Below are 53,137 nucleotides of genomic sequence, written 5' to 3'. Positions count from 1 at the left end.
CGGGGGGCGGGAGAATCCGGCCCCCCCCACCGGGCCCTGTACCCCCGGGCCACGGGGGCCCCCCCCCAAATCCCCAAAAAACCCCCCCTTTTTTACCCCCCCCCCCCCCCCAGCTTTACCCCGCAGTTTTATCCCGAGGATTTATCAATGTGTCAGAGCCATCCCGGTCCTGAAATCACCCAGGAGTACTTGAACTCCCTCGCCGCACTGGCGAACTACACCCTGCCCACCCCCACGGCACTCCAAACGACCGTCCTCCCTAAAGGCTGGGAGCCGGTGCCCGGTGAAGTACCCGCACCCTATAAGGCGGAACTCTACACCGGCATCAGCGATGCCGAAGGCGGAGAGGGAACCCGCCGCCGCTCTACCACCGGCGAGAACGGCCGTAGCCGCAACCTAGTCTTCCCGCCTGCCCCTGAGCCGCTGCCGTACCCCATCGTGGATAACCACACCCACATGGACCTGCTCGACGGCGAAGTAGAAATCAGCGCCCGCGACGCACTCGACGCCGGTGAGAAGCTCGGCATCGCCGCCATCGTGCAGGTCGGATGCGATATCCCCTCCTCCCTGTACGCGGTCGCCGCCGCGCAGGCTGATGAGCGTGTCCTTGCCGCTATTGCGATTCACCCCAACACCGCCCCCGAGCTGGCTGCAGCCGGACAGTTGGAGGCGGCGCTCGCCACCCTCGACGAGCTCGCCACCGCTGACCGTGTGCGCGCTATTGGTGAGACCGGCCTGGACTATTTCCGCACAGGTGAGGAAGGCATGGATGCGCAGCACTACAGCTTCCGCGAGCATATTCGCATTGCGAAGAAGCACAACCTGACGCTGCAGATTCATGACCGTGACGCGCACGAGGACGTTGTACGCATCCTGGATGAAGAGGGTGCGCCGGAACGTACCGTGTTCCACTGCTATTCGGGTGGCCCGGAGCTTGCGGCAATCTGCAATGAGCGCGGCTGGTATATGAGTTTTGCCGGCACGGTGACTTTCAAGAATTCGAAGGGTATTCAGGAGTCGTTGGCGATGGCTCGTCCGGAGCTGATGCTGGCTGAGACGGATGCCCCGTTCTTGACTCCGCATCCGTTCCGTGGTCGCCCGAATGCGTCCTACATGACGAACTATACGGTGCGTTTTATGGCGGCTCATCGCGGTGATGGGTTGGAGGCGCTCTGCCGCCGTATTCGTGAGAATTCGGAGCGGGTTTACGGTCAGTGGTAGGCGCGTACAGCCTGTAGCGGATAGCTATTCTGGGTAGCCTCGCGGTGCGTGCCTGCGTGCCTGCGTGCTAGACTGTAACGACTATAAACAACTCACTCAGACAGCTATACCATGATTTGGTTTGCAGTATTTAGGTGCGTATAGTGCCTCAATAATTGGTGCTACGAACATCCCGACAAGAGTTTATGCATAGCACCCCATGGCTGGTGTTTTAGGAGGATACTATGGCAAAGATTCTGAAGTATGTTCTGGGCCTGGATGGCGCTAACCGGTTTGATTCGTTCTTCTCGGTGGGGGCGCCCGCTCAAGATTTTAAGCGTTATTCTGGGGTAGATAATCGCGATGATCATGTCACTGATGCAGAATTCGATAGTAAGCCGTTCTTGACTCGTTACGGTAAAGAACCAAGTCCTGCCGAGAAGGGTTGTACGTTGAGCCACTACTACATGTGGAAGGACTTCCTCGCTTCAGATGCCGACTGGGCTTTGATTGCTGAGGACGATACCCTCATTTCCCCTGACCTGCAGCCTGTAGTGGAGAGGATTATCGAAAAGTATCCTCACGTGCAGATGGTTAACCTGTGCGATAGTTACGCTTCTGAAGCTGGCAAGCTCAACCCGCAGGTTGATTACCCCCGTCTTTCACTGTTCGCTCCCTTTGTGTACGGCAAGTACCGCATAGGTAGCACGTATGGTTCGAAGCGTCTGCACGGCACCGGCTTGTACCTTCTTTCGCGTTCTGGAGCTGAACGACTCGTAGAGTGTTTTGGTGAACCGGCTCTGGGCGTTGTCGCTGACGATTTTGCTCTCTATCGAGAGTGGGGAGTGGGCGTATATTTGGTGCAGCCCGGCCTGTGCGGCTGGGAGGGTAGCAGCGTCATCCTGGAAACCGGTAAGAGCCACCTTAAAATGCTGACTGAGAAGAAGGGCGAGAACCCTTTGGATCGCCTGCGTATTGCGTTGGCTCTGAAGACGCGTCTGAAGAATGTAAGGAATGCTCTATACGCAACCTTCGATGAGGTAAAGCAGCACCTGGGCAAGGTGAAGTAAGTAAAGCTTCTTTGCGAAACTCCCTCTTCGCCACATGTGTGGTGGGGAGGAACTTTTTTGCGGGCGCCTTCAGTATTTGCATGTGAGGCGGTATGCAAAGTGCGGGATATAACAGGAAGAAGTGTGCTAATTATTGGGGTTATCTTCGCTTGAATGATAGGCTGTTCTATATATTATTCGCTCAGTGACTAGGCAATATTTCATAGTACGCGCGTGTACTTAGCGCATCTCGTATATGTTGTTGTTCGGTCAACACTTCGGCAACTCATACAGAGCTCACGTCGTTTTATATAAAGGCTGTATGGGCGTGCCATAGAAGCCATAGAAAAGGGGAGAAAGCATGGCAAAATTCCTGAAATATGTCCTGGGTCTGGACGGCGCGAATCGTTTTGACTCTTTTTTCTCTGTTGGGGCTCCTGCTCGGGATTTTCAGCGATACCCTGCGGTAGATAACCGGGATAACCATCTGACCGATGCAGATTTTGATAGTGAGGCCTTTCGTAAGCGCTGGGGTTATGCCCCTTCGGCAACTGAAAAGGGATGCATGCTCAGCCACTTAAATATGTGGCGCGATTTTCTGGCAAGCGATGCTGACTGGGGCGTTTTTGCTGAGGACGACGCTATCATCTCCGCTGATGCAGATCGCGTAGTTCAGCGGATTATTGAGCGTTATCCCGAGGTGCAGCTTGTTAATCTCTCTGATGGTTATTCTTTCCATGCTGGTGTCATGAATCCGCACATGCGGTATATCCGTCTTTCTCTTCTCTCTCCGTTCGTGTACGGCAAGTACCGTATGGGGAAAATGTACGGCCCTCGCCGTTTGGACTGTGCTGGCCTCTACCTGCTGTCCCGTTCGGGTGCTGAGCAGCTAGTGAAGCATTTTGAGCATAAGGCTCCGGGTACTGTGGCTGATGATTATCCCCTGTATGAGGCGTGGGGCTTGGATGTGCGTTTTGTGCAGCCGGGCCTGTGCGGTTGGGAGGGTAGTAGCGTCATCCTGGGCGGTAAGAGCCACCTTACAATAGTGACTGAGACGCAGAAGGGCAAGAGCCCTTTGGATCGTCTGCGTATTGCGTTGGCTCCGAAGATGCGTTTGGCGAATGCAAAGAACGCCCTGGACGCCACTATTGATGAGGTAAAGCAGCGTTTCTCGCGGTAATCTAAACTGTAACCTCCCCACCATCCACCTATGTGAAGGAACGCTGTGAACGATCTGCCCCTGCTCGGCCCTGCTGAGATTCGCGAGCTTGCCGAGATGCTTGGTATTCGTCCGACGAAGACTCTTGGGCAGAACTTTGTGATTGATCCGAATACGATTCGTCGTATTGTCAATGCGGCAGGGATTTCACCGGAGGAGACGGTGTTGGAGGTCGGTCCGGGCCTGGGCTCGTTGACCCTCGGCATCCTGGATGCTGCGAAGGATATGGTTGCGGTTGAGATTGACCCGCCGCTGGCGCAGCAGCTTCCGCACACGATTGAGAAGTTCCGCCCCGAGAAGGCGGACGATATTGATGTGGTGCTCATGGACGCTCTGAAGGTCACCGAGCTGCCTCGCACTCCGGATGCTCTGGTGGCGAACCTGCCGTATAACGTGGCGGTTCCGGTGCTTCTGCACCTATTTGCGCAGTTCCCGAGCATCCGTCACGCCTTGGTGATGGTTCAGGACGAGGTCGCCGACCGTCTTTCGGCGACCCCGGGTTCGAAGATTTACGGTGTGCCCTCGGTGAAGGCTAATTGGTATGCCGAGGTGTATAAGGCGGGCGTGATTGGTAAGAACGTGTTCTGGCCTGCACCAAAGATTAACTCGGGCCTGGTGGGTTTCCGTATGCGCGAGGAGCCTCTCTCCACCGTTGACCGCGACCTGGTGTTCACGATTGTGGACGCCGCTTTCGCTCAGCGCCGTAAGACTCTGCGCGCTGCGTTGAGCTCCTGGGCGGGCTCGGGTGCGCGTGCGGAGCAGATTTTGGTGGCTGCCGGTATCGCTCCGACGGAGCGCGGCGAGAAGCTGGATATTCACGGTTTTATCCGCATTGCTGAGGCTTCGCTGACTGTCCCGGCTGAGCCTGTAACGGAGTAGCTTCTTCCCGCTCTGAATTTTTCACTAACGTTCTCACGCGGGTTCCCGCGCGAAAGGTGTATACGCTGATGAGTACCGCCTCCCAGGTCGCTATTTCGGTTGATGCTCCAGGTAAGGTCAACCTGTATCTTGCCGTGGGGGATGTTCGTCCGGACGGCTACCACCCGTTGACTACGCTTTTTGCGGCGGTCTCTTTGATGGAGACCATCACGGTCTCTGAGGGGCAGATACCGGGGCTGAGCTTGAGCATGGATATTGTGCCCGGCTCCCTGGTGGATCAGCAGATGCAGGCGGGGCAGTTCGACCCTGTCGCTGTGCCGATGGATGAGCGGAATCTTGTGTATCGTGCCGCTGCGCTGATTCTTGCGGAGCACGGTATCGAATCTGCCCCGGCGCTGCACCTGCATATTGCGAAGGCTGTACCCGTGGCAGGCGGTATGGCAGGCGGCTCCGCGGATGCAGCTGCCGCCCTCATTGCTACGGACCGCTACCTGCATACAACCGGCCGCACCGGGGCGCTCCTGACCCAGACGGATTATGAACGTCTTGCCGCGCAGCTGGGCGCCGATATTCCCTTTAGTGTGCATGCTGCGCTCGGGCAGACCCTCGCACTGGGGCAGGGGACCGGTACCGAGCTGCAGAATGTTGCGGCGCCTTGGGAACCTCTGCACCTGGTGATTGTTGCCGCGCAGTTTGGTCTCTCCACCCCCAGCGTGTTCAAGCAGCTGGATGTGGGCCGTGCAGCTGGTGAGTATCCCGCCTCCGCTGAGCTGGTGCAACCCGTAAAGCTTCTGAAAACCCTGAACTCTTATGACGGTTCGGAGGCGGCGCTCGCCTCCTTGGCGCCGTTACTGCGTAACGACCTGCAGGCACCCGCACTTTCGTGCGCCCCGCAGCTGGAACAGACCCTGAACCTGCGCGAGAGCGAGGGCGTGTACGCGTCCCTGGTGTCCGGTTCCGGTCCGACGGTGCTTCTGCTGACCTCTTCGCAGGCTCGGGCGGAGGCTCTTGCTGCCTCTCTCCGCGCTGAGGGCCACCACGCCGTGAGCGCGCTGAGTGCCTGAATACCACGCCTATATCTGGCCCTATAGATAACAGTTCTATCACTCACTGACTTCTACCGTTCTCTGGCTGAAAGGGAGAATACGATGAAGGTTAAAAATATTGTTATTGCCCAGGACCGTTTTAGTATTCTGGGCGGTATTAGTACCGTGAATAAGCTGCTGGGACGCGCTTTTAAAGAGGCTGGCTACAACGTCAGTTATCTGGCGCTCTTCGACAATACCTCCGGTCATCCGGACGCTATTGAGCCGGATTTTGTGGTTAATTCGGGTCCTTTGGTGAATAAGACAACCCATAACCGACTGGTGTACACCAATCCCGGCCCTCTGGGAGCTGCTTTGGCGGTTAAAAAGTGTTTTACGGTCCTGTGGGATTGCTATAACACTTTCCGGACCCGCCGCTACCTGCGGTCCTTCGGCAAGGACACTGTTGTTTTGACGTCTATGGCGAAGACTGCAGATTACATGGCGAAGTACGCTCAATCCGATTCTAAAAAGGGCATCGGGTACGTCCACGAATTTCACAGTGGCTACAACAGTACCTATCGTTTGGATGAGGAAAAGACTCTCCGGAAGGTGGCTACATCCTATGACTCGTTTATAACGCTATCTGAGGGAGACGCTAAGCTGTTCGCTCAGTGGTTGAACCGCCCTGTAGAGGCTGTTCATAACCCTATTGAGCGTTTTTCAGAAGAAATTCGTGAGAAGGTACGCCAGACTGGGAAGAAACCGGTTATTCAGTACATTGGACGATACGGTCCTGAGAAGGGGTTGGGTCGTATCCTTGAAAGCTTCATCGCATGTGCTGAGGACTTTCCTGAGTGGACGTTGCGCTATAACGGAAGCGGTTCAGAAGAAGAGGTTCTAGCTTTGAAAGAGAAGCTAGCTCAGATTGATCCGGAAATTGCTCACCGCGTTGAGATTGGAGGTACGCTCAACACGAAGGAAGTACTCGAGACGTTCGCTCAGAGTTCTTTGGCTGTGATGGCGTCAGAATTTGAAGGTCTTCCGATGTCGTTCTTAGAGGCTATGCAGGTAGGAACTCCTCTGATCTCCTATCCTTCTTCCAGCGCACTTCAAGAGATGGTGCCTGAAGTGGGGTATCTTGCAGCAGAGCCCAGCGTTGAAGCTCTGCAAGAGCAAATGCGTCTGGCGATGAGTGATGCTCAGTTGCGGGCTGAAAAGTCTGCGTTGTGTCGTGAAAAGTCTCGCACTTTCTCGCCCGAATATGTTGTTCGGCATTGGGAAAAGCTTTTCGAATCTATTCACCGTTAGTAGCCGCTGTAACGGAGAACATATATGCGCAAACGTCGGTTCTAGATCAAATCTAGAACCGACGTTCTTCATATCAGTAGACTTTAGCCCAGCAGTTCGGAGAGTTCGAGCCAGCGCATTTCTAGCTCGTCAATCTCATCCTGAAGTGCCTGCTGCTGCTCGCCGAGCGCCGCCAAACCGGCGTAGTCCGAGGCATCGTGCGCGCTCATCTGTTCGGATAGCTTCTCCTGCTCTGTAGAGAGTTTGGCGAGGCGACGCTCAATCGCACCGGACTCCTTCTGTGCCGCACGCAGCTCGGCACCGGAGACCTTCGGGGTATCCGGCTCAGCAGAAGCCTGCGCCGAGGAGACGGCACGTGCCTGCGCGCTACCGGCAGCAGAACCGCCAGCACCGGCTGCAGAGAGCGCCAAATACTCGTCCACACCTCCGGGCAGGTGACGGAACGAACCGTCAATCACGGCGTACTGCTGATCGGTCACGCGCTCCATAAGGTAACGGTCGTGGCTGACCACCAGCAGGGTGCCCGGCCAGGTGTCCAGCAGGTCCTCCATTGCGGCGAGCATATCGGTATCCAGGTCGTTGGACGGCTCGTCGAGAATCAGCACGTTCGGTTCATCCAGCAGAATCAGCATGAGCTGCAGGCGACGCTTCTGACCACCCGAAAGGTCCTTGACCGGAGTGGACAGCTGCGCACTCGTAAAGCCCAGACGCTCCAGCATCTGCGAGGGGGATAGCTCCTTACCATCGGCAATGTAGCTACGCTTCTTGCGGCCAATCACATCAGAGACGCGGTCGTTAGCAACCTCGTTGAGCTCATCGAGCTGCTGAGTCAGGGTCGCAATCTTCACGGTCTTACCGTGCTTGACGCGTCCCTCGGTCGGCTTCAGGTCGCCGGTCACCAGAGAGAGCAAAGTGGACTTACCCGCACCGTTTACGCCCAGGATTCCGGTGCGCTCACCGGGGGCAATACGCCAGGTGACCTTCTTCAGCACGGGACGCTTGCCGCCGGGCATCGAGGGGTCGTCGTAGGTGACGGAAACGTTCTCGAGGTCCACCACGTCCTTGCCGAGGCGGGAGACCGCCATCTTCTTCAGCTCCACGGTGTCGCGCACGGGCGGAACGTCCGCAATCAGGGCGTTGGCCGCATCGATGCGGAACTTCGGCTTAGAGGTGCGCGCGGGCGCACCGCGACGTAGCCAAGCGAGCTCCTTGCGCATCAGGTTCTGACGCTTCGCCTCCGCTGCGGCTGCCTGACGGTCACGTTCCACGCGCTGCAAGATGTATGCCGCGTAGCCGCCCTCGAAGGGCTCGACGATGCGGTCGTGCACTTCCCAGGTGTCGGTGCAGATTTCGTCGAGGAACCAGCGGTCGTGGGTGACGACCATGAGTCCGCCAGCGTTCTTGGACCAGCGGGACTTCAGGTGGTTAGCGAGCCAGGTGATGGCTTCAACGTCCAGGTGGTTGGTGGGCTCGTCGAGCATCAGCACGTCCCACTCCTGCGCGAGCAGGGAGGCGAGCGCTACGCGTCGACGCTGACCGCCGGAGAGCGAAGAGACGGGTGCATCCCAGGGCAGATCGGAGACCAGGCCCGAGATAACATCGCGGATACGGGACTGCGAGGCCCACTCGTATTCGGGGGTGTTGCCCACAATCGCGTAGCCAACCGTGTGGTCGTTGTCGAGAACATCGGACTGCTCAAGGTAACCGATGCGGGTGCCGCCGCGCACGGTGACGCGGCCGAAGTCCGGTTCGAGCCGGCCGGCAAGGATTTTCATGAGGGTGGACTTGCCGTCGCCGTTGCGACCGACAATGCCGATGCGGTCGCCTTCGTTCAGACCGACCGTGATGCCCTCAAAGATGGTTCGGGTAGGGAATTCGAGGTGCAGCGATTCGCCGCCAAGTAGATGTGCCACGCCTTCTAGGGTACAGGGTGATCCTTCAGTTCAAGTAGCGCTCCAAGCTTTGATGAGGGGGTACTTGGCGGTGCTGAGAAAAGCTGTGGGGATTGCGGGGTGCGCGGCTAAGTTGAGCACAGATATTTGATAAACTGAGGAAAGTACTTCCTGCATTGCGCTGTTCTGTCCCCAAAATGGCGGTCAATGACGATGAGGACCCGCTAGCGGGGGCTTGTCGTAAATGTAAGGATAATCCGCCATGGTGTAATGGCAGCACAGCGGCCTTTGGAGCCGTTTGTCTAGGTTCGAGTCCTAGTGGCGGAGCGTAAGCACTCAACGGCACCGTTGATAGAGAGTTAGCGGTCCGCGCCCACTCCTCACTCTTACAACCTCGTCTAAGGAGTCTTCCCAGTGAATACTGAACTGGCACCCTCTGCAGTGATTGTTCTCGCTGCAGGCGCTGGTACGCGCATGAAGTCCTCTACTCCCAAGGTCATGCACGGCATTGGTGGTCGTTCCATGGTTGAGCATGCTGTCGCTGTTGCACGTGATTTGAACCCTGAGCGCCTCGCTGTTGTGGTACGCCACCAGCGCGATAAGGTCGCTGAGCATGTGCTTGCGTTTGACCCTGAGGTAACCATCGTTGATCAGGATGAGATTCCGGGTACCGGCCGCGCTGTTGAGGTCGGTCTGAACGCTCTGGATGCGCAGGCATCCGTCTCCGGCACCGTCTTGGTGACCTACGGCGATGTTCCTCTGCTACGCCCCGAGACTCTGCGCGAACTGATTGCTTTCCACGAGGAAGACAAGAACTCTGTAACCGTCCTGACCACTCACATCGATGAGCCCGGCGCCTACGGTCGTATTGTCCGTAACCAGGCTGGCGAAGTGACCGCCATTGTTGAGGCGAAGGACGCTTCCCCCGAAGAGCTCGAAATTACCGAAATTAACTCCGGTATTTACGCTTTTGACGCCGCTGTTCTGCGCGAGGCACTGCTCGAAGTGACCACCAACAACGCCCAGGGCGAGAAGTACATTACCGACGTTCTGTCCATCGCTCGTTCTAAGGGCTACCGTACCTCCGCTCTGGCTATTGAGGACCGCTGGGAGGTTGAGGGCGCTAACGACCGCGTGCAGCTGGCTCAGCTGGGTCGTATGCTGAACAACCGCATCCTTGAGGCTCACATGCGTAACGGCGTGACCATCGTTGATCCTGAGAACACTTGGATTGACGTCACCGTCACCATTGAGAACGACGTAACCCTGTTGCCCGGTGTGCAGTTGCACGGTTCTACCACCGTCGCTACCGGCGCTACCATTGGTCCGGACACCACCCTGACCGACATGACCGTTGAGGCTGACGCTACCGTCATCCGCGCGCACGGTCACGGCGCTGTCATTGGTGAAGGCGCAAATGTTGGTCCCTTCGCATACCTGCGCCCCGGTACCACCCTGGGCAAGGACGCTAAGCTTGGCACCTTCTGCGAGGCTAAGAATTCGCAGATCGGCGATGGCGCAAAGATTCCGCACCTGTCCTACGTTGGCGACGCCACCATCGGTGAGGGCGCCAACATTGGTGCTGGCTCGATTTTCGCGAACTACAACGGCCTGGTGAAGAGCCGCTCCGTTATTGGCGCGCACGCCCGTATGGGTGCTGCAGGCATTTACGTTGCACCTGTTACTGTCGGTAATGGTGCATACTCCGGCGCGGGCGCGCTGATTCGTAAGGATGTTCCTGCGGGCGCCCTCGCCTACTCTGAGACCTCCCAGCGCACTATCGATGGCTGGGTTCTGAAGAACCGTGCTGGTACCGAACCCGCCGAGGCTGCTAAGGCTGCTGGCGCTCAGGATCCGGCAGAATCCTAATTCGAGGAAAGAACAACACCATGAGTAGCGAGATTACCAATCCCGGTGAGCGTAAGCTTGTAGTGGTCTCTGGTCGAGCACACCCTAAGCTTGCCGAGGAGATTGCACAGGCGCTTGATCACGACCTGCTGCCCACCTCCGCATACACCTTCGCCAACGGCGAGACCTACGTTCGCTTTGAGGAGTCGGTGCGCGGTGCGGACGCTTTCGTGATTCAGTCGCACCCGGCACCCATCAACGAATGGCTCATGGAGCAGATCATTATGATCGATGCGCTCAAGCGTGCATCCGCTCGTTCCATTACCGTGGTGTCTCCTTTCTACCCCTACGCTCGTCAGGACAAGAAGCACAAGGGTCGCGAGCCCATCTCGGCACGTCTGATTTCGGACCTGTACAAGACCGCGGGTGCTGACCGCCTGATGTGCGTGGATCTGCACACTTCGCAGATTCAGGGCTTCTTCGATGGCCCGGTCGACCACCTCTTCGCGATTCCGGTGCTGGCTAAGCACATCCGTGAGCGCGTTGCAGATCTGTCGAACGTGACCGTCGTATCCCCGGACACCGGTCGTGTGCGTGTAGCGGAGCACTGGGCTGATCTGCTGGACGGCGCACCGCTGGCGTTCGTGCATAAGACCCGCGATATCAACGTCCCCAACCAGGCTGTTTCTAAGACTGTTGTGGGTGACATTGAGGGCCGTACCTGCGTGCTGATTGACGACATGATTGACACCGGCGGCACCATTGCTGGCGCTGTGAAGGTCCTCATGGACAAGGGCGCAAAGGAAGTTATCATCGCAGCAACCCACCCGGTTCTGTCCGATCCGGCTGCTGAGCGTCTGTCTCAGTGCGGTGCTGTGGAGGTCATTGTGACCAATACCCTGCCCGTGTCGGAAGAGAAGCAGTTTGATAACCTGACTATTCTCTCCATTGCTCCGCTGATTGCTCGCGCTATTCGTGAGGTCTTCGATGAGGGCTCTGTGACCGAGATTTTCGATCACTAAGCTTTCTTAAAGCATGCGGAAAGTCCCCCGCTGACCGTTAGGTCGGTGGGGGACTTTCTGTTGTATGAGGCTAAAGCTAACCCGGCAGGAATAGATATCTGTTTCTGCCGGGTTAGTGCTGTATTTAGCGCCGCGTGCTTAGCGGTGTGCCTGTGCGAGCCAAGGCAGAATTACGCGGAGGGACTGCTCCACCTCATCCACTGCAACCTTTGCTGCTGCGGGGCCGCGGCGGTAGGGGTCTTCCAGCTTGTCGCTATCAAGCGGGCGGGCGCCGTGCGAGTAGAGATAAGAGAGAGGCTCGGCGCGGCGTGCATCCTTGCGGATTCGTGCAACCTGCTTGAGTAGCTTGATCTTGGCGTGGTGCTGGGGCCACTCGCGCACGATCCAGTCGGCGTGTACCTTCTCAGCGACCAGGATGATGGTGGCGTTCTCGATAATCTGACCGTTGAGCTGGCGGGAGGTGAAACCTTCGGGGTTGTAGCCACGCTCAATAAGCTCGTTGGCTACATGCTCGTAGACGCCGTGACCGACGAGTGCGCCGGTGCCCGCGCTGGTAAAAATCCATTTGTCTTCCAGATTGTATTCTGCGGCAAGGTGCTTGGAGATCACCTCACCGGATGCGCTGCGGGCAATGTTGCCGGTGCACACGAAGAGTGCTTCGAAGGGGTCGTCTTTGCCGGTGCTGTCGGTACGGTTGAGAGTCTTGGAGGAGAATTTGAAGAGCGGGGTGCGTTCGCCGCTGGAGTTAGTAGCGGGGGAGGACTGTGCGTTTCCTGTGCTCTGGCTGTCGGCTTCTTCAGGGTTGGCGAGTTCTTCGGCATCAACGGTGGGCACGTTATGCTGGCCCACGCGGATGATGCCGGGGCCTGCGGGCTTGCCGCCTATGTCGAGAATGTCACCGGGGGTAGCCTTGATATCGGTGTGTGTGAGGGGCTGTACGGAGACGGTTGCGGTGCCGTCAGAACTGAGCTCTTCTTCGGGAGTGACTTCCTGAGCGGCTACCTCGGAGGGGGAACGGACTTCGTAGTCTCCGATGGCTTCGCGGAGTGAACCGTCGGGGGTGATGGTACGGCCGGCAACCCCGCGGCGGTTCTTACCCGCTAGTTCGGGGTTGCTCTTAATGAGGGAGCGGACTCCGTCGGCAATATTTGCGGAGGAAGAAGCAACGGTCGCCGGATGTTCCTCGGTGGTTTCTGCGGAGTTGGTTTTGTCCTCGGAGGAGCCCCACGCGTACTTGTCCTTGAGGGACTTGATATTGAAGATGCCCATCAAAAAGCCTTTTCTAACTGACGTACCCAACAGTGAACAGGGAAGCCGGAAGGGTCGGATTGGTTGAATGAATAGTATCTATCATACCGAGTTACTTGCACCTTCAACGGTTCCTTTTCCTGTGCGTGGGAAATACCGCATAGATATGCTTAAAGTCAGTCTAACTCTTGAGTATTTTCCGATGGAAGATGACCTAAAGTACAGAAAATTCTCCAAAATTTAGGAAACCCTACATGTTAGAATTATGCCTAGGCATTCGTCTATCACTCCTCATATCTTCGAGCCTGTACGTGTTCTTGTCGTGCGGGTCGAGAAAGGAATCATGAACCTTCTCTCAAAAATTCGCTCAGAATTGGGACAGCTTAGTTTCTCTTTTAAGAGGCGGAACACCCCTAAACTGTGGCGGGATCAGCTTGAAGCTATCCGAATGATGAAAGTCCATAATCTTCCTGCTCCGCACTTTGTAGGACGGCATCGGGAGATATGGGCTGTTTCTGTCGTTAAGAATGAACTCGACATTATTCCCTATGTGCTTGATCATTTCTTTGCCCAGGGCATTGATCGGATTATTATTGCAGATAATCTGTCAACTGACGGCACCCGTGAATACCTGCGTCAGCGGGCTCAGGAAGATTCACGCCTTATCTTTGCTGAAGATAATTGCGATCGTCATATCCAATCTGAGAAGATCACCTATCTTTCGCACTTGGCTTGGCGTAGTGGTGCTCGCTGGATTATTCCTTTTGACGGTGACGAATTCTGGTATGCGGAGGATAAGAAGCTTGGTGATTTCCTGCGCAATGCACCCGATAACATGGGTATCTACTACGCAGGATTCCACCATACTGTGCCCACTGTGGAATTACCCGAGAATATCGTGGACACTGAGTTAGTGATGGATACCTCCTACCCCTTCCCAGGCAAGTGTGCTTTCCGCTCTCACCCCTTTGCCGTGGTAGTCCCTGGTAACCATGATGTGTGCCGTCTCGGAAAAGCTGAGCAACGACTTGAGATTGTCCACCTGCAGTACCGAGGTATTGCTCAGATTGCCCGTAAGGTACGTGTGGGAACTGAGACCTCTCGTCGTACTGGTGAGGACCTAAGCTACTTTGCACCTCACTGGGAGGCGGGTAGCAAGCTCAGCGATGCTGAAATTGCTGAGGTATGGGAGAACATTTCGCATGGCTACCCCGATGAGCGAATCAAGTTCGTAGCGGAAGGCCCGATCGTTCATGGTAAGTTCCTGCAATGGAACTACTGGAATGAAGACGGGTCAATCCCCAAGGGAGATGCCTAATGGCGATGCCCGCACGACCCTCCTCCAAGATTATGCTAGATTCGCTGACCGCGGTGCGCGGTCCCGCAGCACTTCTCGTGTTCGGTTACCACGTTATCCACGGTACGCAGTGGGCTAACTGGATTCCGGGCGCGCGTCTCGGTTACGTGGGCGTTTCGCTCTTCTTTATTCTTTCTGGATTCGTGCTGGCATGGTCGTACAACAAGAATGCCGGTGCAAAGAGTTTCTACCTTCGTCGCTTTGCGAGGGTATACCCCCTGCACTTCTTCTTCTACTGCGTGGCGTTGATGGGTCTTCTGCTGTTTGGGGTGTCTAACGCTGCTGGAGACCTCAACCCGCTAAGCGCTTTGCTGAACCTAGTTCTGCTGCAAGCGTGGGTGCCCTCTTGGGAGGTTATTTTCTCGAATAACGCGGTGAGCTGGTCTCTCTCCTGCGAGGCGTTCTTCTACCTCATGACCCCGTTCGTGCTGAACCGTTTGGATGGTATGCGCTACCGTGTGAAAGCTGCTCTACTGGGTGGTTGGTTCCTCCTGATGGCAACGGTCTCCTACATTCTGGCCGCCCAGTCGAACTTCATGGACGTGGTGGTGTATGCCAACCCGCTTCTGCGTTCAGGCGAGTTCGCACTCGGCCTGGCTCTGGGCCTCTTTGCTCTCATGGTGCGTGATGGTTACCGAACTCCCGTGATTCGTGGCTACCACTGTTTGGCGATGATTACTCTGGCTCTTGGGGCCATGTATGTCAGCTCAAAGTTCTACTTGCTTCAGACGGCTCATGGCCTGTTGCTGGCACCGGTTTGGGGGGGGGTGATTCTTGTACTGGCTCTCTGGGATATTCGGCGTTCTGCCATGCCTCGTGAAAAGAACCTGTTCTGGAAGGCTGCCGTTATTGCTGGTGAGGCGAGCTTCGCTTTTTACCTGGTGCATGAGATGGTGCTGGCATACGTGCGATCGGTACCTTTGGCTGCCTCCGCTCACGGTGGTATGACGGGTCTGCTGTATGTCGTAATTTCTCTTATCATCGCGAGCATTCTTGCGCTTCTGGCTCATTATTTTATTGAGCGTCCGGCTCATCGATTTATTGTGAAAAAATATTCACAGAAGGTATAGGTCTTATTGTGAAGAGTATCTACTCTAAAATTCGGATTTTTTTCCCGGGCAAAAAGTTTAGGCTCCTGGTACTAAACATTTTGGGTCTCTTTGCGGTATCGCTTTTTGAGATGCTTGGTGTGGCTCTCGTGCTTCCTCTGGTGAACCTCGCCATGGGAACCCCACGTGAAGGCTTCATCCTGAAAGTTTCTAACTTCTTCGGTGATCCGGATACTCCCACCCTAATCGTTATCTTCGGTGTGGCTCTCGTCGCAGCATTTGTTTTCAAGGGTGTCTTTTCCCTAATTATTCGTCGCTGGAGCCTCGGCTTCATCGCCACCCAGCAGAGCGCAGTTTCAGTGACTCTGCTAAACCGCTACATGCGCGAGCCCTACCTGGACCACCGTAAGCGCGGTACCGCCCCGGTTTTGAATTCCGTTAATGATGTGGTGGGTCAGGCCTACGGCACCTTCGTCAACGGTGTGCTTGGCTTTATCGGTGACCTACTGTCAATTATTGTGTTGATGGTAATGCTACTAGTCATTATGCCGGTGCCCGCTCTTCTCGCCTTTATTTACTTCGGCCTGGCTTCGTTCGTGCTACAGGCTTTGCTCAAGCGCAAGAATCGCGAACAGGGCGCCATCGTACTGAACGCGACTAAGGGTGCACTGGACGCAGCTATCGAAGCTGTAGTAGGCTTCCGTGAAATCCGCATGTACGGTGTGACTGAACGCTACACATATCGTTACCAGGAAAAGCGAATTGACTCTGTGAATGCGTCGATGCGTAGTGCTTTCCTCTCCGATTTCCCGAAGTACACCTTGGAAATCATCTTCATTGTTGGTATTGCTGCTCTCTTGGCCTTTATGAGCGCTACGCAAGGTGCTGATAGCACTGGCTACTTGCTTCTCTTTGCTGGTGCCTGCATTCGTATTTTGCCTAACTACACCCGTATGGTTGCCTCTCTTGGTAGCATCCGTGCAGGTGAATATGCCAGCGAGAAACTGCTGGAAGAGTTTGAACACCTTACTCCTGAGGAGCGTATGTTCAAGTTACCCTCCGCACCGGTCGTCCCGAAGGATTACGACTACATCAACAAGAGCATTGAGCCGGTTAGTATTCAGATTGATAATCTGACCTTCCAGTACCCTGACGGTGATAAGCCTGTGCTGAAGGACATCGTCCTTGACATCCCGATGGGCTCCTCAATTGCATTTGTAGGTGGGTCTGGTTCAGGTAAAACTACTCTGATTGACCTTATTCTGGGTCTCTTTGCGCCGACCCGTGGTCAGGTGCTGCAGAACGGCGAGTCGATTCTGAAGGATTTGCGTTCCTGGCATCAGCATATCGGCTATGTACCTCAGGATGTCTTTATCGCAGATTCCACTGTGTTGGAGGCTGTAGCGTTCGGCTTAAAGCCTGAGGAAATTGATGTGGAACGCGTCAAGTACTGCCTCGAAGTGGCTGCTCTGACCGAGGTCATCAACTCCCTGGAGAATGGCCTGGAAACTATGATTGGTTACAACGCGACCCGTTTGTCAGGTGGTCAGAAGCAACGCCTGGGTATCGCCCGCGCTCTGTACCGTAACCCGAGTGTGTTGATTTTGGATGAAGCAACCAGCGCATTGGATAACGAGACCGAACACAAGATTACGAAGACTATCGAACGTATTTCTAAGGACATTACGGTAATTATCGTGGCTCACCGTCTATCAACGGTTCGCAACGTTGATCAGTTGGTTTACCTCTCCAACGGCCGAATTGCTAATCAAGGCACCTTCGCTGAGGTGCAGCGAGCAAATGCAGAGTTCGCTAACCTGGTGAAGCTGGGCCAGTTGCCGGATTAGTCTCATAGCTTGCATATATAAAAAGAGGGGGCTCTCGTCATGACGAGAGCCCCCTCTTTTTATATTGTATTTTTACCATCTAGAAAGATTTGTGTTAAATACCTGTAGCCGTCTTCTCTTTGAGTAAATGAACGATTTCTTTAAACTCTTGAGGCAAAGAGTCAATAGGCGTAAGAGGGCCGGTTGGATGCCAAGTGATGGTTTCATGGTCAACTTCGCCGCGCAAAAGTGCTTCCCACAGGGGGGTAGCACTTTCAATGGTTATATCACCATTACGCCTCCAATGGTAGCCCCTATCTTCAGGCAGATCGGTTACCTCCAACGCCTTTGCCCCTTGACGTAGCTTGCGGGTAAATTGTTCCATTGAACGCCAAGGATAGTGGATGATAGCAACTTCATTAAGCTTCTGCTTACCCGGTGCAATAACCTCATGGTTTCCCATTTTGATAATTGCATTCTCCCAGCGAGAGAAACAGACTTTCAGATCCCAATAGGGAGTTGGGTCAATCCTGAGAGAAGATCCTTCAATACTGGGAAAAACGTTGTACAGCTTCGTCAGTTCGATAGTGTGACTCTTTTGCGAGCGTAGGACTTCCGATAGTGGAGCAGAAACACCGTACCAAAATTCATCAGCGTCGAAAGGGATAATCCATTCAGCGCCCGCTTCCATCACCCGGTCGGCAAGCCAGGTCATTTTTTCTGACTGGTAGTAGGCTAGCTCATGGTCCTGAATAACGTGCACGGGGAGGGTTTTACTAAGCTCGAGCAATAGTTCATAGGTTCCATCAGAAGAGCCATTATCAGCTGCTAAGATATGATCCACACCTTGATCGAGCAGGTGTCGAATCGTCTGTTCAACGATATCCGCCTCGTTCTTCACCATGGTTATACCCCAGATAAAGGGACCGCAGGGGAGATCCGTGTGGGTAAATGTTTTGTTGAGTGATGCGTAACGCTCTTTGAACCCAGCACTTTTACGTAGCGCGAGAGCTTCATGTTTCTTATCATGGTTAACCTTGCGCAGATACAGTTGGTGCTTAATGGACTTTAGAGTACTAATCATAGGGGCTCCCCCGAAATCCAGTTCTTACCTTCAGGGTGATGCACCGCAACCCAATGAGTACGGTGCATCTTTGGGCGGCCCTCAGGAATAACTTGATGAATACCAGGGGAAAGGACGAGCTTTTGGGCCAGTAACTCACCGATATAGGCGCCCCAATAACCGAAAGTTGTGTTGGTCAGAATCAGGTAAGGGGCGCTGGCCACAAGGGCCAGATCGTCGAACATGCCGGAACCCTGCTTTTCAAAGATACAGGGTGCTACTGAGTTCAGGTGTGAGAGGTTTTCATCGCACCACTGAAGATCATCTGATACAAAAATAATCTTTGAAGGAGTCACGGTATCCTGAAGTTTCTTCAGTGCTTGCTCCACATAGGTCACCGTATCAATTCCGAACACCTCATTAATTTGAGGCACAGAATAGTAATCGCCACGGCGAATGTTAATGACGAGAGAATTTTCATCCACTACGTTCTGCATTTTTGCAAGGCGTTTGCTGAAGGACTCTGAAGAAAGAAGGTACTCGCGAATAAAAAAGTGCAAATCTTCTTCGCTGATATCCTTCTCAATATCCCTCGGGAAGTAGCCGCTACGGCGGGTAAAGAACGTATACTCTGACGAAGAAGCCGTAATGGAGGCAAGCTTCGGGAACTCCGCGGTCCATGCCTCCATTCCGGGACTATAAAGCAAAGATGCTTTGTCAGTACCGCGATGGCGCAGAGAAGCCGCGTGGGCCCATAGATACAGCCAATTACCTCCCCGATAGATAGGGTAGGAAAGGAGAATAAATTTTTCGCCGCGACGTAGCAGGTTAATATATTTCGCCAGATACTTATGGTGAATAGAGTTGTAAGCCGTATTGATAGCACGTTTGAAAGCGGGTTGCTGAACAGTGTATACGGCGAGCCTTTCTGACTCATTGATGGCTTGGGCATCAGAAGCCACGAGAAAGTCCCCTTTCGGATGTGTAAGACAGCGAGTTGATAGTGGGTGAGCATTTATCGACTGCATAGGTAATTGAAAAGCGCAGCTGAAAAAGTAGTGAAGTTGTATAATCCTAGAGACGATAGCGCCCACATTTACGGTGGTTTCTATCATCCCTCTCACTTAAGAAAGATTGTAATACATGACCTTCCATCCCTGCATATCTGCGGTTATTCCTTTCTACGGTGAGCCGGAGCCGGTTCTTGCCGTTATCGACACTCTGCGTGCTCAGCAGGGTATTGACCCCGCCGATATTGAAATCGTCGTCTCGGATGACGTTTCGCCCACCCCCTTCCCCGAAGTTGAGGGCGTGACCGTGGTTCGCCGCCCTGTTAACGGTGGTTTCGGCAAGGCTGTGAACTCCGGTGTTGCCGCCGCAACCGGTGAATGGGTTTTCATCCTCAACAGTGACCTGGAGCTAGATAACAACTTCGTCTCGCGCATGCTCGCAGCCGTGGAACGCCACGGCGAAATCCTGGCTAGCCCGCAGATCATTGGCCACGACGGTAAGCAGCAGTGGGTCGCACGAAAGTTCCCCACCGTAGCACATATCGCGTGGGAATGGTTCACTCCGCTGGCTCGTTTCAAGCCGACTAACTGGTGGCACCGCGGGGTTGGCCACGATGTTGAGGCATGCACCGGCACCTCGGATGCGAAGGTCGACTGGGTTATGGGTGCGTGCATGGTCGTTCCTCGCGCGACCTTCAACCGCATTGGTGGTATGGATGAGCGTTTCTACATGAACAGCGAAGAGGTGGATTTCCAGTACCGCCTCTCGAACGCTGGTGTGGACCGTTACCTGATTCCTTCTGTGACTGTCACCCACGGGGGAGGCGGATCTTCGCCCTCCGAGCGCCGTGTACAGTGGGTGACCACCGCTCGCTTCATTTATGCGGATAAGTGGGGCTGGGAGAAGAAGCTTGCTGTTGCTCTGCGCGCTACCAGCTACGCGAACCTCCTGGTGAACTCGGTGCGCGGCCTGCGCAATAAGGACGTGGACGCTCGTGGATTCCTCGCCACCGAGCTGGAGCGTATCGCCAAGGCAGAGCGCCACGAGAACTAGGCGAGAAACCACCGAAATTTACCGTGATGGTTCCACATAATTTGTTGCCTTCTTCATAAGAAGGCTCACATAGAACGTAGGAGGCGACACAGCGCACTCGAGTGTGTCGTCTCCTGCTTTCAATGTAAAATTTCAATAGATATGTTTTGCCTCAAGTTGCAGGTGAAACTTTACGTTCCTCTTCACTCCAACACATAGCACCGCACGGTTCTACCCCTGCGGGTTCTTATAGCAAACGCCGACAGGATTCAATCCTCATATGACTCAGCCTAAACTTCTACTGCTCTCACCTGCATTCCACGGGTACTGGAAGGCAATTCAGGCATCCCTGGAAGTGCATGGATACGAAGTGCGCACCCACATTTATGATGCGCCGGGTACTCTGCCCGAGCGTATCCTCAACAAGCTTGCCCATGAGCTGCCCGAGAGGTACCGCCCTGAAAGCTTCGCTGCTCAGGCTACTCGTAAGGCGATTGATGCTTTCAACGAATTCCGCCCCGATATTGTGCTGGTCATTAAGGGCGATATGCTCTCCCGTGAATGGTGGGATCTGCTGGAGACTTCCGGCGTTCGCTACGGTACCTGGCTCTACGACGAAATGCGCCGCATGAGCTACACCGAAGAGGACCTGCACCACCTGGGCTCGCTGGCAAGCTACAGCCCGCTGGACGCGCAGCACCTGCGTGAGCAGGGCTTCGAAGTGCTCGACATGCCCAACGCCTACGACACTCACTGCCCTGTTGTCCCCATGCGCGAGGACTCCATCAACTTTGTGGGCGCTAAGTACCCCAACCGTGAGGAGACCCTGCAGGCGCTGGTCGCAGCTGGCCTGCCGGTGCGTGCCTACGGTCGTGCTTGGTCGCGTCACCCCTACGACATTCTGCGCACTAAGCAGTTCAATGATTCCGGTGTGCCCGCAGGCCGCGATATTGACCGCTCTGAGGCGTACGGCATTATGGCGTCTTCCCCGGCAACGCTGAACATCCACAATAACCAGGATGGTTTCACCATGCGCACCTTTGAGGCTCCCGGCGTGGGCGCTCTGCAGGTGATTGACCGTGCCGATGTGGATCGCTACTACATTCCTGGTGAAGAGGTTCTGGTCTACGAGAGCATTGATGAGCTCATCGAGATTTGTACCCGTATTTTCCGTGAGCCGAAATGGGCTCGTCAGATTCGTGAAGCCGGTCAGAAGCGTACTCTGGCCGAGCACACCTTCGATCAGCGTGTCAAGATTTTGGAGCAGCTATGGGCCTAACCTATCCCGTTGATATTGACGCATGGGCTGCCTGGCAGAAGCGCCAAAACACCCTGCGCTGGGCTAAGAGCGAGGCTCGCGCTCTTGTGGGACGTCTGCGCGGAGGCGCGGCTGAACAGGAAGGTCCCGTCGGCGGCGTGCTGTACACCCGCGGTGCCGTACCCCGCGTGCTCATCGTGCTCGATTCGTTCTCGCCGACGAGCCGTAACTCCCTATTGGAGCCTCTCAAGTACCTCGAAAACGTGGGTGTGGCCCTGTGGGTCCCTGAGGACGCTTCGGAGTACCTTAACGGCCAGTACACCACTGAACGTTACGACCGCGATGCCTGGAGCGAGCAGGAAGCGACAGGAGACCAGTTGCAGGAGCTCCTGCCCGGTGTGCGCGTAGTTCTCTCCCTGGGCCACTACCTGGCACGCGGTGCGGTAGCCTACGAGTTCTCTCGTGCAATTGGCGCTGAGTACTGGGTGGTTCAGCACGGCCTGTTGGTGCCTCAGGCGCCGCCCCTGCCGGTCGGATGCACCCTGCTGGCTTTCAGCGAAGCTGATGCGGAATTCTGGGTATCGGGTCGCCGTGACGTCGCCACTCACGCGGTGGGTTCGCAGCTGCTCTACCTCGCGGCGCAGAAGGCTGCCGGTGCTGAGGCACAGAAGCAGAACGACCTGGAACCGATCTTCCTAGGACAGATGCACGGTGCGGAACTGCCGCGCGCATCCTTCGCGTACGCTTCCCACTCTTTCTTGAAGAAGTTCGGCGGAAGCTACCGCCCGCACCCGAGCGAGAAGGACAAGCTGTCGGTGCTGACCCACCAACTGTGGGAGAAGGAAGGCATCCGCATTGACCGCTCCGGTACCCCGCTGAACGAGGTGCCGAACCCGGTGGTGTCCATCTTCTCTACCGGTGTTCTGGAGGCTGCAATCCGCGGAATCCCGGCGTGGGTTTATCACCCGGCACCGCCGGCATGGCTCGTGGAATTCTGGAACCGCTACGGCATGAACCAGTGGGGTCAGGAACCGACCCCGGCACCGGTTCAGCCGAAGAAGGAACCGGCACAGCGTATCGCTGAACTAATAATTGAAACCTTGGAGGCATAATGCGTATTCTCTGCGTCATCCCCGTGCGCGGTGGCTCAAAGGGCATTCCGCGTAAGAACCTGCGCCCCATCGCGGGTAAGCCGCTGGTCGCATGGACCATCGAGCAGGCACTGGCTGCTAAGGAAGAAGTAGCCGGCGAGCACGAGCTGCGTGTTGTCGTCTCCACCGATGATGCTGAGCTGGCTGATATCGCCCGCGAGTACGGTGCTGAGGTGCCGTTCATGCGCCCTGCACACCTGGCTGAAGACACCACCGCAACTGAACCGGTCATCGAGCACGCCATCGAGTTCTACACCGAAAACGGTTGGGAACCCGAGGCTGTCATGCTGTTGCAGGCAACCAGCCCGGTGCGTCTGCCCGGTACCCTGGCTCGTGCGGTCCGCCAGTTCGCGGAGAACGGTAAGGACTCCATGGTCGGTGTGATTCCGATTGGTCCGTTCATCTGGACTTGGCACGCTGACGGTGAGCCCACTGCGGCGTTCGAGATTATGGCTCGCCCGCGCCGCCAGGAGCTGACCAAGGAAACCTTCCGCTACCGTGAGAACGGCTCGATGTACATCACCAAGACCCACGTGTACATGGACCACCACAACCGCCTGGCGGGCTACCCCGGCGGTACCATTGATTTGTTCATGCTGGACGAGGTTGAGGGCGTCGACATTGACGCACCGATTGACTTCTCCGTGGCAGAGCACCAGCTCACTCAGATCCTGGCCGAAGGCAAGTAACCTTTACCCGCGGCAGTACCTCGTCTGCCGTTCCCGGCTTGACCTGCACTCAGGCATTCAACTAAACATTCAAATAAAAAGGTCAAAATCGTGATTATTGAACGCAATATTGCCCCATACGTGGTCTTCGCTGAAGACCCGATTCTCAACGCACTGCAGAAGATTTCTGCTAACGGCCAGCGCATCATCTTCCTGGTGAATGAATCCGGTATTCTGCGCGGTTCGCTCTCTGACGGTGACTTCCGTCGTTGGCTGATTGCTAACCCGACCGCATCCCTGGAGACCAGCGCCCTGGACGCCGCAAACGCCACCCCGCAGACCGCACCGGCTGATGCTGACCCCGAGACCTTGCGCGCATACTTCGCGAAGGGTATCAACCATGTGCCGCTGACCGACGAGCGCGGTCACCTCGTGGCACTGGCAATGGATGAGCAGGACGTCCTGCGCATCGGTAAGCACACCATCAGCGAGGATTCCCCCTCTTTCATCATCGCTGAGATTGGTAACAACCACCAGGGTAGCGTTGACTTCGCTAAGGAACTGGTGGACCTGGCTGTTGAGTCCGGCGCGGACGCTGTGAAGTTCCAGCTGCGCGACATGGATGCTCTGTACCGCCAGCGCGGCGCAGCAACCGCAGGTGAGGACCTGGGCGTTCAGTACACCCTGGATCTGCTGTCCCGATTCTCCCTGACCGTTGACCAGATGTACGAGGTCTTCGACCACGTCAAGCAGCATGACATGGACATCATGTGCACCCCCTGGGACGCACCCTCCGTTCAGGCACTGGTTGACTACGGTATCCAGGGCATGAAGATTGCTTCTGCTGACCTGACCAACCACGAGCTGCTGCGCGACGTGGCTTCCCGCGGCCTGCCCATGCTGGTGTCCACCGGTATGAGCCGTGAAGAGGAAATCCGCGAGTCCGTGGCTCTGCTGCGTAACGCTGGCGCATCCTACGCTCTGCTACAGTGCCAGTCTGCGTACCCGGCACCCTTCAAGGATGTCAACCTGGCGTATATGGACCGCTTGGCTGAGATCGGTCAGTGCCTGGTTGGTTACTCCGGCCACGAGCGTGGATACCACGTGCCGATTGCTGCTGTTGCTCGCGGCGCGAAGATTATTGAGAAGCACTTCACCACCGACAAGACCCTCGAGGGTAACGACCACACCGTCTCCCTGCTGCCTGAGGAATTCAAGGCAATGGTTCAGCAGATCCGTGAGGTTGAGACTGCTATTGGTTCTGCTGCTCCTCGCGAGGTGTCCACCGGTGAGCTGATGAACCGCGTGAACCTGGCAAAGTCCCTGGTGGCGACCCGCCACATTGCTAAGGGCGAGGTTGTAACCGAGGCTGATGTTGCTGTGAAGTCCCCCGGCCGCGGTCTGCAGCCGAACTACCTGCCGCAGCTGCTGGGCCGCACCATGCAGCGCGACGTTGAAGAAGGCTCGTTCTTCTTCGAGGGCGACCTGAAGGACGATCTGGTGACCCGCCGCGACTTCAAGTTCGACCGCCCCTGGGGTCTGCCGGTTCGCTACCACGACTACAAGCCGCTGATCGAAGAGGCAAAGCCGGACTTCCTGGAGTTCCATTTCTCCTACAAGGACCTCGAGATCAACATCGACGATGTCTTTGACTCCAAGCTGGACATGGGCTTCACCACTCACCTGCCCGACCTGTTTGCAGGGGACTTCCTGGTGGACCTCGCGTCCAAGGACCCCGAGGTGTGGGAGCGCTCCATCGCTGAGGTTCAGCGTACCATTGACATCACCCGTGATTTGACCCGCTACTTCACCGTAGATGAGGATCCGGTCATGGTCGTGACCATGGGTGGCTTCACCAAGGACAAGCACATCCCCGCATCAGCACGTGCTGAGAAATACGAGCGCATCGGTGAGGCGCTGAAGCGTCTGGATGCATCCGGCGTTCGCCTGGCGGCTCAGACTCTGCCCCCGTACCCCTGGCTGATGGGTGGTCAGCAGTACCACAACCTGTTCCTGGATCCGAAGGACACAGCAGAGTTCTCGCGTGCGTTCGACACCGCGCTCTGCCTGGACATCTCCCACACCATGCTTGCTTGCAACTTCCTGAACATTCCGCTGTCGGAGGCTGTTGAGCAGCTGGCACCGCTGTCCATCCACCTGCACCTGGTGGACGGCACCGGCGTTGACGGTGAGGGCGTTCAGGTCGGCGAAGGCGATGTTGACTGGGCATCCCTGGGCAAGCAGCTGCGTGAGCTGGCACCGAAGGCATCCTTCATTCCCGAAATTTGGCAGGGCCACATCAACAACGGTGAAGGCTTCTTCACTGCACTGGACCGCCTCGAGAAGTGGCTGTAGGACCGGCATCTATGGCCAAGTCTCAGACCGTAAAAGCTCGGGAGGGTGAAGTTCTAGATCAGGACTTCATCACTCCCGGGCGTTTCCGGGAGCTGGACGGGTTTCGTGGCCTGGCTGCCATTACCGTGGTGATTTATCACCTGGGTGTTCCCGCTACGGAGAACTATCCGCGGACTGCTCCTTCGCCCTATGACATCGCCCTTGGCGAGTTGGGTGTCCAGCTCTTTTTCATCATTTCTGGTTTCGTGATCCTGCTCAGCGCCATCAAGAGCGGGTCGGCGCTGAAGTTCGCGATTTCGCGTTTTTCTCGTATCTACCCGACCTATTGGTTTGCACTGGCTGTGTCGGCTCTGGTGTATTTCATCTACGGAAACCCCGGACGCCATATTACGATTCCGCAGACCCTGATTAACACGACGATGCTGCAACGCTTCCTGCGTGTGGATAACGTAGATCAGGTGTACTGGACGCTGGCAGTGGAACTGCAGTTCTATGTGATGGTTGCCCTGTACCTGATTATCCGGAAGGGAAAGATTTACCGTGGGGAGCTGACTACGATTCTGCTCACCTGGTCGGTTATCGGTACGGCTCTGTGTCTGCTTTTCCACCCGGAGGCTTCTCTCGGCGGAGCTCCGAAGATGATTGTGTGGGCTGCGGTTGCGGAACATTCTTCGCTCTTTAGCTTGGGCATGGTGTTCTTCATGTACAGCCATGATCGAAAGTTCACCCGGCATATTCCCTACTTTGCGATTCTGGCTTCCCTCAACGCGGCGCTGATGCATGATTTTGCTCATGGAATCGGTGTGGCACTGATTAGTCTGGTGTTCTTCATCGTTGTATATCTGAAGAACGTTCCGGTACTTTCGAGGGGTCCGCTGAACTTCCTGGGTCGTATCTCCTACCCCCTGTACCTGGGGCACGCAATGGTTGGCTATATGTTGCTGGACCTGTTCTACCCGGTAGCCGGTCCATGGGGTTCACGCATCATCGCATTGGTTTTGGTGATTTGCTTCGCCTACCTGGTGCATATTTCCATTGAAACTAAGGTTTCTGCATCCTTCCGTTCTTTCCTCACTCGAAAGTTGACTAAGGTATGACCTCTACACCAACGGCTCTATGGGTTGTTCCGGTTCCCGATTTTGGGGGAGTAGCTCGGCACGTTGTCGATATGGTGCGTGCCGGGCTCCCCGGCTTTAACATGGTGGTTCTCGCGCCCGAGGGTAAGCTCACGAGCCGCCTCGAGGAACTGGGCGTCACCGTCATCAAAGCTGAGTTCGGTCCCGACTACGGTTTTAAGACTTCCTTTGCTTCTTTGCAGAAGGCTGTTGAGCAGATCCGCCCGGATATTGTACACAGCCACCTGGCGTATGCGGATGTTGTCGCCACCGCTGTAGTCAACGCTCTACGCATCCGTAGCGTTATCAAGCGTGGCACCTGCGTGCCGAAGCTTCTGACCACTGAGCACGGTATTGCCGGTAATGACTCGGTGTACCACGGTAGCTCCTGGCGTTCTAAGCTTATGGAGACCGTGCATCGTGTGCGTCTGTGGGGTACCGATCAGGCGATTGCTGTTTCTCGTTCTACCGCTGATCAGATGCGTGTCAAGTGGGGCGCTCGTGGCGTGGAGCTGGTGTACAACGGCGTGGATATCCCCGAGGTACACGCGGCTGTTGAGCAGCAGCGTGTTCCCGTAGAGAGAGGTCCGCGTATTCTCTCGCTGTCCCGTCTGTCCCCTGAGAAGGGTATTGACGTGCTACTGGATGCTTTTGCGCACCTTCGTGCTGATTACCCGCAGGCTCATCTTGAGATTGCGGGCTCTGGTGATTTGGCGTCCGAGTTGAGGGCTCAGGCTCAGCGTCTGAACCTGGGTGATTCGGTGACCTTCAGCGACTTTGTTAACCCGATTGAGGCGATGGGCCGTAGCGACATGATTGTTCAGCTGTCGGTGTGGGAGAACTGTTCCTACACTCTGCTGGATGCTAAGGCTGCTGGTCTGAAGACGGTCGCTACCGCTGTGGGTGGTAACCCGGAGATTTTGGGTGCCGACGAGCTGGTGGACCGCCAGAGCGCAACCCTGACTCAGGATGTTCTGCAGGCTATGCGTGCGCAGCTGCAGAAGGGTGAGGCTGAGCCTTTCACCTGGAGTTCGAATGAGCAGATGGCTGCTCAAACTACTGAGATATACGCTCGTACTTTGGAGAAGAAATGACTGTAGCTCACTCTCAACCTGCATCTGGAACTAAGTATCCAGCTTCCGCAGGTACCTCTTCGAGCAATGCTACTCGTTTTGGACAGGTAGCGAAGGCTGAAGCGAAATACCTTGCTAGTAGTGTTTCGAAACTGTCAATGCTTGACTTCTGGGCAGGGTTTGGACTGATTTTTATCGGTATTACCACGGCGTTCTTCGCTCTCCCTGTGGGTACCGTCGTGGTGATGGTCCTAGTACTCGTCAACCTGACTCGTCCCGCGAAGATTGAGAATCCGCACAACAGCCTGTTCTTCGCAATCCTGTTATTGGCAATCGGCTGGGCACTCTTTGAGACACTAGCTTTTAACAACTTCCCTATTGAGTATGCTATTCGCCGTGCGGTTCGTATGGCAATTGTGGTGCTACTTGCGCTACAGATTGCGCAGAAGAAGATTGACGTGCGATCTCTGCTGTTCGGCGTGGCCTTTGGCCTGCTGTTTAACTTCATTGGGTTCTACACGCGTATTGCTCCGGATACATATGGTGGTGTGCTAACCGGTTGGTTGAACGATAAGAACCAGTCGGGTTTGTACTATGCGCTTTTCGGTTTTCTATTTGTGGCTATGGTCCAGAAAACGAAACACCGAGTCATTGCTATTTGTATTACTTCCGGAATGCTGTGGTTGACTGGTTCCCGAACCTCCCTTGCGGCCTACGCATTTGCCATCTTGTGGCTGTATTTTTCTCATCGGCTGAACCTTTTAGGTAAAGCTATTTTGGCGTACCTATTCTACCTAGGAGTGAACTTCCTAGAGGACAACTTCGCGCGTGCCGGTGCCTTCGCCGACCGACTCGGTAGCGATCTTCTGCGTCAGCGAATTGACGAGGCAATGTATCGTATGATCGATGTGGTCCCTTGGTACGGTGGCGGGCTGGGTACTGCACAGGTCCCTATCCAGAACCGATACTTCTACTTCCACAACTCCTACATGACGCTAGTGCAGGAGGGGGGTTGGGTATACATGATTGTCATTGTGAGTCTCATGGTTAGTGTGACTTTCTTTTGGAAACAACCGCGTGTACCCAGAATCGTGATTGCGGAAGCAACGATGGTGATTATTCTTATTACCTCGGAACGTCTAGGTGAGGTTATCTTGACTGTACCTTGGGCTATTACGGTGGGCCTGGCACTGCTGTACCTAAACCCTGATGATAAGCTGGATGCCTCAGACCGCGGCCGTATTGAAGCCACGCTGGCTACCCTGGCGAAGAACCAGCCAGACTCCTTGCAGGGACAGGAGAAAACCGTTGCAGTTGTGCCGGAAGTAATCACCGAGGACACAAACATTACTGTAGCGCCTGTAGCTAATCGATCCTCTTCGAATCCCAACTATTCCTATAACGTCGCTTCTATCCGTCAGCAGGCGAGGAAAGTACAACGATGAAAGAACTTTACATCGCCACCAATAACGGTGACATGGGTGGCGGTGAGATTATGCTTCTGAATATCGCCCGCGCAGCCCGTAGTCTTGGCTACAAGGTCACTATTGTGGGGCCTTCCGAGCCGAAGCAGCTTGTAGATGCTGCTGCGGATGAAGGTTTTGCGCGTGTGGTACTGCCAGCTAAGAACCGCGCTCAGTACATGGTAGCTCTGCGTAGCTGGCACGCTCGCCACAAGGATGTTCTGCTGTGGTGTAACGGTATGGTTCCCGCAGCGGCAACGGGCGGTCGTAAGAACCGCATCGTGCACCTGCACCAGCTTCCTACCGGCGTGAACGCGAAGCTCGTACCCTTTGCCCGTCGTAAGGCATCTGTCACCTTGGTTCCGAGCCGCTATGTGGCGCGTGCCTGCCCTGGCAGTGAGGTTTTCGCAAACTGGGTTAGCGGCGTATCCACCGAGCTGGATCACCGTGTGGGGGAGCGCCGCCTCCGCATCGGTTACCTGGGGCGTTTGACTCCGTCTAAGGGCATTGCGACCCTGTGCCAGGCGATGAGTTCCTTGAACTCTAACGGCATTGAATACGACCTGGTGATTGGCGGCGAGCCTGTCTTCGCATCTGACGAAGAACGAGCTGAGGTTGAGGAGGCGCTAGCTCGTGTCGCCACCTTCAGCACTCGTTTGGGCTGGACTACCCCGGACCGTCTTTTCGGTGACATCGACATGCTCGTTGTACCTTCGATTGCCCCCGAGTCCTTTGGCCTGGTGGTCGCTGAAGCGATGAGCACACGCGTCCCTGTAATCGTCAGTGACGCTGGTGCTCTGTCGGAGGTGCTGGGCGGCGCATCGTACCCGTACGTTGTGCCTGCTGACCAGCCGGTAGCTCTTGCGCAGGCTATTAAGAGCCTGGGTACTGAGCTTCGAGAAGATACGGATGCACTGGCGGAGCGGACCTCCGAGCTGTTCTGGAGTTGGCAGGAGAACTACTCGCCCGAAGCAGGTAAGGTTCGTGTTGGTGAGATTCTGGAGCGTTTTATCCGCTAAGGTGCTTCTAACCCTATAGATCATCCCCAACGTATATCCTCTCGCTCAAACCCGAAGGAAAATTATGACGACTACCCACCGTTACAAGGCTGCGGTTATCATTCCCTCTCGCGGTGGTGCAGATATTCTGCACTACCCGCTGGATGCGCTTGCCGCCCAGACCGAGAAGGACTTCCAGGTTATTGTGGTCCTCGACGGCGATATTGACAACAGTGAAGCTGTGCTTGACCGCTACATTGCGGAAGGCAAGCTGAACTTGACCAAGATTGTTTTCGAGGAGAATCGTGGGCGCGTCAGTGCGTTGAACGCTGGTCACCGTGCGGCTGATGCGGATATCCTCATCCGTTGCGATGACGATCTTGAGCCTGCTGCTGACTATGTCGAGGCGCAGATTCGCCTGCACCGGGATTATGACGGTGTGATTGGTACCTTGAAGAACGTGTACCCGGACACTCCCTATTCTCGTGTGTACGGTAACTTCCGCGATGCCCGCTTCAAAGAGGGAGCCCTCAGCGTAGCTGAAGAAGGCCGTTGGCTGTACTGGAACGGCAACTCTTCTATCTCTGCGGAGTACTTTGACCGTACTGGCGGATACGACCCTGGGTACCGTCTCTACGGGTGGGAAGACGTAGACATGGGCAAAATGGTCCATGACGCTGGTGGCCGTATCATCATCTCTGATGAGGTTGAGGTCAAGCACTATGCTGAGGCTACCACCACTGCAGTGCGTGCCCTGCGTGCCCTGCACTCGGGTTCTGCCCGCACCATCTTCGTGCGTAAGCACGGCGATGCGGCGCACCCTGCCCCGAACCCGACCGGTCCCTGGGGTTTCTTGGTCAAGACCCTCGCTCGTTTTACCACCGAGAAGACCATTAAGGCTCTTGGCGATGCGAGCGATAAGATTCTGCTCAAGCTGCCTGCTAAGGCGGCTGAGAAGCTTGTGGCTTTGCAGGTTGAGGCTGCATCTTACGCCGGTATTCACTATCCTGAGCGAGCTCAGAAAGTTTTCTAGGAGGAAAAGAAAATGTCACTCACTCAGCTCTTGACCTCCGTTCCGTTTACCGGGCTGAAGAACCCCGACGCGGTGCTCGCGGATATCCCGAAGACCCTCAAGAAGCTTGGCCGCCTGGCGCGCCGTTACGTGCCGCTGGTTAAGCCTGAGGCTACTGAAGAGATTGCGATTGCCCACGACTACCTGACTCAGCGCGGCGGTGCGGAGCGTGTTGTCCTGGCAATGCACCGTGCGTTCCCGGAAGCACCGATTTACACGACTCTGTACGACCCGGAGGGCACTTTTCCCGAGTTCAAGGACGCGAAGATTATCACGAGTCCTTTGAACAAGATTGGTTATCTGCGTCGTAACCACCGCATGGCGCTACCGATTCTGCCGTTTGCTTCTTCTTTCTTGAAGGTGCCGGCTGAGCGTGCTGTGGTGTCGACGACCGGTTGGGCGCACGGCTTCAACTTCGCCGGCCGTAAGTTCATCTACTGCCATTCGCCGGCGCGTTGGCTGTACCTGAGCGATCAGTACTTGGGTGAGAAGAGCACCGGCCCCGTACCTCTGCTGCTGAAGACCCTGCGTCCCGGTCTGATGCTGTGGGATCACTGGGCGGCTCACCGCTCGGCGGTGTACGTGGCGAACGCGAGCGTGATTAAGAAGCGCATTGAGCGGGTGTACGGCAAGAAGGATGTTCCGATTTTCTTCCCGCCGCACTCGGTAGACACCACCGCACCGGTTGAGCCTATTCCGGGTCTGGAAGAGTTCACCGAATCGGACGATTATTTCCTGATTGTTTCTCGCCTGCTGCCCTACAAGAATGTTGATAAGGCTGTTGAAGCCTGCAATGAGTTGGGTAAGAAGCTACTGGTGATTGGCCGCGGTCCGGAGAAGGAACGCCTGGAAGCGCTTGCGGGCCCGACCGTTCGTATTGCTTCGGGTGTTTCGGACGCGCAGCTTCGTTACGCGTACCGTCACTGCCTGGCACTGCTGGCTATCTCTTATGAGGACTTCGGTATTACTCCGCTGGAAGCGGGTGCTAGCGGCAAGGCCGTGATTGCCTACCGTGCGGGCGGCTTCCTGGATACCATTCAGGAAGGTAAGACCGGTATGTTCATCAACCAGCCGACCGTGGAGCAGCTGGTGGAAGCTCTTAAGGCTTTCAACCCGGACGACTGGAATGCCGACTACATCCGTGAGCACGTTGACAGTTTTTCGGAGGCTCGTTTCATCAGCCGTCTGAAGATGTACGTGCAGGCTTTGCCCGAAGACTAAAAGAGCTAGACTGCTCATAGAAGAAGGCGGGGGGGTAGAACTATAAGTTCTACCCCCCCCCTTCTTTGTGTCTTCTGGGAAGCCTAGCGGGCCTCTAGGAGCCCCTTGGAGAGCAGTTCAGGAATAAAACCCTCAATCTGCGGTCCCATAGTCTCTATTGGCTGTTCATACATTTCGCAGAGCACGTCGATAGCGTCCTGCAACGGCATCGGGTCCTCAAAAATACTCCAAATAATGGAGGCTGAATCCTGAAGAACAGACAGCTCACCGTTGGCAAGATTCGCGAGATAAGTTGCCGTGGGGGAGTACTTAGCGAACTCTTCAGAATGAACGTACGCGATATTCTCGGGGATGCCGTATACGGTCTGACGGGAATCTACTGGATTGCTCATTTGTTCACCTTGATTCCGAAGCGTTCAAAGAACTTGGCACGTATTTCAGCCTTCGTGGGGGCGCGTCCAAGTTGCATCGCCAAATGGTCCTTATTGACAAAGAAAATATTTTTGAGGGTGCGTAGCTTATCGTGCAGGGTGGTCGCCGACTGCAGGCGTCCCATCCACTGGATGTAGTGGGGCACATCCTGGGAGACTGACAGCCACAGTAGGTAGTCGCGGTCGTTACGGTACTGCTCCAGACCGCCCATGGCCGCACTATATGCCAGGGACGAGTCAAGCTCCTCGGCGCGGGCTCGTAGGCGCTGCCAATCGCTATAGGAGAGCAGAGAGACCAGATAGTTGATATCTGCGCTGTATCGTGATGCCGCGCGGGCGCGGTGAAGCACCACGAGAAGACGCGCATCCAAATCGCTGGGGATAGTGCAGGGACGGTGAGCAATCATACGGGTCTTGCGCGCCGCCCAGACGCGCTTAAACGCCTTCTCATAATCGCCGTGGCGTCCTAGACCGGGGAAGAAACGATGGATATCAGTCAGGCCCCATGAAGCGTGGTAGAGCGTCATCGCGTGCTCGAACACAGAGCCTGTCTCGAAGTGTGCTTGAATACGCCATCCATCTGCCAGAAGAATCTCTACAAAACGGTCCACGTGAGAGGGCCGGACAAGCAAGTCAGCGTCGGAGCTGTACCTACCTTTGCGGTAAATTTCCTGGGAGAAAGCGTAGCCTTTGACATGCAGAATATCGATGGAGTGCATGTCGGCAATACGCTGGAAGTAGGCGTGCGCAAGCCGAATCCGTGCCGCGAGCGGAGTAGTCTGCGGCTCCGGGGTATTGGGTGAGTGAGTGGTCACAATAGCCTTTCGGTGCACATGTATACCAGATAAGTATAAGGCGGGACGGGCAGAAAATACTGCCCATCCCGCCCTAAGTCGCTCCCTATGGTTTAGGGCGCTTATTACGTTGTTACTTACTTCTTGGTCGAGGACTTCTTTGACGACTTCTTGTCGCCTTCCTTGCCGTCACCGTAGTAGGTTGCATAACCAACGTAGGCGCTTGCGTAACCGAAGCCGTAGTAGGAGTTACCCAGACCCTTACGGGGTGCTTGGTTCAGAACCATACCGAGGAGGTTCGCATTGACCTTCTTCAGGATGTTGGAAGCTTCAGTCATCTGCTCACGGTGGCTTCGGCCGATAGAACCAACGAGAATCACGCCATCCACGGAGCGGGAGAGCAGCGAAGCGTCGGTCACGGGCAGCAGCGGCGGAACGTCGACGACCACGATGAACTCTTCGGAGAGCTCGTTAATTAGCTGGCGCATCTTATCCGAGCCCAGAAGTTCGGAGGGGTTTGGGGGGATACGGCCCGCAGGTAGGACAAAGAGGTTAGATTCGTCTAACTGGTGGACGGCGTTAGCAATCTCAACCTGACCAGCCAGAACCTGGGTCAGACCGACCTTAGCGTCGAGCTTCAGCTTCTTAGCCACGGTCGGGCGGCGCAGATCGGCGTCAATGAGGATGACGGGCGAACCCGCATCAGCCATTGCGCGAGCCAGCGACAGCGACACGGTCGACTTACCTTCACCAGGCACTGCGGAGGTGACGATGAACGAACGCGGAGGAGTGTCAACGTTCACGAAGCGCAGGTTGGTGCGCAGCTGGCGGATGGACTCCTGGGCGATGTGGTCGTCGGTGTCACCCTTAACGATGTTGTCTTCGTTCAGGTCGTCACTGACGGGCAGAACACCGAGGACGCTTGCTCCAGTTGCTTTGGTCGCGTCGTCACGGGTACGGATGCGCTGGTCCAATGCACGGCGCAGGAATATTGCGGCGTAGACCAGAACCAAACCGGTACCAGCGCCGATAAGGGTGTTCTGCTGGTAATTCGGAGCTACCAGCGGCGGGTTAACGCTTGCGTTGTTCAGAGGAATCACACGAACGGTGTTGCCGCCAGCGGGAGAAGCAGCAGTACTGTCGCCATTTACCAGAGCCTGAGCGTTACCGGAGTTCTGCTCAATCTCCTTGATGTAGTCGGCAGTAGCCTGCAAAGCACCGTTAGCGAGTAGCTGTGCGTTCTTCGGGGAAGAAGCCTTAGCACTCACGGTAATCAGCGCAGCGTTTTCACCTGCGGCTGCGGTGAGGCTACCGCGAATTTGACCGGTGGTCAGGGACAGTTCGGGGTTGTTCTGCTTAATCTTCTGTGCCACGGCCTCAGAGGAGACGATAGCTGCGTAGGAGCGAGCACGCTCCTTAGCGGCTGTGGAGCCCGAGAGAACATCCACCGTACCGGACTCGCCCACGGTCACGTAGCCCGAGGACGATGCAGCGTAGACCTTCGGCTGGAGAGAGGCATAGCCGAAGCCCGCTACGGCACCGACAACGATGCCAATGATCAGCAGCCAGAGGTTAGCCCTCGTGGTGCGGAAAAATTCCAAAATGGTCATGGTAGTGAGAATACTCCAGAAAGTTTGAGTTAGTGTACCTGCAACGTGGAGTGTTGTTGCAGGCGGTGAAGGGATATGAAAATCCCCCGGTGTTTATTAGCGGAGCAATCCGAGCAGGTAGCTACCGTAACCGCTCTTGACGAGGGGGGTAGCGATGTCGCGCAACTGCTCATTGGAGAGCCAACCGTGGCGCCACGCAATTTCCTCCGGGCAACCAACTGACAGACCCTGACGGCTCTGAACAGTACGGATGAAGTTAGTGGCATCAGCGAGTGAATCAAAGGTTCCGGTATCGAGCCACGCGGTACCGCGAGGCAGAACCTCAACCTTCAGTTTACCCTGTTCCAGGTAGACACGGTTGAGGTCAGTGATTTCCAACTCACCACGAGGGGAAGGCTTAATCTGACGTGCATACTCTACAACCTTCGAGTCGTAGAAGTACAGGCCCGGAATAGCGTAGTCACTCTTGGGATTCTCGGGCTTCTCTTCAATAGATAGCGCGTTGAGATTCTCGTCGAACTCCACCACACCGTAAGCGCGAGGATCAGCAACCTGGTAAGCGAATACGGTCGCGCCGTCCTTCTGCTCGTAGGTGGCAAGCTGAGTGCCCAGACCGGGGCCGTAGAAGATGTTGTCACCGAGCACGAGTGCTACAGGGTCATTACCAATAAAGTCGGCACCCAGAATAAATGCCTGTGCCAGACCGTCCGGGGAAGGCTGCACCTTGTATTCGAGATTAATACCGAAACGGGAACCGTCACCGAGCAGTCGCTGGAATTGCTCCTGATCGGTAGGAGTGGTAATAATCAGAATATCGCGGATACCCGCCAGCATGAGAGTGGACAGCGGGTAGTAAATCATCGGCTTGTCATACACCGGAGTGAGCTGCTTACTAATACCCTGAGTGATAGGGTGCAAACGGCTTCCGGTACCGCCGGCAAGAATAATTCCCTTCATAACTTCTTATTGTGTCATGTTTATCTCTTTGCTGAGGCATAAAAATCACTGTTTAGCCAGGTAAAATCTACCGTATGGCTCACATTCTTGTTACCGGCGGTGCCGGTTTTATTGGTTCGAACTTTGTTCACCACCTCATCGATAACACTGATCACACTATTACCGTGCTGGATAAAATGACCTACGCCGCAAATGCTGCGTCTTTGGAAGGTCTTCCTGAATCCCGCTTCAAGATCGTCGTAGGCGACATCGCCGACCGCGAGCTGGCTGACGAACTGGTCGGTAAGGCAGACGCTATCGTTCACTATGCTGCGGAATCTCACAACGACAACTCCCTGTCCAACCCCGAACCGTTCATCCACACTAACCTCATCGGTACTTTCAGCCTCCTGGAAGCAGTCCGTAAGCACGGCACTCGCTACCACCATATCTCCACCGACGAGGTCTTCGGTGACCTTGAGCTGGACGATCCGGCAAAGTTTACCGAAACCACTCCCTACAACCCCTCTTCCCCTTACTCCTCCACTAAGGCAGGATCCGACCTGCTCGTGCGCGCATGGGTCCGCTCCTTCGGTATTGAAGCAACCATCTCTAACTGCTCCAACAACTACGGCCCCTACCAGCACATCGAGAAGTTCATTCCCCGCCAGATCACTAACATCCTCTCGGGTCTGACCCCGAAGCTGTACGGCGAGGGCCTGAACGTTCGTGACTGGATTCACGCATCCGACCACTCTTCTGCTGTGCTACGCATCCTGGAGCAGGGCAAGATTGGTGAAACCTACCTCATCGGTGCAGATGGTGAAGAGAACAACATCACCGTTCTGCGCACCATCCTGCGACTGATGGGCAAGGACGAGAACGACTTCGAGCATGTGGTTGACCGCCCCGGTCACGACCTGCGCTACGCAATCGACGGTAGCCGCCTGCGTGCAGAGCTCGGCTGGGAGCCGAAGTTCACCGACTTCGAATCCGGTCTTGCCGACACCATTAAGTGGTACACCGACAACCGCGGCTGGTGGGAGCCCCTGAAGGCTGAGGTTGAGGCGAAGTACGCAAAGGCTGGCCAGTAATGACTAAGGAATTGAAGGTTACTGAAACCGAGATTCCCGGCCTGCTCATTATTGACCTGCCGGTTCACGGCGATAACCGCGGCTGGTTCAAGGAAAACTGGCAGCGCGAGAAGATGGTTGCAGCCGGTCTGCCCGACTTCAACCCGGTGCAGAACAACATTTCGTTCAACGCTTCGGTAGGTACCACCCGTGGTATTCACGCCGAGCCGTGGGATAAGTACGTTTCTGTTGCGACCGGCCGTATCTTCGGCGCCTGGGTTGACCTGCGTGCCGGCGAATCCTTCGGTAAGGTTGTCACCGTGGAGCTGGGTCCGGACACCGCAATCTTCGTGCCCCGCGGCGTGGGTAACTCCTTCCAGACCCTGGAAGAGAACACCGCCTACACCTACCTGGTGAACGACCACTGGTCGGCGGATGCAGTATCCGGCTATAGCTTCCTGAACCTTGCCGATGAGACCGTCGCAATCGACTGGCCTATCGATCTGGCCAAGGTAGAGCTCTCCGAGAAGGACCGTAACCACCCGCGTCTGAACGAGATCAAGCCCCTGGAAGCCGACCCGATTCTGATTATTGGCGCTAGCGGTCAGCTCGGCACCGAGCTGGTTCGCCAGCTCACCGAGCAGAACGTACCCTTCCTTGCTGTGGATCGCAACCGCCTCGACCTGGGCAAGCCCGAGCAATGGCGCGACGCATTCCGCTGGCGCTCCTTCCGCGCGGTCATCAACGCTGCAGCGTACACCGCAGTGGATCAGGCAGAAACCCCCGAGGGTCGCCGCGACGCCTGGGCAGCTAACGCTCTGGGCGTGAGCGCTCTTGCCTCCATCTGTGAAGAAGCTAACCTGCCGCTGGTTCACGTATCCACCGACTACGTCTTTGACGGTTCCCTGCCTCTGGGTGAAGAATATCCGGAGGATTACCCCTTGGCACCGCTGAGCGTCTACGGCGCTTCCAAGGCTGCCGGTGAGGTTGCCGCTGCCGCATGGCGTAAGCACTACACCCTGCGCACCAGCTGGGTTGTTGGCGCCGGCAAGAACTTTGTGGGTACCATGGCATCCCTGGCTGAGCGTGGCATTGATCCGTCCGTGGTCGCCGACCAGTGGGGCCGCCCGACCTTCACCCAAGACCTGGCTGCTGCTGCCCTGCACCTGCTCTTCTCCGGCGCGGAGTACGGCACTTACAACGTGTCGAACACCGGTGAAGTCATCAACTGGGCACAGTTTGCTCGTGCAGTGTACGAAGGTACCGGCCATGACCCGGCACGAGTTAGCGACACCACCACCGAGGAATACTTCGCCAACGCTGAGCTCTTCGCTCACCGTCCGACGAACTCGGCAATGGACCTGTCCAAGCTGATTGCTGCAGGCTTCACCCCGCGCGATCACCGCGCCGCATTGGAGAGCTATCTGAAGCAGTAAATACAGAGTGTTCACTGATTAGCCCCTCAAATTCGAGAGTATTAGTTATGATTTGTAAAATCGGTAAACGATTAACTCTAAATTTGAAGAGGTATTAGTAATAGAGTGTACGAAAGTGTACGAATATAGATTTATTCAGGTATACATAAATCGTTGATTTAATGTAATCTAACACCTGTACAACTGTATTCATTCATAGCGGAGGAGACTATGGCTGTTGATAGTCTGGGTGAGATTGTTTTTGTTGATCCCGGAAATGCTTTTGAAGATTCTGATGGTTTTTATATCTATGAACGTAGCTTCTTAGGATATAAAGCGTATAAGGATTTTCTTGAAAAAAACTATCCTGAGGTAAAGTTTACTGTGGTTACTGAAGGGGGCGTTATTGATTTTCAAAAATACCTAAATCCTTCGACCTGTAGGAGGTTCTCGAAGGGTGATATTAACTTCAGAAAGGAATCTGCAGATAAGTATCTGCAGAATGCCAAGGGTAACGTTGTTGCCCTAGTTCTTGGTAAAAAGGGTGCAGAGCGTTTCCTGTCCATGCCTTGTAAAGTTGTGTATGTTGCCGAAGTTACGCGACGGATTCGTTACGCTATCTTCCGCGCTGAATCATCGCGAAACGGAAAGATTGGAGTGATGGACACTCTTCGGGCATATCTTGGTCTCTGGAAGGGGGAGCTTGTGACCCGAAAAATGATGCGTAAATCCGCGGGCATTCAGTGTAATGGTCCTGCGGTATTTGAATCATATGGCAACCTTTCCAAGAACTCATTCTTGTATTTTGATCATCGAGTTGACAATGTTGCTAAAAAGAAGGATTTCAATAAATCCTTGAAATCAATTGCATTTTCAGGAAGTATGTCGCCGTTGAAGGGCTCAAAGTATATAGCTGATATATCATGGGCTGTATATAACCTAAATCCTGAAATTGTTTTCTATCTCATTGGAGATGGGCCGGATAGGCAGGAAATTCTTAAAAAGGGAGCCCCTAATATTGTGTATAAAGGTTTCATGTCCTATAAGGATGAATGGGAGCCTTTTGTTCAAGAGAATATTGATTTGATGGTTATGCCTCATCTGCAGGGTGACCCCTCGATGACATATTATGAAACCCTTGGGCAGGGAGTTCCCATTATTGGATTCTCGAATGAAACGCTAGACTTTCTGGTCTCTCAAAAAATGGCTTGGTCTGTTCCTCAGGGCGATGTTCAGCAACTGGCTCAAAAGATTGATGGGATTCTTCGCGCTCCTGGGGAATTGGCAGCTGCCTCAGTGCGGGCTCGTAGATTTATGGCTGAGAATTTGTATTCCCAGGTACTTGCTCGAAGGATCGACCACCTTGTATCGATTCTGAACGAGAACGCCTCCTAAAATCAGCGTTCCAAGGTTCGTACTCTAAGGATTAGTACCGTTGCGAGAGGAGCGGACATCCGCCACCCTCTCAGCACTCGTGCTGATGCTATTCAGCATAAAAGGCGTGAAAAGCGCCATATCACAGGTTCCCGGCCCTTGAAGAAGAGCCGGGAACCTGTACAATATTGTCTTGGCCAAGGCGAGGGCAACCGTAAAATACGGTAGCCGTTATCGACGAGGTGGCGTACGGATTCTTCATCCGCGCCGTTTCTCTTGGCGCGTTATGTATAGACTACAGAAATGGAGAATCCCATGGCTGAATTCAAGATTGTTGCAGAGCCCCGCGTTGACTTCGGTAAGGGCTACGCACGCCGTGCACGCGTTGCAGGCAACATCCCCGCTGTTGTTTACGGCAACGGTGCAGAGCCCAAGCACCTGACCCTGCCCGGTCACGAGACCACCCTGGCAGTTCGTAACGCAGATGCAGTGCTGGTTATCGAGGTTGAGGGTGAGACCATCAAGGCTCGCGTTCAGGACATCCAGCGCCACCCCATCCGCCCCGAACTGCAGCACATCGACCTGGTGTTCGTTGCGTAAGTAGCGGATTTCAACGCTTATAGACCGGCATAAGCCGGGCTGGGAACGGCTCGCATCCTCATACGGGGTGCGGGCCGTTTGCATACCCCGCAGACAAGAAGCGGGAGCAGCCCCTTCCGAACTCAGAAAGGTACACGAAGAGATGTCTGATACCTGGCTCATCGTGGGTCTAGGAAACCCCGGCCCCAACTACGCTAAAACCCGCCACAATATTGGTCAGATGGTTCTGGAAGAGCTCGCCAAGGAAGTTGGCGGCAGCTTCAAGAAGCATTCCAAGGCCTCCGCGGTTGTGGTGGAGGGGCGCCTCGGCTTTGGCGGGCCCAAGGTCATCCTCATGAAGTCCCTCGGTTACATGAACACCTCCGGCGGCCCGGTCAGTGCCATCGCCAAGTTCTACGGCATCGACCCCGACCACATCATCGTTGTGCATGACGAACTCGATATCCCCTTTGACACCATTAAGGTCAAGATCGGTGGGGGAGAGGGCGGCCATAACGGTCTGCGCGATATCACTAAGGCACTGGGCACTAAGGACTACTACCGTGTGCGCACCGGCATCGGTCGTCCTCCCGGACGCATGGACACCGCAGACTTCGTGCTCAAGCCCTTCAGCAGCATCGAAGCGAAGGACCTGCCCTTCCTCATCTCAAACGCAGCGGATGCAACCATGATGCTCGTGAAGGAAGGCCTGCTGGCAACCCAGCAGCGCTACCACGGAGCAGGCTCCTAGCCCTATGAGCTGTGCCGGGTAAACGCTGAACTGGGGTAAGGCATGATGCGGGCCGATGCGTGAACTAGGCTCTACCTAACTATGCAAGAGCTCGGTGAGGGAATAAGCTAGAAAAGAATGACGTTATACGCTCCACGACGGGAAAATACCCGACCCGTGGAGCGTATGAGCGAGAGAAGAAGGTACCCGTGGCTGAATATTCCACCCCCGCCAACACCCCGCTGAGTGACGAGATTGTGCGCCAGCTTCGCCAGGACTTCCCGATCCTCAACACTGAGGTGAACGGGCATCCCTTGGTCTACCTGGATTCGGGGGCGACCAGTCAGAAACCCCTTCAGGTTCTCGACGCAGAACGCGACTTCTACCTGCACGCTAACTCCGCCGTACACCGCGGGGCCCACACCCTCGCGGTCGAAGCAACCGACCTGTTTGAGGATGCGCGTATCACCGTTGCGAACTTCGTCGGTGCCACTGACGAAGAAATCGTGTGGACCTCCAACGCCACCGAGGCGCTGAACCTGGTTGCCTACTCCATCGGCAATGCCTCCCAGGGCATCGGTGGTCCCGCCGCCGAGCGTTTCGCACTCAAGCCCGGCGATGAAATCGTCACCACGGAGATTGAGCATCACGCGAACCTCATTCCCTGGCAGATCCTTGCTCAGCGTACCGGCGCAACTCTGCGCCATATCCCCTCCACCGAGGACGGTCAGCTCGACTACGCGGCAGCCGAGGGCATCATCAACGAGAAGACCCGCATCGTGGCGTTTACCCACGTCTCGAACGTGACCGGCGCGATTACCGATGTGCCCCACATGGTCGCTATGGCGCGCAAGCACGGCGCGCTCGTCGTGCTGGATGCCTGCCAGTCCGTACCGCACATGCCCGTAGACTTCCACGCCCTGGATGTCGACTTCGCGGCCTTCTCTGGTCACAAGATGCTGGCGCCCACCGGTATCGGTGCCCTCTACGGTCGTGCCGAACTGCTCAAAGCTTTGCCGCCCTTCCTGACCGGTGGCTCCATGATTACCCGCGTGGGTCTGCAGGACGCCGAGTATATGCCCGCCCCCATCAAGTTTGAGGCAGGTACCCAGCGCGTCTCGCAGGCGGTCGCCTTCGCTGCGGCTGTGCGCTACCTGCAGCACTTGGGCATGGAGAACGTTGAGGCGTGGGAACACGAACTGGGCACCCGCCTGGTTGAGGGAGTTCAGAAGATCGACGGTGTGCGGCTGCTCGGCCCCACCGACCCCACCAAGCGTGCCAGCCTGGTCGCCCTCGCTATCGAGGGCGTACACCCGCACGATGTGGGTCAGCTGCTCGACACCCAGGGCATCGCCGTGCGCGTGGGTCACCACTGCGCCCAGCCGCTGCACCGCTGCGCCGGTGTGACCGCCTCGACCCGCGCCTCCACCTACATCTACAACACCACCGAAGATGTGGACGCTTTCCTGAAGGCACTCGCCGAGGTGCGCCCCTACTTCGGCTTTTAACACAGACGCGTTAGAAACTAACGCCCCAATTTTTCAGACATACCAACTGACGGAAGAAGATCACCGTGTCTCTTGAATCCCTGTACCAGGAAATTATTCTGGAGCATTCTAAGCAGCGCAGCGGCGAGCACCTCGTAGAGGTACCCGCCGGCCATGCAAGCGCCGATAACCACCAGTACAACCCCACCTGCGGCGACGAAATCAACCTGCGCGTGGTGCTCTCTGACGAGCTGAAGGATGGCGAGAAGACCATTGAGTCGGTCTCCTGGGAAGGCGACGGCTGCTCCATCTCCATGGCTGCCGCCTCCGTGCTCTCTGAAATGGCTCCCGGAATGACCATCTCCGAGCTGCAGAGCTACGTGGACGCGTTCCGTGAGATGCTGCGCTCGCGCGGTAAGGTGACCCTGGACGAAGAGGAGTATGGCGATATGGCGGCTTTCTCCGGCGTTTCGAAGTTCATGGCGCGCGTGAAGTGTGCGATGCTTTCATGGGTTGCGGTTGAGGAAGCTACTAAGGAAGCAGCCGTGAAGAACTAATTCTTTACTGAGCGGGTAGATTGGAATGTTCGGTCAGTAGCCAATATTTGAATGCCAATCGAAAATATCGAATGGAGCCGTCGACAATATATTGCATGTAAGTTTAATGTTTTTCGATGGACTTTTAGCGGTGAGTACCGAACGTGACTCAGTCCGATAATCTACTCCCTACTCTTTCTTGACATAAGATTTATTTGATTTAAAACAATATGATGAAAATATGAGGTGGATACTAGACTGTATCCGCCTCATATTTATATCTTTTCCTTTTTCTCTAAAAAGTGAATAGTAAAATAAAAGGACAAAGGGTGCCCAACCAGCACCCTCGAGAAACTCTTTTCGGACCCGCCCACTCTGAGGTGACAGCGAGAAGAAATAGGACAGTAGTGGAAAATATTTTCTCAATATTGCACATTCTTTACTTATTCTTAGGCTCTCACCCTAGACCGCGGATATATTTCTCACCCTCTGGTACTTCAACCACACCGGAATACCCATCACCGCTACCAACCACAAGGAAGCCCCATGATTATTGGCTATGCCCCAGGCGCCTACGACCTTTTCCACTACGGCCACCTCGAGATTCTCCGCAAGGCTAAGGAAAACTGCGACTACCTCATTGCAGGCGTCGTACACGATGGCGTTCTGGAAGTGGCCAAGGGCCGCCTCCCCGTCATTTCCATCAAAGAGTGTGCCGCCATCGTCAGCCACATCGACTACGTGGACGAAGTACACGTCGAAAATACCCCCGACAAGCTCGAAACCTGGAAGCAGAAGCCCTTCAACGTCTTCTTCAAGGGCGACGACTGGAAGGGCACCGACAAGGGTAACGCCCTGGAAGCACGCTTCCCAGAGGTCGGAGTGGAAGTACGCTACTTCCCCTACACCGAGCACACCTTCAGCACCAAGCTGCGCAAGGTCGTTGACCTGCTCGAAGCAGAGCACGACCTGCGCTTAGAGATGCGCCGTTTCGCCGAACTGCTTGGCGAACGCGAATATTCCGAGGCGATCGTCGCCTCCTAAGGTTCCTACGCCCTCATAGGGGTGCTAGAGCTCAATAGAGACTCATAAAGACACAAAAGATCCCCGCCGTAATTACTTGCGACGGGGACCCTCTGTATATTGGCGGTATATCAGCTACACCTTAAAGGTGAGCGTCTCATAAGCTTTAGCGCTGTGCCAGCCACTTCTCAGCGGAGGTGCCCAGAACCTTCAGCACACGGCCAACCTGAGGCTCAGCAGCGGCTGCAATCTTCTTGCCCACCAGCGGGATGGAGCAGGAGACTTCACCGTTGACGTCCAGGCGGGTCTGCTCACCCTCGGGGGTCAGCTTCTGAGTAGCCTGAGCGGACACGGGAATGCCGTTGACCTTGACCTCGGTAGAAACGGTGCGGGAGCCGTCAGCAGCCGGTGCGCTTACGGTGTCCACCTGGGTCATAGCAACGCCGTTGCTGACGAACTTACGAGCGATGTCCGGCATGCGCTCAGCGGGCACGGTACGTTCGGTGGTTGCGGTGAACTCAGCGGAGGTGTCACCGGAAACGGAGAAGCTACCGAACTCAACGCCAACCTCGGAGCAGACGAAGCGTGCGAAGTCCTCGCTGGAGAATGCCTCGATAACCTGCTCAACGTTTGCGTTGATAACGGTCGATTCCTGAACTGCCATAATTGTTCCTTTCGTAGTGCGCGAAAACCCCGCGCATTATCCCTTCTAAGGATACGGTGTGCGGGGTTTCGCAACCAATGTAAAGACGCGAATCCACCTGAGAATATGCCGTGAACAAGGGAAAACATTCACAGCCTCTCACAGGGCGGTTGGAGGATTCGCATGCCGGTCTAAAAATGAGGGAAACACCTTCGGGCGGCTCCCGCATCGCATCACTAAGGATGCGGGGTTTAGAAAGCTAAAACTTTTAGGCGCTGGGAGCCATCGCATCGATGCGAGCCATCTCAGCCTTACCCACACGGTGTGAGCGAGCAACCTGCTTCAGGCGACCCCAGAAGGAATCCTTACGGTGGGTCTTGCCAGTGAGCAGATCCTGCAGTTCCTCGCTCAGCTGTGCGGCAGAAATCTCCGCATACGCTTCTCTGGCGAGTGGTTAGTTCGCTTGGATGGTGAGTCAACACTGGAGCGCACGAATTATGCGTATCTGTATGTTTAATAAATGCTATACCCTGAAAATAACGCCCTCAGCACACGCGAGGACGCTATTTTCAGGATAAATTCATTACTCTTAGAAAATGGGATGAATCACACAAGAATCAGGGAAATTCTTCTGCTGTTCCTCGCTCTGAACAATAATTTGATCAGCAAAGGTGTACAACATCTTGCCGGTCATTGTCGGCAGAGTCGGGCGGTCATAACACTCAATATAAAGAGTCTTTACGCCAAAGAGTTTAGCTACAACAAAGACAGGAACAGCAACACCTGCACCAGCAGAAACAACCGCATCCGGACGTTCCTTCGGGAAAATACGAAATGCCAAGAACAGATTACGAATAGCGTTCTTAATATTTCGAGTGGTCGGGTAATACGCCCAATAGGTCTTCTCATCAGCGAGAGAAGATTCAACATCGGGCTGCTTAAAGCTAACTCACACGCGGTCATAATTCTGCCACGCAGAGAAGTAGCCGTAGTCACCGGAACCAGAGCCACGCCGCCAGCCTGAATGAAACGCAGCTGGGTCGACAGGGGAGTAGCGGCGCTCAGGCTAATCACCAGAGGAGTTTCGCTCTTCTCAGCCGGCGTCGCGTGACTGTGGCAGTGTCTCGGGAGTGTAGCGGATTAGAGTGTCACAGACCGAAGCGTAAACGGCGAAACGTGCGTACTTGGTGGGCAGAATACGCTGCAGCATCTGGTGCAGGTGCTCAATGCCGCGGTCAGTACCGGGCAGAATGACAATGTCGGATGCGCCAGCGCTCTTCACATCGCCATCGGGAGCACCAATGGTGCGCAGCAGCATGAACGCTTCATTCGCCTCGGAAGAGGAGCCTAGCTCGTGAACCGGGATGCCAGCATCTTTCAGGCGGTCAGCGTAACCAACGTGACGCACGGTGCGGTCACGACCGTAAGCCAGCGCAGCAGTCTGGGAGGTGCCAGTCACCTTGACGGAGCTCATCAGGTGGCTGGTCAGCTGAGCCTCAGAGAGAGGGTATCGCGGTTAGCAATCAGAGACTTTGCGGCGTTCTGCGCAACCTCATGAGAGGACGTAACGCGAGACTCGGTCGCAATATCCACCTTCGCGGAGTTAGCGCTACCCGTGCCGGCGGAATCAACCACCAGCGATGCCTTAGAAGTGTACTTGCTATTGGTCATGTAGCCGTAGGCGGCACCCGCCACCGCAAAGATCACAACTGACAGCAGAATTAGCAGAGCCGATGCCCACGCCGCACTAATCGACGGGCCGCTCATCTGCGGGGTGTACAGCCAATAAGTGCCAGAAGAGGCAGAAGGATTAACCTGCTGACCTTGTAGCAGGAAGCAACCGCCTTATCGCTGCTGGAACCATCATGGGTGCCGGTAGCAGCCGAGGCGGGAGTAGTAGGAGTAAGGGGTGCCGCAGTAAAAGCAGTACCAAAAGCGAGTGCGAAAGCAGCCTACTTCTTAGCAGACCATGAATGGGCATAGGGCTTTTCAGTGGGATTGTTCGTGTATGTGGTTGTCTTTTGTGTCTTTCTGATGCGACGTTCCGGAAGAAACATCGAAAGAAACAGCGAATTATTGCACTAGAAAAGCCGTCGTAAAAACTGAAAACCTTAAGGTTGGTGTTTAGGGTATTTCAGATTCCGGAAGGAAGATACGGTGCGGTTTTTCTGTAAGTGTTATTGATTAGGCTACAGGATTGAGTTGTGAAAATAATGATGCACTAAGTGCAAAGACGCGGGTGAGGGTGTGATTTGCGCCCCATAAAATCGGTGTTGTGGCACAAGAAAATGACACAGAAGAAACCATACTCATATATCGCAGATGAAAGCGACAATCGAGTGCAAAAAGCTATATCTACAGCCAAAGAAGCCCACGAAAGAAAAATGCCATAAAAAGCAGAGTAGACCTACAATAGAAAAGCCGCGCACATCACCAAAAAGTGCACATAAAATTCCTCAAAATAAAACACCCAGGCACCCCGCCCGACACCACCTCACACCGACCACCCGTTGACACCCTCCACCAGCCAAACCGCCGGAACCGAGGACAGCAGATTCAGGAGAACCCGTGAGCACCACCCGAAAAGCTACCGCCCAGCCCCTCGAGGCGCCCCTGCACCCCCTCCTGAAAACCCTCAACCAACTCAGCAGCTGGGCCGCAATCCGCACCGCTGCCTCCGCGAAGCCCGCTGAACGTAACGCACGCACCCTCATCGGCGCCGTCGGAGGAACACACGCCGCGCTCATTGCCGACATCTCCGCCGCCGTACGTGCAACCACCCCCGAAGCGCTCAGCCTCATCATCGCCCCCACCGACCGCCAAGCAGAAGACCTCGCTGCAACCCTGCGCTCCTACCTGCCCGCTGCCGACATCGCGCTCTTCCCCGCCTGGGAAACCCTGCCCCACGAACGCCTCTCACCGCGCTCCGACACCGTAGGCCGCCGCCTGCAGGTACTACGCGCCATAACCGGGGAAGCTACTAAACGCCCCCAAGTCGTTATCGCACCGGTGCGTGCCGTCATCCAGCCCATCGTTACCGGCATCGAAAAGCTCGAACCCGTACATCTGGTTCGCGGCGAAGAATACCCCTTCAAAGACGTAGTACGAGGCCTCAACGACGCCGCATACTCCCGCGTAGACCTGGTTGCCAAGCGAGGCGAATACGCCGTACGCGGCGGCATTATCGACGTCTTCCCGCCCACCGCAACCACCCCCGTCCGCCTCGAATTCTTCGGCGACGAACTCGACGAAATGCGCCACTTCTCCGTCGCCGACCAGCGTACCCTCAGCGGGGGAGAAGAGCTCACCGAACTCACCCTGCTGCCCTGCCGCGAACTGCTCATCACCCCCGAAGTCATGAGCCGCGCCGCACGCCTGAAAGCCGACTACCCGGCAGCCGCAACCATGCTTGAGAAGATTGCCGGCGGAATCTACGTCGAAGGCATGGAATCCCTTACCCCGCTACTCATCGAATCCATGAACACCCTCACCGAACTACTGCCGGCAGGGTCCATGATCATTAACGTCGAACCCGAGCGCGTGCGCGCCCGCGCCGAAGACCTCGTTGCCACCAACGAAGAATTCCTCGCCGCCGCATGGGACACCTCCGCAGAAGCCGACGCAGTAGCACCCATCGACCTCGGCCAGCTCCGCATGAGCGACAGCGGATTCCGCACCATCGACCAAACCACCGCACAGGCACTCGAAGCCAAACTCAGCTGGTGGGAAATCACCGAACTCGTCACCGACGCAGACCTGCTCGAAGACGCCGCCGGGGCACTCCAGAATCAGAGCATTGTCGACGCCATCGAAGACGGCATCGACACCTACACCGTCAACGCTACCCCCGCAACCGCATTCAATGGCTCCGTCGAACGCATGCTCAGCCAGGTTGGCGACCTCATCCGCCAACAGTGGACCGTTCTCGCCCTCACCAACGGCCGCGGCTCCACAGATCGCCTCATTGACCTCTTCCACTCCGGCGAAGGAGCACCCGCCGTACCCACAGCCCGCCGAACCAGCCTCGAAGCCGACCCCGCGGGCAAGCTCGAACACGGCATCGTCGAGGTCTGCGAGGCACCCGCCTCCGCAGGCTTCCTCGTTGAGGAGGCGAAGCTCGCCGTCTTCACCGAAGCCGAACTGCTCGGCCGCCGCGGCACCTACGCACCCCGAGGCGCCGCTGGACAGAAATTCAAGACACGCCGCCGCCGCAACGCGGTTGACCCGCTCGCGCTGAACCCCGGCGACTATGTGGTGCACGAACGCCACGGCATCGGCAGGTTCGTTGAAATGACCTCCCGCCCTGTTGCGGGTGCATCCCCGGTCAACGGCGTGCAGCCCATGAAGGAATACCTGGTCATCGAGTACGCCCCCGCTAAGCGCGGTGGCGCGCCCGACCGTCTCTTCGTGCCCTCCGATCAGCTGGACCTGATCTCCAACTACGTGGGTGGCGAGAACCCGAGCCTGTCCAAGATGGGTGGTAGCGACTGGGCTAAGACCAAGTCCCGCGCTCGCAAGGCAGTCAAGGAAATCGCCGCCGACCTGGTGAAACTCTACTCGGCACGCCAGGCATCGCGCGGTCACGCCTTCGCCACAGATACCCCCTGGCAGCGAGAGCTGGAAGAGTCATTCCCCTACAACGAGACTCCCGACCAGCTCACCGCCATCCACGAGGTAAAGGAGGACATGGAGAGAGAAATCCCCATGGACCGCCTCATCTCCGGCGACGTGGGCTTCGGCAAAACCGAGGTCGCCGTACGTGCCGCATTCAAGGCGGTGCAGGACGGCAAACAGGTCGCGGTGCTCGTACCCACGACCCTGCTCGCCCAGCAACACTACGAGACGTTCAGTGAGCGCTTCTCGGGATTCCCCGTGAAGATTCGCGTACTCTCCCGCTTCCAGAAGGCGAAGGAAACCCGCCAGATTACAGAAGAAATCGCCTCCGGCACGGTGGATGTGGTGATTGGTACCCACCGCATCCTCTCGGACAGCGTGGTGTTCAAGGACCTGGGCCTGGTCATCATTGACGAGGAACAGCGCTTTGGTGTGGAGCACAAGGAAAAGCTCAAGCAGATGCGCACCAACGTGGACGTGCTCGCCATGAGTGCTACCCCGATTCCACGCACCCTGGAAATGTCGCTAACCGGTATTCGCGAGACATCCACCCTTGCCACCGCACCGGAAGAACGCCACCCCGTGCTGACCTTCGTTGGTCCGCGAACCGATAGCCAGATTACCGCCGCAATTCGCCGTGAGCTCATGCGTGAAGGACAGGTGTTTTTCGTGCACAACCGCGTGGCTGACATCGACGATGTTGCCGCCGAAATCGGCAAGCTCGTGCCGGAGGCGCGCATCGCCACCGCCCACGGCCGCATGAGTGAATCGCGCCTGGAGCAGATTATTGTGGACTTCTGGGAGCGCCGCTTTGACGTGCTGGTGTGCACCACCATCGTGGAGACCGGCCTGGATATTTCGAATGCGAACACCCTCATTGTCGACCACGCCCAGAACTACGGTTTGAGCCAGCTACACCAGCTGCGTGGACGCGTAGGTCGTGGCCGCGAGCGCGCCTACGCCTACTTCCTGTACCCGGTGGATAAGACCCTCGGCGAGATTGCGCACGAGCGTCTGAAAGCTGTGGCAACCCATAACGAGCTGGGTGCGGGCCTGCAACTCGCCATGAAGGACCTGGAGATTCGCGGTGCCGGTAACCTGCTCGGCGGCGAACAATCCGGCCATATTGCCGGTGTCGGTTTTGACCTGTACCTGCGCCTGGTCGGCGAGGCCGTGGCAAACTATCGCGGCGAGAAGGAAGAGCGCGAGGTCGAAACGAAGATTGACCTGCCCGTCAATGCGCATATTCCGCACACCTACATTGATTCTGAGCGTCTGCGCTTGCAGGCGTATCGTCAGATTGCTGCCGCCGATACCGAAGAGAAGATCGCGGAGGCACGCGAGGAACTGGTTGATCGTTACGGCGAGCTGCCGGAGGCGGTAGAGAACCTGCTTGCCGTGGCGACGGTGCGTATGCACGCCCGTGCCGCCGGTATTCATGAGCTGGTGGTGTTGGGCCCGAAGGTTCGCGTGGTAACCGCTACGTCGCTACCGGAGTCCCGCCAGATGCGTCTGAAGCGCGTGTACCCGGGTTCCACGCACGCCCAGCCGAAGGGTATGGACACCTGGCTGACGCTTGTTCCGCGCCCGAAGACCATGCCGGTTGGTGGTAAGGACCTGGTGGACGGTGCGATGCTGCAGTGGGCTGAGAAGTTCATCAACTCGATTTATGCCGAGAAACCGCAGGCTCTCGAGGAGTAGAAGTCAGAAGAATAGGGGAGAGGCTGGAAGAACAGGGGGGCGCCCTGTATAGCCGGCACCCTGTATAACCGGCACCCCAAGAGAATGCTCGCCGTGCAGGTTGCCACAATGTGGCATATCTGCACGGCGAGTGCGTTTGCCCCGTAGGGGCGGCATAGCTCACAATTAAGGCATGACTTCAACGGTGAACTATGCATCTCAGCGAATTGTAATTATTGGTGGTGGCCCCGGCGGTTACGAGGCAGCGATGGTGGCTGCCGCATCCAACGCGGACGTGACTCTGATTGAGCGTAAGGCCATTGGTGGCTCCGCTGTTCTGACTGACGTTGTGCCTTCTAAAACCCTGATTGCTACGGCAGATATGATGACCCGCTTCTCCGAGGCGGGTAGCCTGGGCATTGAGAACACGAAGGGTAAGGCGCCGCAGCTTCAGGTCGATATGGATCGCGTGAACCGCCGTGTCCGCGACCTGGCCCAGCAGCAGTCCGCCGACATTAAGCGCGCTCTGGCTTCTGGGGGCGTGAAGATTATTCACGGTACCGGTAAGCTCCTGGACCGCCACACCGTTCAGGTGACCGATGAAGCTGGTCTGGTCTACCCCCTGCAGGCGGACTTTGTGCTGCTGTCGGTGGGTACGCATCCGCGTGAAATGGCGACCGGTATGCCTGACGGCGAGCGCATCCTGACCTGGACTCAGCTGTACAACCTCTCCGAGGTTCCCGAGGAGCTGATTGTGATTGGTTCGGGTGTGACCGGTGCGGAGTTCGCTTCGGCGTATAACGGTCTGGGTTCTAAGGTGACCCTGGTGTCTTCACGTGACCGTGTTCTCCCCGGTGAAGACGAGGACGCAGCTCGCGTGCTGGAAGACGTCTTTGAGCGTCGCGGCGTGCGAGTGATGCCGCGTTCCCGTGCGGCAGCTGTTGAGCGTACTGAGGATGGCTCCGGCGTTATAGTGACTCTGTCGGATGGTCGTAAGGTTTCTGGCACTCACTGTCTGGTTGCTATTGGTTCGATTCCGAACACTGAAGATTTGGGTCTGGAAAATATCGGTGTTGAGCAGACCCCGAGCGGTCATATTAAGGTGGACGGTGTGTCCCGTACGAGCGTGAACAGCATTTACGCTGCTGGTGACTGTACGGGCGTGTACCCGCTGGCTTCTGTGGCTGCGATGCAGGGCCGTATTGCTATGGCGCACATTCTCGGTGATGCGGTGCGCCCGTTGCGTACCGATAAGGTGGCCGCGAACATCTTCACCTCCCCGGAGATTGCGACCGTGGGTGTGAGCGAGAAGGATATCGCTGAGGGCGCGTACCGTGGCGATGCAGTGACCCTGCAGTTGAGTACCAACCCGCGTGCGAAGATGATGGCGATGCGCGATGGCTTCGTGAAGATTTTTGCTCGCCGTCACTCCGGCACCGTCATTGGCGGCGTGGTAGTTGGTCAGCGTGCTTCCGAGCTGATTTACCCCATTGCTCTGGCGGTGGAGAAGAAGCTCGCGGTGGATGACCTGGCGGATACTTTCACGGTCTACCCCTCGCTCTCTGGCTCTATTGCTGAGGCTGCTCGCAAGCTGCACACTCGCGGCCTGTAGGCACCAACCTGTTAGGTGCTGAGCCGGGCGTTCCCCGCCCGGCGCAGTATCCCTGAAAAGCGTAAAAGCGGTGGGGGGCGCCGGGATTTTAAAAATTTACGGGGGCCCCCCCCCGTTTGCGGGGGGGCCCGGGTTGGAACAGGCACCTTTTATTGGGGGGATGGCCCCCGGGCAGTGCCCCGACCCGGGGGGGGG

At 56.0% G+C, this 53,137-nt stretch carries 44 protein-coding genes and 1 tRNA gene; 33 read left to right on the top strand and 12 right to left on the bottom strand.

Annotation, left to right across the window (positions count from 1 at the left end; translation table 11 throughout):
* Positions 1-147 precede the first annotated feature (147 nt).
* The 6 genes from NML54_RS07710 (at position 148) to NML54_RS07685 (ending at position 6,683) form a co-directional block, all read left to right on the top strand.
* On the top strand, positions 148-1,221 hold the full coding sequence (locus NML54_RS07710; protein ID WP_254757222.1) for a TatD family hydrolase: 1,074 nt from the start codon (positions 148-150) through the stop codon (positions 1,219-1,221).
* 224 nt (positions 1,222-1,445) lie between these two features.
* Positions 1,446-2,270 (top strand): glycosyltransferase family 25 protein, encoded by an 825-nt coding sequence (locus tag NML54_RS07705; RefSeq protein WP_254757220.1) that lies wholly within the window; start codon positions 1,446-1,448, stop codon positions 2,268-2,270.
* Positions 2,271-2,610: 340 nt separating this feature from the next.
* Positions 2,611-3,429 carry a glycosyltransferase family 25 protein gene (locus tag NML54_RS07700; protein ID WP_254757218.1) on the top strand — a complete coding sequence of 273 codons (819 nt, stop codon included), beginning with the start codon at positions 2,611-2,613 and terminating at the stop codon, positions 3,427-3,429.
* Between the two features lie 45 nt (positions 3,430-3,474).
* Positions 3,475-4,347: a 16S rRNA (adenine(1518)-N(6)/adenine(1519)-N(6))-dimethyltransferase RsmA gene (gene rsmA / locus NML54_RS07695; protein WP_254757216.1), complete on the top strand. Its 873-nt coding sequence runs from the start codon at positions 3,475-3,477 to the stop codon at positions 4,345-4,347.
* 68 nt (positions 4,348-4,415) lie between these two features.
* A complete protein-coding gene (locus NML54_RS07690; protein WP_254757214.1) occupies positions 4,416-5,411 on the top strand; it encodes a GHMP family kinase ATP-binding protein in 996 nt (331 codons plus the stop codon).
* A gap of 84 nt (positions 5,412-5,495) precedes the next feature.
* Complete coding sequence (locus NML54_RS07685; RefSeq protein ID WP_254757212.1) at positions 5,496-6,683, top strand: glycosyltransferase; 1,188 nt, start codon at positions 5,496-5,498, stop codon at positions 6,681-6,683.
* Between the two features lie 83 nt (positions 6,684-6,766).
* On the opposite strand, the gene NML54_RS07680 is transcribed toward NML54_RS07685, so the two are convergent.
* The gene (locus NML54_RS07680) at positions 6,767-8,596 is read right to left on the bottom strand and encodes an ABC-F family ATP-binding cassette domain-containing protein (RefSeq protein WP_254757210.1); all 1,830 of its coding nucleotides are present in this window, start codon (positions 8,594-8,596) and stop codon (positions 6,767-6,769) included.
* Between the two features lie 235 nt (positions 8,597-8,831).
* Between NML54_RS07680 and NML54_RS07675 the strand changes: the two genes are divergently transcribed.
* The 3 genes from NML54_RS07675 to NML54_RS07665 all read left to right on the top strand — a co-directional run bounded on the left by NML54_RS07675 (position 8,832) and on the right by NML54_RS07665 (position 11,445).
* Positions 8,832-8,902, top strand: a tRNA-Gln gene (locus NML54_RS07675).
* Positions 8,903-8,989: 87 nt separating this feature from the next.
* Positions 8,990-10,444: a bifunctional UDP-N-acetylglucosamine diphosphorylase/glucosamine-1-phosphate N-acetyltransferase GlmU gene (glmU, locus tag NML54_RS07670; RefSeq protein WP_254757208.1), complete on the top strand. Its 1,455-nt coding sequence runs from the start codon at positions 8,990-8,992 to the stop codon at positions 10,442-10,444.
* A 20-nt stretch (positions 10,445-10,464) separates the two neighbouring features.
* Positions 10,465-11,445, top strand: a complete 981-nt coding sequence (locus NML54_RS07665; RefSeq protein ID WP_254757206.1) for a ribose-phosphate diphosphokinase — start codon at positions 10,465-10,467, stop codon at positions 11,443-11,445.
* Between the two features lie 138 nt (positions 11,446-11,583).
* Here NML54_RS07665 and NML54_RS07660 read toward each other — a convergent pair whose 3' ends face one another.
* Positions 11,584-12,714 (bottom strand): arsenate reductase/protein-tyrosine-phosphatase family protein, encoded by a 1,131-nt coding sequence (locus tag NML54_RS07660; protein ID WP_254757204.1) that lies wholly within the window; start codon positions 12,712-12,714, stop codon positions 11,584-11,586.
* 322 nt (positions 12,715-13,036) lie between these two features.
* Here NML54_RS07660 and NML54_RS07655 point away from each other — a divergent pair, with 322 nt between their 5' ends.
* The 3 genes from NML54_RS07655 to NML54_RS07645 are packed head-to-tail and all read left to right on the top strand — an operon-like array spanning position 13,037 to position 16,946.
* On the top strand, positions 13,037-14,011 hold the full coding sequence (locus tag NML54_RS07655) for a glycosyltransferase family 2 protein (RefSeq protein ID WP_254757202.1): 975 nt from the start codon (positions 13,037-13,039) through the stop codon (positions 14,009-14,011).
* On the top strand, positions 14,011-15,120 hold the full coding sequence (locus tag NML54_RS07650; protein WP_254757200.1) for an acyltransferase family protein: 1,110 nt from the start codon (positions 14,011-14,013) through the stop codon (positions 15,118-15,120). Before NML54_RS07655 ends, NML54_RS07650 begins: the two co-directional genes overlap by 1 nt.
* An 8-nt stretch (positions 15,121-15,128) precedes the next feature.
* Positions 15,129-16,946, top strand: coding sequence for an ABC transporter ATP-binding protein (locus NML54_RS07645; protein WP_371925801.1), 1,818 nt, complete (start codon positions 15,129-15,131; stop codon positions 16,944-16,946).
* Positions 16,947-17,040: 94 nt separating this feature from the next.
* On the opposite strand, the gene NML54_RS07640 is transcribed toward NML54_RS07645, so the two are convergent.
* Complete coding sequence (locus NML54_RS07640; RefSeq protein WP_254757196.1) at positions 17,041-18,009, bottom strand: glycosyltransferase family 2 protein; 969 nt, start codon at positions 18,007-18,009, stop codon at positions 17,041-17,043.
* The gene (locus NML54_RS07635; RefSeq protein WP_254757194.1) at positions 18,006-18,950 is read right to left on the bottom strand and encodes an alpha-1,2-fucosyltransferase; all 945 of its coding nucleotides are present in this window, start codon (positions 18,948-18,950) and stop codon (positions 18,006-18,008) included. Before NML54_RS07635 ends, NML54_RS07640 begins: the two co-directional genes overlap by 4 nt.
* A 181-nt stretch (positions 18,951-19,131) precedes the next feature.
* On the opposite strand from NML54_RS07635, the gene NML54_RS07630 reads away from it, so the two are divergent.
* From NML54_RS07630 to NML54_RS07580, 11 genes are all read left to right on the top strand, one after another.
* Positions 19,132-20,052 carry a glycosyltransferase family 2 protein gene (locus NML54_RS07630; RefSeq protein WP_254757192.1) on the top strand — a complete coding sequence of 307 codons (921 nt, stop codon included), beginning with the start codon at positions 19,132-19,134 and terminating at the stop codon, positions 20,050-20,052.
* 259 nt (positions 20,053-20,311) lie between these two features.
* Positions 20,312-21,310 (top strand): CgeB family protein, encoded by a 999-nt coding sequence (locus NML54_RS07625; protein WP_254757190.1) that lies wholly within the window; start codon positions 20,312-20,314, stop codon positions 21,308-21,310.
* Complete coding sequence (locus NML54_RS07620) at positions 21,301-22,401, top strand: RNA-binding protein (protein WP_254757188.1); 1,101 nt, start codon at positions 21,301-21,303, stop codon at positions 22,399-22,401. The genes NML54_RS07625 and NML54_RS07620 overlap by 10 nt, the downstream gene beginning before the upstream one ends.
* Complete coding sequence (locus NML54_RS07615; protein ID WP_005506932.1) at positions 22,401-23,129, top strand: acylneuraminate cytidylyltransferase family protein; 729 nt, start codon at positions 22,401-22,403, stop codon at positions 23,127-23,129. The genes NML54_RS07620 and NML54_RS07615 overlap by 1 nt, the downstream gene beginning before the upstream one ends.
* Before the next feature lie 90 nt (positions 23,130-23,219).
* Positions 23,220-25,463 carry an N-acetylneuraminate synthase family protein gene (locus NML54_RS07610; RefSeq protein WP_254757186.1) on the top strand — a complete coding sequence of 748 codons (2,244 nt, stop codon included), beginning with the start codon at positions 23,220-23,222 and terminating at the stop codon, positions 25,461-25,463.
* Positions 25,464-25,474: 11 nt separating this feature from the next.
* Positions 25,475-26,560, top strand: a complete 1,086-nt coding sequence (locus NML54_RS07605; protein WP_254757184.1) for an acyltransferase family protein — start codon at positions 25,475-25,477, stop codon at positions 26,558-26,560.
* Positions 26,557-27,672 carry a glycosyltransferase family 4 protein gene (locus tag NML54_RS07600; protein ID WP_254757182.1) on the top strand — a complete coding sequence of 372 codons (1,116 nt, stop codon included), beginning with the start codon at positions 26,557-26,559 and terminating at the stop codon, positions 27,670-27,672. The genes NML54_RS07605 and NML54_RS07600 overlap by 4 nt, the downstream gene beginning before the upstream one ends.
* The gene (locus NML54_RS07595) at positions 27,669-29,096 is read left to right on the top strand and encodes an O-antigen ligase family protein (RefSeq protein ID WP_254757180.1); all 1,428 of its coding nucleotides are present in this window, start codon (positions 27,669-27,671) and stop codon (positions 29,094-29,096) included. Before NML54_RS07600 ends, NML54_RS07595 begins: the two co-directional genes overlap by 4 nt.
* Positions 29,093-30,133 carry a glycosyltransferase family 4 protein gene (locus NML54_RS07590; protein ID WP_254757178.1) on the top strand — a complete coding sequence of 347 codons (1,041 nt, stop codon included), beginning with the start codon at positions 29,093-29,095 and terminating at the stop codon, positions 30,131-30,133. Before NML54_RS07595 ends, NML54_RS07590 begins: the two co-directional genes overlap by 4 nt.
* A 64-nt stretch (positions 30,134-30,197) precedes the next feature.
* Positions 30,198-31,145: a glycosyltransferase family 2 protein gene (locus tag NML54_RS07585; protein ID WP_254757176.1), complete on the top strand. Its 948-nt coding sequence runs from the start codon at positions 30,198-30,200 to the stop codon at positions 31,143-31,145.
* A 12-nt stretch (positions 31,146-31,157) separates the two neighbouring features.
* A complete protein-coding gene (locus NML54_RS07580; RefSeq protein ID WP_254757174.1) occupies positions 31,158-32,405 on the top strand; it encodes a glycosyltransferase in 1,248 nt (415 codons plus the stop codon).
* Between the two features lie 83 nt (positions 32,406-32,488).
* Here the strand turns inward: NML54_RS07580 and NML54_RS07575 are convergent, their stop codons facing one another.
* From NML54_RS07575 to rfbA, 4 genes are all read right to left on the bottom strand, one after another.
* Positions 32,489-32,797 (bottom strand): PqqD family protein, encoded by a 309-nt coding sequence (locus NML54_RS07575; RefSeq protein ID WP_070676147.1) that lies wholly within the window; start codon positions 32,795-32,797, stop codon positions 32,489-32,491.
* The gene (locus NML54_RS07570) at positions 32,794-33,651 is read right to left on the bottom strand and encodes a nucleotidyltransferase family protein (protein ID WP_254757172.1); all 858 of its coding nucleotides are present in this window, start codon (positions 33,649-33,651) and stop codon (positions 32,794-32,796) included. Before NML54_RS07570 ends, NML54_RS07575 begins: the two co-directional genes overlap by 4 nt.
* A gap of 116 nt (positions 33,652-33,767) precedes the next feature.
* A complete protein-coding gene (locus tag NML54_RS07565) occupies positions 33,768-35,240 on the bottom strand; it encodes a tyrosine-protein kinase domain-containing protein (protein ID WP_254757170.1) in 1,473 nt (490 codons plus the stop codon).
* Between the two features lie 96 nt (positions 35,241-35,336).
* The gene (rfbA, locus tag NML54_RS07560; protein WP_254757168.1) at positions 35,337-36,197 is read right to left on the bottom strand and encodes a glucose-1-phosphate thymidylyltransferase RfbA; all 861 of its coding nucleotides are present in this window, start codon (positions 36,195-36,197) and stop codon (positions 35,337-35,339) included.
* Between the two features lie 74 nt (positions 36,198-36,271).
* Here rfbA and rfbB point away from each other — a divergent pair, with 74 nt between their 5' ends.
* The 8 genes from rfbB (at position 36,272) to NML54_RS07520 (ending at position 44,414) form a co-directional block, all read left to right on the top strand.
* Positions 36,272-37,270 (top strand): dTDP-glucose 4,6-dehydratase, encoded by a 999-nt coding sequence (gene rfbB, locus NML54_RS07555; RefSeq protein ID WP_254757166.1) that lies wholly within the window; start codon positions 36,272-36,274, stop codon positions 37,268-37,270.
* A complete protein-coding gene (gene rfbD, locus NML54_RS07550; RefSeq protein WP_254757164.1) occupies positions 37,270-38,685 on the top strand; it encodes a dTDP-4-dehydrorhamnose reductase in 1,416 nt (471 codons plus the stop codon). The genes rfbB and rfbD overlap by 1 nt, the downstream gene beginning before the upstream one ends.
* A gap of 210 nt (positions 38,686-38,895) precedes the next feature.
* Positions 38,896-40,059 carry a glycosyltransferase gene (locus NML54_RS07545; protein WP_254757162.1) on the top strand — a complete coding sequence of 388 codons (1,164 nt, stop codon included), beginning with the start codon at positions 38,896-38,898 and terminating at the stop codon, positions 40,057-40,059.
* Positions 40,060-40,353: 294 nt separating this feature from the next.
* Positions 40,354-40,638: a 50S ribosomal protein L25 gene (locus NML54_RS07540; RefSeq protein ID WP_254757160.1), complete on the top strand. Its 285-nt coding sequence runs from the start codon at positions 40,354-40,356 to the stop codon at positions 40,636-40,638.
* A gap of 142 nt (positions 40,639-40,780) precedes the next feature.
* Positions 40,781-41,368 carry an aminoacyl-tRNA hydrolase gene (gene pth / locus NML54_RS07535; RefSeq protein WP_254757158.1) on the top strand — a complete coding sequence of 196 codons (588 nt, stop codon included), beginning with the start codon at positions 40,781-40,783 and terminating at the stop codon, positions 41,366-41,368.
* Between the two features lie 188 nt (positions 41,369-41,556).
* Complete coding sequence (locus NML54_RS07530) at positions 41,557-42,855, top strand: aminotransferase class V-fold PLP-dependent enzyme (protein WP_254757157.1); 1,299 nt, start codon at positions 41,557-41,559, stop codon at positions 42,853-42,855.
* A gap of 65 nt (positions 42,856-42,920) precedes the next feature.
* On the top strand, positions 42,921-43,391 hold the full coding sequence (sufU, locus tag NML54_RS07525; protein WP_254757155.1) for a Fe-S cluster assembly sulfur transfer protein SufU: 471 nt from the start codon (positions 42,921-42,923) through the stop codon (positions 43,389-43,391).
* A 525-nt stretch (positions 43,392-43,916) separates the two neighbouring features.
* Positions 43,917-44,414 carry an FAD synthase family protein gene (locus NML54_RS07520; RefSeq protein WP_254757153.1) on the top strand — a complete coding sequence of 166 codons (498 nt, stop codon included), beginning with the start codon at positions 43,917-43,919 and terminating at the stop codon, positions 44,412-44,414.
* Positions 44,415-44,559: 145 nt separating this feature from the next.
* On the opposite strand, the gene NML54_RS07515 is transcribed toward NML54_RS07520, so the two are convergent.
* The 4 genes from NML54_RS07515 to NML54_RS07500 form a co-directional block, all read right to left on the bottom strand.
* The gene (locus NML54_RS07515; RefSeq protein WP_254757151.1) at positions 44,560-45,057 is read right to left on the bottom strand and encodes a DUF2505 domain-containing protein; all 498 of its coding nucleotides are present in this window, start codon (positions 45,055-45,057) and stop codon (positions 44,560-44,562) included.
* 568 nt (positions 45,058-45,625) lie between these two features.
* Positions 45,626-45,904 (bottom strand): hypothetical protein, encoded by a 279-nt coding sequence (locus NML54_RS07510; protein ID WP_371925802.1) that lies wholly within the window; start codon positions 45,902-45,904, stop codon positions 45,626-45,628.
* A gap of 225 nt (positions 45,905-46,129) precedes the next feature.
* Positions 46,130-46,510, bottom strand: coding sequence for a hypothetical protein (locus tag NML54_RS07505; protein WP_254757147.1), 381 nt, complete (start codon positions 46,508-46,510; stop codon positions 46,130-46,132).
* A gap of 11 nt (positions 46,511-46,521) precedes the next feature.
* Positions 46,522-46,803: a Wzz/FepE/Etk N-terminal domain-containing protein gene (locus NML54_RS07500; RefSeq protein WP_254757145.1), complete on the bottom strand. Its 282-nt coding sequence runs from the start codon at positions 46,801-46,803 to the stop codon at positions 46,522-46,524.
* A gap of 801 nt (positions 46,804-47,604) precedes the next feature.
* Here NML54_RS07500 and mfd point away from each other — a divergent pair.
* Both mfd and NML54_RS07490 read left to right on the top strand, forming a co-directional pair.
* Entirely contained in the window at positions 47,605-51,351 is a 3,747-nt protein-coding gene (gene mfd / locus NML54_RS07495; protein WP_254757143.1) for a transcription-repair coupling factor, read from the top strand.
* Between the two features lie 172 nt (positions 51,352-51,523).
* Complete coding sequence (locus NML54_RS07490; RefSeq protein ID WP_254757141.1) at positions 51,524-52,942, top strand: NAD(P)H-quinone dehydrogenase; 1,419 nt, start codon at positions 51,524-51,526, stop codon at positions 52,940-52,942.
* Positions 52,943-53,137: the final 195 nt, after the last annotated feature.

The organism is Rothia gullae (genome assembly GCF_024294905.1).
Lineage (GTDB): Bacteria > Actinomycetota > Actinomycetes > Actinomycetales > Micrococcaceae > Rothia.
The sequence above is the reverse complement of the archived record's forward strand: the minus strand, read 5'-3'. Positions and strand labels throughout refer to the sequence as shown.

Excerpts from the sequence above, each read along its gene's own strand:
- NML54_RS07630 (WP_254757192.1), top strand. The coding sequence starts at position 19,132 with ATGACCTTCCATCCCTGCATATCTGCGGTTATTCCTTTCTACGGTGAG.
- NML54_RS07515 (WP_254757151.1), bottom strand. The coding sequence starts at position 45,057 with ATGGCAGTTCAGGAATCGACCGTTATCAACGCAAACGTTGAGCAGGTT.
- NML54_RS07520 (WP_254757153.1), top strand. The coding sequence starts at position 43,917 with ATGATTATTGGCTATGCCCCAGGCGCCTACGACCTTTTCCACTACGGC.
- NML54_RS07580 (WP_254757174.1), top strand. The coding sequence starts at position 31,158 with ATGTCACTCACTCAGCTCTTGACCTCCGTTCCGTTTACCGGGCTGAAG.
- NML54_RS07605 (WP_254757184.1), top strand. The coding sequence starts at position 25,475 with ATGGCCAAGTCTCAGACCGTAAAAGCTCGGGAGGGTGAAGTTCTAGAT.
- NML54_RS07705 (WP_254757220.1), top strand. The coding sequence starts at position 1,446 with ATGGCAAAGATTCTGAAGTATGTTCTGGGCCTGGATGGCGCTAACCGG.
- NML54_RS07575 (WP_070676147.1), bottom strand. The coding sequence starts at position 32,797 with ATGAGCAATCCAGTAGATTCCCGTCAGACCGTATACGGCATCCCCGAG.
- NML54_RS07620 (WP_254757188.1), top strand. The coding sequence starts at position 21,301 with ATGGGCCTAACCTATCCCGTTGATATTGACGCATGGGCTGCCTGGCAG.
- rfbB (WP_254757166.1), top strand. The coding sequence starts at position 36,272 with ATGGCTCACATTCTTGTTACCGGCGGTGCCGGTTTTATTGGTTCGAAC.
- NML54_RS07540 (WP_254757160.1), top strand. The coding sequence starts at position 40,354 with ATGGCTGAATTCAAGATTGTTGCAGAGCCCCGCGTTGACTTCGGTAAG.
- NML54_RS07650 (WP_254757200.1), top strand. The coding sequence starts at position 14,011 with ATGGCGATGCCCGCACGACCCTCCTCCAAGATTATGCTAGATTCGCTG.
- NML54_RS07710 (WP_254757222.1), top strand. The coding sequence starts at position 148 with ATGTGTCAGAGCCATCCCGGTCCTGAAATCACCCAGGAGTACTTGAAC.
- NML54_RS07595 (WP_254757180.1), top strand. The coding sequence starts at position 27,669 with ATGACTGTAGCTCACTCTCAACCTGCATCTGGAACTAAGTATCCAGCT.
- rfbA (WP_254757168.1), bottom strand. The coding sequence starts at position 36,197 with ATGAAGGGAATTATTCTTGCCGGCGGTACCGGAAGCCGTTTGCACCCT.
- NML54_RS07690 (WP_254757214.1), top strand. The coding sequence starts at position 4,416 with ATGAGTACCGCCTCCCAGGTCGCTATTTCGGTTGATGCTCCAGGTAAG.
- NML54_RS07700 (WP_254757218.1), top strand. The coding sequence starts at position 2,611 with ATGGCAAAATTCCTGAAATATGTCCTGGGTCTGGACGGCGCGAATCGT.
- NML54_RS07565 (WP_254757170.1), bottom strand. The coding sequence starts at position 35,240 with ATGACCATTTTGGAATTTTTCCGCACCACGAGGGCTAACCTCTGGCTG.
- NML54_RS07615 (WP_005506932.1), top strand. The coding sequence starts at position 22,401 with ATGCGTATTCTCTGCGTCATCCCCGTGCGCGGTGGCTCAAAGGGCATT.
- NML54_RS07545 (WP_254757162.1), top strand. The coding sequence starts at position 38,896 with ATGGCTGTTGATAGTCTGGGTGAGATTGTTTTTGTTGATCCCGGAAAT.
- NML54_RS07505 (WP_254757147.1), bottom strand. The coding sequence starts at position 46,510 with ATGAGCTCCGTCAAGGTGACTGGCACCTCCCAGACTGCTGCGCTGGCT.
- NML54_RS07590 (WP_254757178.1), top strand. The coding sequence starts at position 29,093 with ATGAAAGAACTTTACATCGCCACCAATAACGGTGACATGGGTGGCGGT.
- NML54_RS07600 (WP_254757182.1), top strand. The coding sequence starts at position 26,557 with ATGACCTCTACACCAACGGCTCTATGGGTTGTTCCGGTTCCCGATTTT.
- NML54_RS07660 (WP_254757204.1), bottom strand. The coding sequence starts at position 12,714 with ATGGGCATCTTCAATATCAAGTCCCTCAAGGACAAGTACGCGTGGGGC.
- NML54_RS07640 (WP_254757196.1), bottom strand. The coding sequence starts at position 18,009 with ATGATTAGTACTCTAAAGTCCATTAAGCACCAACTGTATCTGCGCAAG.
- NML54_RS07585 (WP_254757176.1), top strand. The coding sequence starts at position 30,198 with ATGACGACTACCCACCGTTACAAGGCTGCGGTTATCATTCCCTCTCGC.
- NML54_RS07665 (WP_254757206.1), top strand. The coding sequence starts at position 10,465 with ATGAGTAGCGAGATTACCAATCCCGGTGAGCGTAAGCTTGTAGTGGTC.
- NML54_RS07500 (WP_254757145.1), bottom strand. The coding sequence starts at position 46,803 with ATGAGCGGCCCGTCGATTAGTGCGGCGTGGGCATCGGCTCTGCTAATT.
- NML54_RS07625 (WP_254757190.1), top strand. The coding sequence starts at position 20,312 with ATGACTCAGCCTAAACTTCTACTGCTCTCACCTGCATTCCACGGGTAC.
- NML54_RS07490 (WP_254757141.1), top strand. The coding sequence starts at position 51,524 with ATGACTTCAACGGTGAACTATGCATCTCAGCGAATTGTAATTATTGGT.
- NML54_RS07655 (WP_254757202.1), top strand. The coding sequence starts at position 13,037 with ATGAACCTTCTCTCAAAAATTCGCTCAGAATTGGGACAGCTTAGTTTC.
- rfbD (WP_254757164.1), top strand. The coding sequence starts at position 37,270 with ATGACTAAGGAATTGAAGGTTACTGAAACCGAGATTCCCGGCCTGCTC.
- pth (WP_254757158.1), top strand. The coding sequence starts at position 40,781 with ATGTCTGATACCTGGCTCATCGTGGGTCTAGGAAACCCCGGCCCCAAC.
- NML54_RS07685 (WP_254757212.1), top strand. The coding sequence starts at position 5,496 with ATGAAGGTTAAAAATATTGTTATTGCCCAGGACCGTTTTAGTATTCTG.